50 protein-coding genes and 1 tRNA gene (2 of these 51 running past the window's edge) are annotated in these 57,344 nt (G+C 63.2%); 26 read left to right on the top strand and 25 right to left on the bottom strand.

Translation table 11 applies throughout. The features are described 5' to 3' along the window. Positions 1 to 442, top strand: partial view of an RraA family protein gene (locus tag AC6H34_RS05575; RefSeq protein WP_497538149.1) — the 3' portion only. 245 nt of this gene lie to the left of the window's left edge; only the last 442 of its 687 coding nucleotides appear in the window; its start codon lies beyond the left edge, outside the window; the stop codon is at positions 440 to 442. A gap of 19 nt (positions 443 to 461) precedes the next feature. Here the strand turns inward: AC6H34_RS05575 and AC6H34_RS05570 are convergent, their stop codons facing one another. Both AC6H34_RS05570 and AC6H34_RS05565 read right to left on the bottom strand, forming a co-directional pair. Then, on the bottom strand, positions 462 to 1,934 hold the full coding sequence (locus tag AC6H34_RS05570) for a M48 family metalloprotease (RefSeq protein WP_448150954.1): 1,473 nt from the start codon (positions 1,932 to 1,934) through the stop codon (positions 462 to 464). Positions 1,935 to 1,944: 10 nt separating this feature from the next. Continuing rightward, on the bottom strand, positions 1,945 to 2,589 hold the full coding sequence (locus AC6H34_RS05565) for a thermonuclease family protein (RefSeq protein ID WP_497538148.1): 645 nt from the start codon (positions 2,587 to 2,589) through the stop codon (positions 1,945 to 1,947). A gap of 309 nt (positions 2,590 to 2,898) precedes the next feature. Between AC6H34_RS05565 and AC6H34_RS05560 the strand changes: the two genes are divergently transcribed. From AC6H34_RS05560 to AC6H34_RS05515, 10 genes are all read left to right on the top strand, one after another. Further along, positions 2,899 to 3,237, top strand: a complete 339-nt coding sequence (locus tag AC6H34_RS05560) for a P-II family nitrogen regulator (RefSeq protein WP_448150956.1) — start codon at positions 2,899 to 2,901, stop codon at positions 3,235 to 3,237. 46 nt (positions 3,238 to 3,283) lie between these two features. Next, on the top strand, positions 3,284 to 4,621 hold the full coding sequence (locus tag AC6H34_RS05555) for an ammonium transporter (protein WP_448150957.1): 1,338 nt from the start codon (positions 3,284 to 3,286) through the stop codon (positions 4,619 to 4,621). Positions 4,622 to 5,019: 398 nt separating this feature from the next. Further along, the gene (locus AC6H34_RS05550) at positions 5,020 to 6,594 is read left to right on the top strand and encodes an ABC transporter substrate-binding protein (protein WP_448150958.1); all 1,575 of its coding nucleotides are present in this window, start codon (positions 5,020 to 5,022) and stop codon (positions 6,592 to 6,594) included. A gap of 126 nt (positions 6,595 to 6,720) precedes the next feature. Further along, complete coding sequence (locus tag AC6H34_RS05545) at positions 6,721 to 7,671, top strand: ABC transporter permease (protein ID WP_448150959.1); 951 nt, start codon at positions 6,721 to 6,723, stop codon at positions 7,669 to 7,671. A gap of 9 nt (positions 7,672 to 7,680) precedes the next feature. After that, positions 7,681 to 8,532 (top strand): ABC transporter permease, encoded by an 852-nt coding sequence (locus AC6H34_RS05540; RefSeq protein WP_448150960.1) that lies wholly within the window; start codon positions 7,681 to 7,683, stop codon positions 8,530 to 8,532. 10 nt (positions 8,533 to 8,542) lie between these two features. Continuing rightward, on the top strand, positions 8,543 to 10,183 hold the full coding sequence (locus AC6H34_RS05535; RefSeq protein WP_497538147.1) for an ABC transporter ATP-binding protein: 1,641 nt from the start codon (positions 8,543 to 8,545) through the stop codon (positions 10,181 to 10,183). 164 nt (positions 10,184 to 10,347) lie between these two features. After that, the gene (locus AC6H34_RS05530; protein WP_497538146.1) at positions 10,348 to 12,345 is read left to right on the top strand and encodes a CocE/NonD family hydrolase; all 1,998 of its coding nucleotides are present in this window, start codon (positions 10,348 to 10,350) and stop codon (positions 12,343 to 12,345) included. A 265-nt stretch (positions 12,346 to 12,610) separates the two neighbouring features. Beyond that, positions 12,611 to 12,949, top strand: a complete 339-nt coding sequence (gene fdxA, locus AC6H34_RS05525; RefSeq protein WP_448150963.1) for a ferredoxin FdxA — start codon at positions 12,611 to 12,613, stop codon at positions 12,947 to 12,949. A 582-nt stretch (positions 12,950 to 13,531) separates the two neighbouring features. Next, positions 13,532 to 14,122, top strand: coding sequence for a CarD family transcriptional regulator (locus AC6H34_RS05520; protein ID WP_448150964.1), 591 nt, complete (start codon positions 13,532 to 13,534; stop codon positions 14,120 to 14,122). 519 nt (positions 14,123 to 14,641) lie between these two features. Continuing rightward, positions 14,642 to 15,862, top strand: coding sequence for a S53 family peptidase (locus AC6H34_RS05515; protein WP_497538145.1), 1,221 nt, complete (start codon positions 14,642 to 14,644; stop codon positions 15,860 to 15,862). A gap of 5 nt (positions 15,863 to 15,867) precedes the next feature. Here AC6H34_RS05515 and prmC read toward each other — a convergent pair whose 3' ends face one another. From prmC to AC6H34_RS05485, 6 genes are all read right to left on the bottom strand, one after another. Beyond that, the gene (gene prmC, locus AC6H34_RS05510; RefSeq protein WP_497538144.1) at positions 15,868 to 16,719 is read right to left on the bottom strand and encodes a peptide chain release factor N(5)-glutamine methyltransferase; all 852 of its coding nucleotides are present in this window, start codon (positions 16,717 to 16,719) and stop codon (positions 15,868 to 15,870) included. A gap of 157 nt (positions 16,720 to 16,876) precedes the next feature. After that, positions 16,877 to 17,956 carry a peptide chain release factor 1 gene (prfA, locus tag AC6H34_RS05505; protein ID WP_497538143.1) on the bottom strand — a complete coding sequence of 360 codons (1,080 nt, stop codon included), beginning with the start codon at positions 17,954 to 17,956 and terminating at the stop codon, positions 16,877 to 16,879. A 102-nt stretch (positions 17,957 to 18,058) separates the two neighbouring features. Further along, positions 18,059 to 20,323, bottom strand: coding sequence for a phosphoenolpyruvate--protein phosphotransferase (gene ptsP, locus AC6H34_RS05500; RefSeq protein WP_497538142.1), 2,265 nt, complete (start codon positions 20,321 to 20,323; stop codon positions 18,059 to 18,061). Between the two features lie 179 nt (positions 20,324 to 20,502). Then, on the bottom strand, positions 20,503 to 21,753 hold the full coding sequence (locus AC6H34_RS05495) for an aspartate kinase (protein WP_497538141.1): 1,251 nt from the start codon (positions 21,751 to 21,753) through the stop codon (positions 20,503 to 20,505). 351 nt (positions 21,754 to 22,104) lie between these two features. Beyond that, a complete protein-coding gene (locus AC6H34_RS05490; protein WP_497538140.1) occupies positions 22,105 to 24,309 on the bottom strand; it encodes an OmpA family protein in 2,205 nt (734 codons plus the stop codon). 170 nt (positions 24,310 to 24,479) lie between these two features. Then, positions 24,480 to 24,908, bottom strand: coding sequence for an Lrp/AsnC family transcriptional regulator (locus AC6H34_RS05485; RefSeq protein ID WP_448150971.1), 429 nt, complete (start codon positions 24,906 to 24,908; stop codon positions 24,480 to 24,482). Between the two features lie 119 nt (positions 24,909 to 25,027). On the opposite strand from AC6H34_RS05485, the gene AC6H34_RS05480 reads away from it, so the two are divergent. Then, entirely contained in the window at positions 25,028 to 26,116 is a 1,089-nt protein-coding gene (locus AC6H34_RS05480) for a saccharopine dehydrogenase family protein (protein WP_448150972.1), read from the top strand. 110 nt (positions 26,117 to 26,226) lie between these two features. Here AC6H34_RS05480 and AC6H34_RS05475 read toward each other — a convergent pair whose 3' ends face one another. Then, complete coding sequence (locus tag AC6H34_RS05475) at positions 26,227 to 26,940, bottom strand: outer membrane protein (RefSeq protein ID WP_448150973.1); 714 nt, start codon at positions 26,938 to 26,940, stop codon at positions 26,227 to 26,229. 176 nt (positions 26,941 to 27,116) lie between these two features. Continuing rightward, positions 27,117 to 27,935, bottom strand: coding sequence for a lytic murein transglycosylase (locus AC6H34_RS05470; RefSeq protein ID WP_497538139.1), 819 nt, complete (start codon positions 27,933 to 27,935; stop codon positions 27,117 to 27,119). 446 nt (positions 27,936 to 28,381) lie between these two features. On the opposite strand from AC6H34_RS05470, the gene sthA reads away from it, so the two are divergent. After that, entirely contained in the window at positions 28,382 to 29,773 is a 1,392-nt protein-coding gene (gene sthA, locus AC6H34_RS05465) for a Si-specific NAD(P)(+) transhydrogenase (RefSeq protein ID WP_448150975.1), read from the top strand. A gap of 111 nt (positions 29,774 to 29,884) precedes the next feature. Then, positions 29,885 to 30,580 (top strand): HAD family hydrolase, encoded by a 696-nt coding sequence (locus AC6H34_RS05460; RefSeq protein ID WP_497538138.1) that lies wholly within the window; start codon positions 29,885 to 29,887, stop codon positions 30,578 to 30,580. Positions 30,581 to 30,638: 58 nt separating this feature from the next. On the opposite strand, the gene AC6H34_RS05455 is transcribed toward AC6H34_RS05460, so the two are convergent. Beyond that, the gene (locus AC6H34_RS05455; protein WP_497538137.1) at positions 30,639 to 31,259 is read right to left on the bottom strand and encodes a DUF4893 domain-containing protein; all 621 of its coding nucleotides are present in this window, start codon (positions 31,257 to 31,259) and stop codon (positions 30,639 to 30,641) included. Positions 31,260 to 31,449: 190 nt separating this feature from the next. Here AC6H34_RS05455 and AC6H34_RS05450 point away from each other — a divergent pair, with 190 nt between their 5' ends. Continuing rightward, positions 31,450 to 32,295, top strand: coding sequence for a lytic transglycosylase domain-containing protein (locus AC6H34_RS05450; RefSeq protein ID WP_448150978.1), 846 nt, complete (start codon positions 31,450 to 31,452; stop codon positions 32,293 to 32,295). 365 nt (positions 32,296 to 32,660) lie between these two features. Then, positions 32,661 to 32,927 (top strand): hypothetical protein, encoded by a 267-nt coding sequence (locus tag AC6H34_RS05445; RefSeq protein ID WP_497538136.1) that lies wholly within the window; start codon positions 32,661 to 32,663, stop codon positions 32,925 to 32,927. A gap of 201 nt (positions 32,928 to 33,128) precedes the next feature. Here AC6H34_RS05445 and AC6H34_RS05440 read toward each other — a convergent pair whose 3' ends face one another. Then, positions 33,129 to 33,404, bottom strand: coding sequence for a DUF982 domain-containing protein (locus tag AC6H34_RS05440; RefSeq protein ID WP_497538135.1), 276 nt, complete (start codon positions 33,402 to 33,404; stop codon positions 33,129 to 33,131). A 176-nt stretch (positions 33,405 to 33,580) separates the two neighbouring features. Here AC6H34_RS05440 and AC6H34_RS05435 point away from each other — a divergent pair, with 176 nt between their 5' ends. After that, positions 33,581 to 34,084 (top strand): class I SAM-dependent methyltransferase, encoded by a 504-nt coding sequence (locus tag AC6H34_RS05435; protein WP_448150981.1) that lies wholly within the window; start codon positions 33,581 to 33,583, stop codon positions 34,082 to 34,084. Here the strand turns inward: AC6H34_RS05435 and AC6H34_RS05430 are convergent. From AC6H34_RS05430 to AC6H34_RS05420, 3 genes are all read right to left on the bottom strand, one after another. Continuing rightward, entirely contained in the window at positions 34,069 to 35,154 is a 1,086-nt protein-coding gene (locus AC6H34_RS05430; RefSeq protein WP_497538134.1) for a MerR family transcriptional regulator, read from the bottom strand. The genes AC6H34_RS05435 and AC6H34_RS05430 overlap by 16 nt on opposite strands. An 83-nt stretch (positions 35,155 to 35,237) precedes the next feature. Beyond that, on the bottom strand, positions 35,238 to 35,768 hold the full coding sequence (locus AC6H34_RS05425) for a DUF1269 domain-containing protein (protein WP_448150983.1): 531 nt from the start codon (positions 35,766 to 35,768) through the stop codon (positions 35,238 to 35,240). 171 nt (positions 35,769 to 35,939) lie between these two features. Then, a complete protein-coding gene (locus AC6H34_RS05420) occupies positions 35,940 to 36,443 on the bottom strand; it encodes a hypothetical protein (protein WP_497538133.1) in 504 nt (167 codons plus the stop codon). Positions 36,444 to 36,694: 251 nt separating this feature from the next. Here AC6H34_RS05420 and AC6H34_RS05415 point away from each other — a divergent pair, with 251 nt between their 5' ends. Further along, positions 36,695 to 37,207, top strand: coding sequence for a redoxin domain-containing protein (locus tag AC6H34_RS05415; protein ID WP_448150985.1), 513 nt, complete (start codon positions 36,695 to 36,697; stop codon positions 37,205 to 37,207). Between the two features lie 112 nt (positions 37,208 to 37,319). Here the strand turns inward: AC6H34_RS05415 and AC6H34_RS05410 are convergent, their stop codons facing one another. Further along, positions 37,320 to 38,438 carry a calcium:cation antiporter gene (locus AC6H34_RS05410; RefSeq protein ID WP_497538132.1) on the bottom strand — a complete coding sequence of 373 codons (1,119 nt, stop codon included), beginning with the start codon at positions 38,436 to 38,438 and terminating at the stop codon, positions 37,320 to 37,322. 339 nt (positions 38,439 to 38,777) lie between these two features. Beyond that, entirely contained in the window at positions 38,778 to 38,972 is a 195-nt protein-coding gene (locus tag AC6H34_RS05405) for a hypothetical protein (protein ID WP_448150987.1), read from the bottom strand. Positions 38,973 to 39,608: 636 nt separating this feature from the next. On the opposite strand from AC6H34_RS05405, the gene AC6H34_RS05400 reads away from it, so the two are divergent. Further along, positions 39,609 to 41,216, top strand: coding sequence for an outer membrane beta-barrel protein (locus AC6H34_RS05400; protein WP_497538131.1), 1,608 nt, complete (start codon positions 39,609 to 39,611; stop codon positions 41,214 to 41,216). Between the two features lie 451 nt (positions 41,217 to 41,667). Here the strand turns inward: AC6H34_RS05400 and AC6H34_RS05395 are convergent, their stop codons facing one another. Further along, positions 41,668 to 41,880: a GCG_CRPN prefix-to-repeats domain-containing protein gene (locus AC6H34_RS05395; protein ID WP_448151414.1), complete on the bottom strand. Its 213-nt coding sequence runs from the start codon at positions 41,878 to 41,880 to the stop codon at positions 41,668 to 41,670. Between the two features lie 412 nt (positions 41,881 to 42,292). On the opposite strand from AC6H34_RS05395, the gene AC6H34_RS05390 reads away from it, so the two are divergent. Then, entirely contained in the window at positions 42,293 to 43,957 is a 1,665-nt protein-coding gene (locus AC6H34_RS05390; protein ID WP_448150989.1) for an alpha/beta hydrolase, read from the top strand. Positions 43,958 to 44,113: 156 nt separating this feature from the next. On the opposite strand, the gene AC6H34_RS05385 is transcribed toward AC6H34_RS05390, so the two are convergent. Next, positions 44,114 to 44,874, bottom strand: a protein-coding gene (locus tag AC6H34_RS05385) for an IS5 family transposase (RefSeq protein WP_497538130.1) whose coding sequence is annotated in 2 segments (ribosomal slippage) — positions 44,114 to 44,547 and positions 44,547 to 44,874 — 762 coding nt in all. Because the reading frame shifts where the segments join, the coding sequence is not laid out codon by codon here. A 111-nt stretch (positions 44,875 to 44,985) separates the two neighbouring features. Here AC6H34_RS05385 and AC6H34_RS05380 point away from each other — a divergent pair. Further along, the gene (locus tag AC6H34_RS05380) at positions 44,986 to 46,671 is read left to right on the top strand and encodes a tetratricopeptide repeat protein (RefSeq protein WP_497538129.1); all 1,686 of its coding nucleotides are present in this window, start codon (positions 44,986 to 44,988) and stop codon (positions 46,669 to 46,671) included. 146 nt (positions 46,672 to 46,817) lie between these two features. Here the strand turns inward: AC6H34_RS05380 and AC6H34_RS05375 are convergent, their stop codons facing one another. After that, the gene (locus AC6H34_RS05375) at positions 46,818 to 47,618 is read right to left on the bottom strand and encodes a dienelactone hydrolase family protein (RefSeq protein ID WP_497538128.1); all 801 of its coding nucleotides are present in this window, start codon (positions 47,616 to 47,618) and stop codon (positions 46,818 to 46,820) included. 260 nt (positions 47,619 to 47,878) lie between these two features. Continuing rightward, on the bottom strand, positions 47,879 to 48,268 hold the full coding sequence (locus tag AC6H34_RS05370; RefSeq protein WP_497538127.1) for a hypothetical protein: 390 nt from the start codon (positions 48,266 to 48,268) through the stop codon (positions 47,879 to 47,881). Positions 48,269 to 48,697: 429 nt separating this feature from the next. Between AC6H34_RS05370 and AC6H34_RS05365 the strand changes: the two genes are divergently transcribed. After that, positions 48,698 to 49,147: a helix-turn-helix domain-containing protein gene (locus tag AC6H34_RS05365; protein WP_448150993.1), complete on the top strand. Its 450-nt coding sequence runs from the start codon at positions 48,698 to 48,700 to the stop codon at positions 49,145 to 49,147. Between the two features lie 132 nt (positions 49,148 to 49,279). On the opposite strand, the gene AC6H34_RS05360 is transcribed toward AC6H34_RS05365, so the two are convergent. From AC6H34_RS05360 to AC6H34_RS05345, 4 genes are all read right to left on the bottom strand, one after another. Further along, a complete protein-coding gene (locus AC6H34_RS05360; protein WP_497538126.1) occupies positions 49,280 to 49,702 on the bottom strand; it encodes a peptidoglycan-binding domain-containing protein in 423 nt (140 codons plus the stop codon). 8 nt (positions 49,703 to 49,710) lie between these two features. Then, positions 49,711 to 50,628, bottom strand: a complete 918-nt coding sequence (locus tag AC6H34_RS05355) for a zinc metalloprotease (RefSeq protein WP_497538125.1) — start codon at positions 50,626 to 50,628, stop codon at positions 49,711 to 49,713. Between the two features lie 276 nt (positions 50,629 to 50,904). After that, positions 50,905 to 51,120 carry an Arm DNA-binding domain-containing protein gene (locus AC6H34_RS05350; RefSeq protein ID WP_448150996.1) on the bottom strand — a complete coding sequence of 72 codons (216 nt, stop codon included), beginning with the start codon at positions 51,118 to 51,120 and terminating at the stop codon, positions 50,905 to 50,907. 175 nt (positions 51,121 to 51,295) lie between these two features. Further along, a tRNA-Ser gene (locus AC6H34_RS05345) sits at positions 51,296 to 51,385 on the bottom strand. A gap of 204 nt (positions 51,386 to 51,589) precedes the next feature. Between AC6H34_RS05345 and AC6H34_RS05340 the strand changes: the two genes are divergently transcribed. The 4 genes from AC6H34_RS05340 to AC6H34_RS05325 all read left to right on the top strand — a co-directional run. Beyond that, complete coding sequence (locus AC6H34_RS05340; RefSeq protein ID WP_497538124.1) at positions 51,590 to 52,843, top strand: sarcosine oxidase subunit beta family protein; 1,254 nt, start codon at positions 51,590 to 51,592, stop codon at positions 52,841 to 52,843. A gap of 36 nt (positions 52,844 to 52,879) precedes the next feature. After that, positions 52,880 to 53,212: a sarcosine oxidase subunit delta gene (locus tag AC6H34_RS05335; protein ID WP_497538123.1), complete on the top strand. Its 333-nt coding sequence runs from the start codon at positions 52,880 to 52,882 to the stop codon at positions 53,210 to 53,212. Further along, a complete protein-coding gene (locus AC6H34_RS05330) occupies positions 53,209 to 56,658 on the top strand; it encodes a 2Fe-2S iron-sulfur cluster-binding protein (RefSeq protein ID WP_497538122.1) in 3,450 nt (1,149 codons plus the stop codon). The genes AC6H34_RS05335 and AC6H34_RS05330 overlap by 4 nt, the downstream gene beginning before the upstream one ends. 412 nt (positions 56,659 to 57,070) lie before the next feature. Beyond that, positions 57,071 to 57,344, top strand: the start of a protein-coding gene (locus AC6H34_RS05325) for a cytochrome b (RefSeq protein ID WP_497538121.1). Its footprint extends 293 nt past the window's final position; the window shows 274 of its 567 coding nt (coding positions 1–274); it begins with the start codon at positions 57,071 to 57,073; its stop codon lies beyond the right edge, outside the window.

Below are 57,344 nucleotides of genomic sequence, written 5' to 3'. Positions count from 1 at the left end.
GGGTGACGTGGTGATGTGCGCCGCCGACAGCTTCCGTGAAGTGGCCGTGATCGGAGATCTCATGCTCGGCATGATGAAGAATGCCGGCATCGTCGCCTTCGTCACCGATGGTCTGGTCCGAGACCAGATCGGCCTCAGGGCGGTCGGCCTGCCCTGTTTTGCTGGCGGCGTCACGCCGAACTCCCCGGTTCGCAACGGGCCTGGCACGGTAGGACTGCCCGTGGTGGTGGGTGGCGTCGCCGTGGAGGCCGGCGACATCGTCGTGGGAGACGAGGATGGCGTGGTGGTGGTTCCCTTTGCAAGGATCGAGGAGACCGCCGCGCGGCTCGCCGTGGTGAAGGCGGCGGAGGCGGAGTTCGACGCCAGGGTGAAGGCGGGCCTGAAGGTGCCGGGCTTCATCCAGGCAATGGTCGACGCCGGACGGTTCCGGGACGTCGAGTAGGCTGGGAGCGTCCCGGGAACTACTGGGCCACGATCTTGACGCGGTCACCTGGCCTGAGCTGGGTATTCGAGTCGAAGCCGTTGAGCACCATGAAGTTGTCGAGCTGGTCCTGCGGCTCGACCATCCGGGAGGCCAGCGACTGCAGCGTATCGCCGGTGCGCACGGTAACGATGTCGATATGCTCGGGATGCACGTTGCGCTGCTCGTCCGACGTCATCCTGCGGAAGCTGTTTGCCGTCTGCTGGAACAGCGCGTCCGTGGAGGCATCCAGGTTTCGGGCAGCCAGGATCAGGCGGTAGACATCGCCGTCGAACCGTATGGCGTAGAGCCGGAAGCTCCAGTCCTGCCCTCGGGCCAATGCGGTCGCGGCCTCGTTGCCGTTGATGCTCAACGTGGAGATCGAGCCGGTGTCGACGCCCGAGATCCAGCCCGAGCCGAGATAGGCGGACAGGGACTGGCCGTCCTTGGTCTTTACCGTGTCGAGGCGCAGCGCCCTTCCGTTGCCGTCGACGCCGAGGATGGCCTGCGGCGTATTGTCGAGCGTGAAGCTGGGCGGAGCCGTGAAGGTGAAGGCAAGGCGCGGCTGCCAGAAGATGCGGCCCTGAACGAAGCCCTGGCTCGGATCCTCGCCATAGGTGAGGCCGTCGATCACGGAGAGATAACCGAACTTGTCGTGCTCGCCGGAACCGGGCGAGCCGAACTGCGACGCCTCCTCGTTCGCCTTCGCGATGCGCTCCGGCGTCGAGGGATGGGTGGAGAGGAAGTCAGGCGTGCTCGGACGTCCCCGCGCCTCGACCTGGCGGCGCATCGAGGTCAGGAAGCGAGAGGCGCCATAGGGATCGAAGGCGGCCTTGGCGATGGTGCGGATCCCGATCTCGTCGGCTGCGAGTTCCTGCTGGCGCGAGAATGCCGCGAGACTGCCCTGGCTCGATGTGGCCAGGGACGTGTTGTGCAGCATGTCGCCCACACCGGAGACGAGCTGGGTGTTGCGCTCGGCATTGGCGCGCGCCTGGGCGTGCCTGGCGGAGACATGCGCCATTTCATGCGCGATCACCGCAGCGATCTCCGCATCGTCATTGGCGAGCGCCAGGAGGCCGCGGGTCACGAAGAGCCGGCCGGAGGGCAGGGCGAACGCATTGATGGAGGAGGCGTTCAGCACGGTAAGCTTGTAGGGAATGTCGGGCCGGTCGGACTGAGCGGCGAGGCGCTGGACGAGGTCGTCGAGATAGCGCTCGAGCTTGGCATCGCGATAGGCGCCGCCATAGACCGCAAGCACGCGCGCGCTCTCGCGCTCGTCCGCGTTGGGCGGAGCGATGACGCGCGGCGCATCGGCCGGCAAGGCTGTCGGCGTGGCGCGAACGGCCTGCGTGCCCGGCGGATCGTTGTCGACCACCGACGCGCAGGAAGCCAGGCCGAGCGCAAGCAGCGATGCGCAAAGCCGCAGCCAGTTCCGTCCCTGCGCCCCCGCGCCAGTCTGCACTCCGTTCAGCACCCCGATTCCTTCATGGCGTCACCGGTGCCACCTGCTCGATCGCGGCCGGTTCTGTAATCTCGATACGTGGCCCGTCCCGCATGGTGACGATGCCGCGCGCCCTGATATAGCTGCCCTCGAGGGCAGCGGCGGTCAGCCCGGCTGCTTCGAATCGCGGCCATTGCCTGGCGGGTATCGCCAGGGTCACGTCGTCGCGCCAGATCTTGCCGAAATCGATCCATACGGTCGTCTTCGTCACTCCAACATGCAGCACGCGTCCCGCCACGATGGCAAAGCCGTCGACATGGCGGGCAACGGCTTCCGGAGCCGCCGCATCGGCGACTGCATAGCCCGGATTGGCCCAGAGGCCAAGCCGAGCCCGTCGGGCATTGTCCTCCGCAGTCATTAATTCTGTGTAACAGGCCTCTTCCCCGGCCGCCGGGCGGACCCTTGCCTGCCCGCCGGCGGCAAGCTCCCGCGCCAGATCGCGGCCGTCGACGAAGAGCGCGCCGCGCAAGGCTCCATGCCGGTCCGGCGAAGCGGCCGGTATGAGCGTGGCATTGGTCCCTGCGAGCGCCGGCAGCCGAAGCGACGCGAGGTCGAGGCCCGCCAGGCGGACGTTGCGGCCGTCCCTCAGCGCCAGGTAGTTCTCGGCGGTCGTGTCTGAAATCGTCACGCTTTCGCCTGCCTGCGCCTCGATTGCACAAGGATCAGACAGTGCCGGTGCTGCACACCCGCAAATTGCCACAATAGCGAACGGTATGCCTAATTTTTGTGCATATGTTATAGGCATTCCTGATTCCAAAAGCGGCACATAACGGTTTTTATGTGATTTTTCATATTGTTAGCACATCCAGGCGCGGTTGGCACGCCACTTGAAAGGGCGGGGCAGGCCGTAACGCGACTTTTCTTTCGAAGGTTCGTCTTGCGGTGAAGCTCGTGTCCGGGACCGGAAACATCGGTTCCCGAAGGGGGATAGAACAGCATGAAAATAGTGATGGCCGTCATCAAGCCGTTCAAGCTCGAGGAGGTGCGTGACGCACTCACCGCTTTGGGCGTGCACGGTCTGACCGTGACCGAAGTCAAGGGTTACGGAAGGCAGAAGGGGCATACGGAAATCTATCGCGGCGCAGAGTATGCCGTGAGTTTCCTGCCGAAGCTGAAGATTGAAGTCGCCGTGGCGAGCGAACTGGTAGCCAAGGTGATCGATGCGATCTCCGCCGCCGCCAAGACTGGCCAGATCGGCGACGGGAAGATCTTCGTCACCCCCATCGAGACCGCCGTGCGCATCCGCACGGGCGAGCGCGATGGCGACGCGCTCTGAGTGCCCCCTCCGAACCAAGACTCTCACGAGACAGGATTTTTGCTCGATGACATCATTTCGCTCCCTGAAGCATGCATTGCCTGTGCTGGTCGGCTCCGCTCTGATGGCGCTTCCGGCCTTCGCGCAGGATGCGACAACGGCACCTGCGCCCGCTGCTCCCCCCGCCCCGACCCTGAATTCAGGCGATACCGCCTGGATGCTGGTCTCGTCCGCCCTCGTCCTCATGATGATCATTCCCGGCCTGGGTCTGTTCTATGGCGGCCTGGTGCGTGCCAAGAACATGCTGTCGATCCTCATGCAGGTGCTGATCGTCGCTTCGGTGGTGATGGTTGCCTGGGTGTTCTACGGCTACAGCCTTGCGTTCAGTGACGGCGGCCCGGTCTTCGGTGGCTTCTCCAAGGCCTTCCTGGCGGGCATCAACAAGGATACGCTCAGCGGGACCATTCCCGAATACGTATTCGTATGCTTCCAGATGACCTTCGCGGCCATCACCCCGGCTCTCATCGTCGGCGCCTTCGCCGAGCGCATGAAGTTCTCGGCCGTGGTGCTGTTCTGCCTGCTCTGGGTGACCTTCATCTACATGCCGGTTGCGCATTCGGTCTGGCAGTCGACTGGCTGGCTGTTCAAGCTCGGCGCCCTCGACTTCGCCGGCGGCACCGTCGTTCACATCAATGCCGGCGTCGCGGGCCTCGTGGGCTGCCTGATGATCGGCAAGCGCGCGGGCTTCGGCAAGGAGCAGATGCCCCCCCATTCGCTGACGCTGTCCTGGGTCGGCGCCGGCCTGCTGTGGGTTGGCTGGTTCGGCTTCAACGCCGGCTCGGCTCTCTCGGCCGGCGGCAGCGCGGGCCTGGCCATGATGACCACCTTCGTCGCCACGGCGGGCGCCATCCTCGGCTGGTCCATCGCTGAATGGATCGCCCGTGGCAAGCCCTCCATGCTCGGTGCGATCTCGGGTGCCGTTGCCGGCCTCGTCGCCGTCACACCCGCTGCAGGTTTCGTCGGCCCTGTCGGTGCCATCGTGCTCGGCTTCGTCGCCGCGATCATCTGCTTCTTCTTCGTGACCACCGTGAAGAACGCCTTCGGCTATGACGACAGCCTCGACGTCTTCGGCGTCCATGGTATCGGCGGCATCATCGGCGCTCTGGCCACCGGCATCCTGGCATCGACCTCGTTCGGCGGCGTGGGCTATGCCGACGGCGTCACCATGAGCAGCCAGCTCTGGGTCCAGGTCGAAGCGGTGGCCTTTACCGTGGTGATGACGGGTGTCGGTTCGGCCATCCTCTTCAAGATCGTCGACCTCATCGTCGGCCTGCGCGTCGATGCGCCCACGGAGTCCGAGGGTCTGGATATCGTGGAGCACGGCGAGCGCGCCTACCACAGCTGAGGCCTGCTCACGAACGAATGCAAAGCCCGGCTTTCGAGCCGGGCTTTTTGTTTTCCCAAAAGGCCGATGAAGGTTTTTCCAGCGTGCTGGTTAACTCGATTAGTCCATTTGCGACATATATGCGTCGTTGTCCGAAAGTATGATTCCAGTGCATCCACGACGGTGATTGCAAGAGATTCATGCTTCGTCGGCGGGAAAATACCACTTACCTTGCGGTCAAACTCCAAAAACTTCAGTCGTGTCGTCCACATGAAAAATGACGGGACGTCGCCCTGCTGTCATTTGATGTCGTTTGCAAGTCTCTTGCACGTGCGGATGCAAGCCACGATAGTGAGCGAGTTGAACGTCCGGGAAAACGGGCGAGACTTCCATTCAGGCGAGCCGCAGGGAACACGGATATGACGGGTAAGAACAACACGCAGCAAGGGTCGGGCTTGATCCTCGACCGCCGCGAATTGATGAAGGGTGCTGCCGCGCTCGGCCTGGGCTTCGGCGGCCTTGGCGTGCTGGGCGGCTCGGCCATGGCGCAGGATACCCCCAAGAAGGGTGGCACGCTCCGCCTCGGCATGGAGGGCGGCTCGGCCTCGGACAGCCTCGATCCCCGTACCTATGCCGACTCGATCATGATCTCCGCCGGCTACCAGATGTGGAACGGCCTGGTTGAAATCGGCCAGGACGGCAGCGCCACGCCCGAACTGCTGGAGAGCTGGGAATACAAGCCCGGCGCCAAGGAATGGATCTTCAATGTTCGCAAGGGAGTGACGTTCCATTCCGGCAAGACGCTCGACGCCGACGACATCATCTATTCGATCAACCTGCATCGCGGCGACACCAAGTCGGCCGCCAAGGACCTCCTGGGTTCGATCACCGACGTCAAGAAGCTCTCGCCCAACCAGATCCAGGTCACCCTCAGCGACGGCAACCTCGACCTTCCCTACAACCTGTCGGACTACCACGTTCTGGTCGTGCCGAACGGCTTCACCGACTTTTCCAAGCCTGACGGCACCGGCGCCTACAAGCTCGACGTGTTCGAGCCGGGCGTGCGCCTCGTCACCAAGAACAACGGCAACTACTGGAAGCAGGGCCGCGGCAACTTCGACTCGATCGAACTGCAGTACATCCCTGACGCCACCGCCCGCATGCAGGCCCTGCTGGCCGGCCAGGTCGATGCCATCAACCGCCTTGACGCCAAGACGATCGATATCCTCACGGCTTCGCCGGATACCAGCGTCGTGCAGTCCAAGGGTTCGGGCAACCGCTTCGCCTTCGTGGCGCTGTGCGACACCGACCCCTACACGAACGCCGACCTGCGCATGGCGCTGAAATACGGTATCGACCGCAAGAAGATCGTCGATACCGTCTATATGGGCTATGCCACCATCGGCAACGACACCACGATCTCGCCGGCGCACAAATACTACGCCAAGGATGTGCCGCAGACCGCCTACGATCCCGACAAAGCCGCCTCCTACTACAAGAAGGCCGGCAGCCCGAAGATCGAGCTCAAGGTTTCCGAAGGCGCCTATTCCGGCGCGACGGATGCGGGCGTGCTCTACCAGGAAGCCATGAAGCAGGCGGGTATCGACCTCACGGTCACGCGTGTCTCCGGCGACGGCTACTGGTCGAACATCTGGCTGAAGGAGCCCTTCTGCGCGGTCTACTGGGGCGGCCGCCCGACCATCGACCTGCAGCTTTCGCAGACGTTCCTGTCGTCCGCCAACTGGAACGACACCCATTGGCGCCGTGAGGACTTCGACAAGATTCTCATCGCAGCCCGTGTCGAGACGGACGAGGCCAAGCGCGTCCAGCTCTACGCCGAAGCGCAGAAGATGATCCATGACGACGGCGGCATGGTCTGCTACGCGGTGGGCGACTACCTCGACGGCTATTCAAAGAAGGTGATGGGCGTTCAACCCCATCCCCGCTACGACATGGCCGACCAGCGTGTCGCCGAAAAGGGCTGGTTCGCCTGATAGTCAAACAAGGGATGCGGCGAATACGCCGCACCCCTTTTCCTTTCAAGACGAAGGCTGGACCGTGGGCGGGGGGAACTGCTCCGCGATCAAGCTTCTATTAACGAGTTAAGAAAGGACGCCATTGTGGGACGTCTCATTGCTTGGCGCATCTTGCAGGGGGTGGTGACGCTCTTCGCCATTTCTCTGATCATATTCCTGCTGACGCTGGCCTTGCCCGGGGATGCCGCCACAGCGGTGCTCGGCCAGTCGGCTACGCCAGAAACCGTGGCGGCCTACCGCCATGACGTCGGTCTCGACCTGCCGGCCTGGCAGCGTTACCTGGCCTGGCTGTGGAACGTCCTCACCCACTTCGACTTCGGCAAGTCATACACCAACCAGCGTCTCATCGTCGAAGACCTCTGGCCGCGCTTCAAGAACACCCTCTGGCTGGCGGGCTTCGCCACGGTGCTCTCTGTTCCGCTGGCGATCATCACCGGTGTGACCTGCGCCATCACCGAAGGGCGCCTGGCCGACCGCGCCGCGAATATCGGCGCGCTGGTCGCGATCTCCATGCCCGAGTTCTTCGTCGGCGGCGTGCTTATCCTCTTCCTGACCGGCAAGGGCATGTGGTTCGCGCCGACCGCGAGCGTGACGCCGGAGATGAGTCTCTGGGGCCGTGTCATCGCGACCTTCCTGCCGGCGGTGGCCATGACCTGCCTGGTCTGCGCCCACATGATGCGCATGACGCGCAACTCGGTTCTGTCGATCATGTCGACGCCCTATATCGAAATGGCCTTCCTCAAGGGCATGACCCGCAGCCGCGTGGTCTCCCGCCACGCCCTGCCGAACGCGGCCTCGCCGATCATCTCGGTCGTGGCCCTGAACATCGCCTATCTGGTGGTCGGCGTCGTGGTGGTGGAGAAGGTCTTCACCTATCCGGGCGTCGGGCAATACATGATCGATGCGGTCAGCAAGCGCGACATTCCGGTGGTGCTCGCCTGCGGCATGTTGTTCGCCGCCGTCTTCATCATCCTCAATACGATTGCCGACGTTATGGCGATCATCCTCAACCCGCGTCTGCGGCACCCACGGTAAGAGGGCACAATGACGATATTCGGACACAAGGCGCCGCTCACAGCCGTCATCGGTCTCGCCATCATCATCATCAACGTTCTGGTGGCAGTCCTCGGACCTTGGCTGGTGCCCTATACCGACACGCAGATCGTGGGCAAGATGTTCCAGGGCATCTCGTCCACGAGCTGGCTCGGCACCGACAAGCTCGGGCGTGACATTCTCACCCGCCTCGTCTATGGGGCGCGCCTGACCATCGGCATCGCGCTCATCACCACGCTCCTGTCCTTCGCCATCGGCATCTCTCTCGGCCTGATCGCCGCGGTGACAGGCCGGTGGGTCGATATTCTGCTTTCGCGCCTTGTCGACATCATCCTCTCGATTCCCTCCCTGATCTGGGCGCTGATCATTCTGGGCATCTTCGGCCAGACCCTGACTTCGCTGGTGCTGACCCTCGCCTTCCTCGACTCCACCCGTGTGTTCCGCCTGGCGCGCGCGCTCGGCATGAACCTCGCCTCGCTCGACTTCGTCGAGGTTGCGAGGCTGCGCGGCGAGGGCTTGTGGTGGGTGGTGCGGCGCGAGATCCTGCCCAACGCCATGGCGCCGCTGATGTCGGAATTCGGCCTGCGCTTCTGCTTCAACTTCCTGATGATCGCGGCGCTCAGCTTCCTCGGCCTTGGCGTGCCCCTGCCGCTGTCCGATTGGGGCGGCATGGTGCGCGACGACATGCAGAGCCTGACCCTGTCCAAGGTCATCCCGACGATTTCGCCCTCGGCACTCTATCCTGCCGCCGCGATTGCGCTACTCACTGTCGGCATCAACCTCGTCGTTGACTGGTTCCTGTCGATCGATGCGCGTCCCTCGGGCGCGCAGGCTGAAATGTAAGGGGGCCGCGATGGCAGACAGCAAAGCCGGAACCACCACCTCCTCCTCGGACCTCATTCTCGAGCTCGAAAGGCTCAGGGTGGAGACCATTACGGGCCGCGTGCTCGTCGACAATGTCGACGTCACGCTTCGCCGGGGCGAGATCCTCGGCCTGATCGGTGAATCGGGCGCCGGCAAGTCCACCATCGGCCTGGCGTCGATGGCCTATGCCCGTGCCGGCATGCGCATTACCGGCGGTTCGATCAAGCTCGACGGCACGGAACTGCGCGCATCCACCGCCGCGCAGCGCCGCAATTTCCGCGGCAAGAGCATCGCCTATATCGCGCAGAGCGCCGCCGCCTCGTTCAACCCCTCCATGACGCTCATGGATCAGGTCTGCGAGGCTCCGGTGACTCATGGCGTGATGACCCGGCCCGAGGCCGAGGCCTACGCCAAGAAGCTGTTCCGGACGCTGCAACTCCCCAATCCCGATACGATCGGCGACCGCTACCCGCACCAGGTGTCGGGCGGCCAGTTGCAGCGTGCAATGGCGGCCATGGCCATGAGCTGCCGTCCCGACGTGATCGTGCTCGACGAGCCCACCACGGCACTCGACGTCACCACGCAGATCGAGGTCCTCGCCCTGCTGCGCGACCTCATCCGCGAATATGGCACCGCGGGTCTCTACATCACCCACGACCTCGCCGTCGTCGCCCAGATCGCCCATCGCATCATGGTGCTCCGCCATGGCAAGATGATCGAGGTGGGCGGAGCCCAGCAGGTGCTGGAGGAACCCACGACGGACTATGCCCGTGCTCTGGTGAACGAGAGGCGCAATGCGGAGCATCTCCAGCTCAGCGCCCCCGTGAATGTCGAGCAGCCGGTTCTCTCGATGACGAACGTCACGGCGGGCTATGGCCCTGTGCCGATCGTCAAGAACGCCTCGTTCAAGCTCGCCAAGGGCGAGACGCTGGCGGTGGTGGGCGAGTCGGGTTCGGGCAAGAGCACGATCGCCCGTATCGTGGTCGGCCTCCTGCCGCGCTGGGAGGGAGACGTCTCCCTCAACGGCAAGACCTTGCCGCCCGCCCTCAACCAGCGCAGCAAGGACATCCTGCGCCGCCTGCAGATGGTGCATCAGCTTCCGGACGTCGCACTCAATCCGCGTCATACGCTGGCGCAGATCATAGGGCGTCCCGTGGGCTTCTACTTCAACCGGTCAGGCTCGGAAATACGCAAGCGCGTCCTGGAACTGCTCAGGCAGGTGGGTCTGCCGGAGGATTTCGCGGACCGCCGTCCCGGCCAGCTGTCTGGTGGCCAGAAGCAGCGCGTGTGCATCGCCCGCGCGCTCGCGGCCGAGCCGGAAGTGATCATCTGCGACGAGCCGACCTCGGCGCTCGACCCCCTGGTGGCCGAGGACGTGCTGAAGCTCCTCAAGAAGCTGCAGGACGAACTGGGCCTCGCCTATATCTTCATCACCCACGATCTCGGCACGGTGAAGCGCATCGCCCATCGCACCGCGGTGATGCTGAAGGGTGAGATCATCGCCCAGGGCCCGACGGCGGAGATCTTCTCGCCGCCCTTCCATCCCTACACGGAGAAGCTCATCACGTCCGTGCCCGAGATGGATACGCATTGGCTCGATAATATCCTCGCCACCCGCAAGGTGGCCTGAGCCGTCACGCCGGCTCGGCCTCTCCCACATTCGGGAGGGGTCCCGCCATGGCCTTAGTCGCAAAGCAGTCCGGCCGAGGGTGAGAGGCTGGATTGCTTCGTCGTGTTCGCCATGACATCAACGCTTCCCCTTATTGCCCGTATCGATTTGCAGTCGTGTGTCCCATGTCTCCCATTCGTACCATTGAGCATTTCTTCATCCCGCTTGCCGACGGCACCCGCCTCGCCGCCAGGATCTGGCTTCCGGAGGGAGCCGAGACGAAGCCGGTTCCGGCCATCCTCGAGTACATTCCCTACCGCAAGCGCGACGGCACACGCGGGCGCGACGAGCCCATGCATGGCTGGTTCGCGGAAAACGGCTACGCGGCCATACGCGTCGATATGCGCGGTACCGGCGAATCCGATGGCCTGATGGATGACGAATATCTGCCGCGGGAGTTGGACGATGCCTGCGAAGTGATTGCCTGGCTGGCCGACCAGCCCTGGTGCTCCGGAGCGGTCGGCATGATGGGCAAGAGCTGGGGCGGGTTCAACTGTCTCCAAGTGGCTGCTCTCCGTCCGCCCTCGCTGAAGGCCATCATCACCGTCTGCTCGACCGACGACCGTTACGCCGACGACATACACTTCATGGGCGGCACGCTGCTAAACGACAATCTCTGGTGGGGCAGCATCATGCTGGCCTATCAGGCCCGTCCCGCCGACCCAGCGCTGGTAGGAGCGGGCTGGCGGGCGCAATGGCTGCAGCGCCTGGAACACATGCCTTTCTTTCCCGCGCTCTGGCTCTCCCATCAGCGCCGCGACGCCTATTGGCGGCATGGCTCGATCTGCGAGGATTTTTCCGCCATCCAATGCCCGGTCTTCGCGGTAGGTGGCTGGGGCGACGCCTATACCAACGCCATACCGCGCATGCTCGAAGGCCTTCAGGTACCTCGTTTGGGCCTGATAGGCCCCTGGGCTCATATCTATCCGCAGGACGGTGTTCCGGGGCCGGCCGTCGGCTTCCTGCAGGAGGCGACGCGCTGGTGGGACCACTGGCTGAAGGGGAGCGACAACGGCATCATGGCCGAGCCGATGCTGCGTGCCTTCATCGAGGAATGGACGCCGCCGGGCCATCGCGATCCCGTTCCCGGCCGTTTCGTCGGCGAGATGAAATGGCCTTCGCCCCGGGTCGCGCCGAGGACCTTCCATCTTGCGCCGGGAACGCTGGCGGAGGAGCGGGGGGAGGTGGCCGAGGTCGCCTTTGCCTCGCCGGCCTGGACCGGGGCGGCTGCGGGCGAGTGGATGGGCACCGGGGTCACGGGAGAGGAACCGGCCGACCAGCGCCACGACGACGCATTCTCCTGCGTCTTCGACAGTGCGGTGCTGACCGAACGTCTCGAACTGCTCGGGGCACCGGAGATCGAAGTGCAACTGGCGTCCGACAAACCGGTGGCGCAGCTTTGCGCGCGCCTGTGCGACATCGCGCCGGACGGTACGTCCCGCCGCATCGCCTATGCCGTCTTCAATCTCACGCATCGCGACAGCCACGCCGAGCCGGAGGCACTGGTGCCGGGCCGCTTCTACCGCATCGCTCTCAAGCTCAGCGATTGCGGCTACGGCTTCATGCCGGGGCATCGCATCCGGCTCGCCTTGTCCACGGCTTATTGGCCGCTGATCTGGCCGTCGCCCGAAGCGGTGACTCTGACGCTGCGCTGCCCGGGGGAATTGCGGTTGCCGGTGCGTGCGCCAGGGCAGGAGCAGGCCGTCACCTTCGAGCCGGCGATGAGCGCAGCCCGGGCGCCGACCACCCAGGTCGCGCAAGGGCGGATGACGCGCTCGACGGCCCTCGACCTTCTCTCCAATACCGCCACCTATGTCACGCACGGCGAAGGCGGGCTGTTCGGCGAGGGCGTGTTGCGCTTCGACGAAATCGACACCACGCTCTCCCACAGCCTCCGGCGCGAGTTGACCATCAGGGGCGACGAGCCGCTCAGTGCCCGCTACCGCCTGACGGAAGAATACGAGATGGGCCGCGAGGGCTGGAACATCCGCATCGAGGTGAAGACCTCGATGCATGCGACGGCCGGCGACTTCATCCTGGAGGGCGAATTCAAGGCCCTGGCCAATGGCGAGGTGGCAGCGGAGCGGCACTGGCACGAGAAGATCTCCCGCGATCTCCTGTGACCGCATTTGCGCCTTGGGCATGCCGTATGGTTTGTCTTGGACTGTTACACGCAGACCGTTCGGCGGTGGCATCATCCCGCCGCCGCTGGGCGTGGGCGATGCAGGAGAGGCCGGGTGGGAGACAGGAGGATGCCGCTTCTTATGCTGAAGTTCCCCAGGGCTCGGGCCGCAGCGAATGGCTGCTCTGTGCTGGCATGCCTTGAACCGGTCGTCCAGTTCGGCTAGGCACATTTAGCAAGATTATAAACTTTCGGGATTGTGTGGCATGACCTACGTGGTCACTGAGAACTGCATCAAGTGCAAATACATGGATTGCGTGGAAGTCTGCCCGGTGGACTGCTTCTACGAGGGCGAGAATTTCCTCGTCATCCATCCCGACGAGTGCATCGATTGCGGTGTCTGCGAACCCGAATGCCCGGCTGATGCCATCAAGGCGGACACCGAAAAGGGTCTCGAAGCCTGGCTCGAACTGAACGCGAAATTTGCCCAGGCTTGGCCGAACATCACGGTGAAGCGCGAGACCTTCCCGGATTCCAAGGAGTGGGACGGCAAGCCGGACAAGCTGCCGCTGCTTTCCCCGGAACCGGGCCAGGGCGACGCCTGATCCGGCGGACGGAGGGGCTGGCGCCGCTGTCAGCTACGCTTGTCCTGCGTCATTCCGAAGCACCCTTCGCGGGCAGGCGGACAACCCTGGTGGGCGGGGCGCCTGCTTTGCGACCGGGGGTGCGAGTGAACCAAGAGTTCGGTGGATTTTATTGAATAAGTCGGCGTCAGGAGACGTCGCTCGTCGCTTTTTGCATAGCGGCTATTCGGAAAGAACTCGGCGCGTAAACCCTAATAAGCGCTTTAAGTGCCGATTTTATATGCGAAACCGTTGATTTTTGCCTATTTTTGGTATATATAGCGGGCATGGGTCAGAGAGAGACCGAGTTACCCCCGCCGCTGCTCCGCACAGGGGCAATTTTTTTGTGCTCAGCTTCAAGGGATCTCTGTCGATCGGCGTGGTCAACGCCGAGAGATACATGGAATTTTTGACCATCGTCAGTTCGACTTTCCTCGCGGCGGCTTTTGAGCTTTGGCCTGGTTTCAATGTCGAATGGTGTTAACGGCTCCAGGCTTCGCCTGCCCGTGATTGGTGCGGCCGTGTTTTATCGGGAACCGCAATAGATAGGAGCGTTGAAGCGTCATGACGACAGCGAAGAAGACGTCCACGAAGCAGGGTTTCAAGACGGGCGAGAGCATTGTGTATCCCTCGCACGGTGTCGGCAAAATCGTGTCGATCGACGAGCAGGAAGTTGCCGGTTTCAAGCTTGAATTGTTCGTGATCTCCTTCGCCAAGGACAAGATGACGCTGCGCGTTCCTACCACCAAGATCGCGTCCGTCGGCATGCGCAAGCTGTCGGAGCCTGCTATCGTCGCCAAGGCGCTCGACACGCTGAAGGGCCGGGCTCGCGTCAAGCGCACCATGTGGTCGCGCCGTGCCCAGGAATACGAGGCGAAGATCAATTCGGGCGACCTGATCGCGATCGCGGAAGTCGTGCGCGATCTCTATCGTTCCGATGCCCAGCCCGAGCAGTCCTATTCGGAGCGCCAGCTGTATGAAGCGGCGCTCGATCGCATGGCGCGCGAACTGGCCGCCGTCGATGACCTCACCGATGCCGAATCCGTGAAGGTGATCGAGGCCAATCTCGCCAAGGGTCCGAAGCGCGGTGGCGCGAAGGAGGCGGATGCCGACGCCGATTTCGACGACACGGCGGAAGAGGAAGAAGCCGCGTAAGCTTCGTCTGGTTTCAGAATTTCGAAAACCCCGCTTCGGCGGGGTTTTTTGTTGCCGTTGCCTGATGCAACTGCAGGCGGCGTAAGGAGTGTGCTTGCTCTCCAGCCAAGGTCATCGCTAAAATACCGCCTTTGGAGACACGGGAGCTGACCGCCATTGGCAAGGAAGGCCGCGGTCACAGGCATTCTCGGCACGGCGGGGGTTGCAAACTTCAAACAAGGCGGCCCGATTACTGTTTACGTAACGTAATTATCCTGCCTCGCGGCTAAATATCTACTTAAGCCGATTCACGCTGATCTCACACCATTGCGCATAAGCGGATCCCTATACTGGGAAGTGATGTTGCCGTGAGTGATGTCGCACAGCCGTGTTCGAATTTTGGGGGACAATCGCCCGGACGAACCGACGGTGTCGTCAGTACGGGCAGTCAGGGCTGCCCGATGCGTTCAAGGGGCGGATCGGCGTTTTGGGAAGGGGCCTGCGTCGGATCCGAATGCTGTTTGACCGGGAGCTTGAGACATGACCATCCATCGAACCATGAGTCAGCGCAAGGACGTGCCGAAGTGCCGTCCATTCTTCGACATCATCGAACTCGATATCTTCGAGTTCGATGCGGACAAGCTGCCCGAGGCACGGCCGCCCCGGCAACTGGCACCGGCCGCCTCGGCAAAGACCTGGACGGTGCCTCAGCTGTGCAAGGCCTATGGCTGGCCCCAGCACCTGGAGGGCGGTGGTACGATCGGTATCCTGGCCATGGCCGGCGGGTATGACCGCAACGACCTCGAGGCCTATTTCAAGGGCATTGGGCAGCCGATGCCCGATATCACCGATGTCGTGGTCAATGGTGCCGGCAACAGGCCCAACCAGCCTCATGACGAGGATTTCGATCCCGATGTGGAGATCTCTCTCGACATCGAGGTGGCCGCGGCAGCGTATTATGTCGCCACCGGCAGACCCGCATCGGTCCGCGTCTACTGGACGGACATGGATCTGCGGTCGATGGCACCGGCCGTCAGGCAGGCGGCCACGGACGGCTGCTCGGTGCTGTCGATTTCCTGGGGTGCGCCCGAGAATGCGTGGGAATGGATGTATTGGAAGTTCGGGCAGAACGTCGCCGTGCAGCTCGAGGCGGAGCTGATACAGGCGGCCGTTCTGGGGATGACTGTGTTCGCCGCCGCGGGCGACCGTGAAGCCAATGCCGGGGAACTCCAGAAGACCGTGAATCTCCCTGCCGCCTGTCCCCATGTTGTCGGCTGCGGCGGCACCAGCAAGACGCGCGACAGCGAGGTCGTCTGGAACAACGATCCGGGCGTGACCAATGGGGTCGGCACGGGAGGCGGTTATTCGAACCTGTTCCTGCCGCAGTATTGGACAAGAGGTGCGCCGGTCGGCACCGGCCGTATCGTGCCGGATGTCTCGGGGAATGCCGACAAGCATACCGGCTACAGGATCTACGTGCATGGCAAGGAAAGGGTGACAGGCGGCACGAGTGCCGTGGCCCCGCTCTATGCCGGCCTTTTTGCCGCCTTCGGCAAGAAGGGGAGGGGGTTCGTCAATCCGACGCTCTGGGCCAATCGCGATTGTTTCCAGGACATCACGCAGGGCGACAATGACGGCTACAACGCCGGCCCTGGTCCGGACCCCTGCAGCGGTCTCGGCGTGCTGATCGCGCATGAACTGGCAAGCCTGTTCAAGGCGGTCGCGGGGACGGCGCCCGCCGGCAAATCCTACGCAGCCTGACCTGCTTATGCCAGCCGGCCTGCCAGGGCTCTCGCGACGCCGCCGAGATCCTTGCGGGCCGGACCGAGCAGGTCGAAGCCTGCGGCCTTCATGACGGTAGCCACGTCCTCCTCCTGCCCGATGCCGAGCTCGAAGACGAGGATGCCCCCGGGTGCCAGCACGCGTGGGGCATCCGCTGCGATGGCGCGATAGGCGTCAAGGCCGTCCACGCCCCCGTCGAGGGCCGGCAGCGGATCATGCTCGCGTACTTCGCGGTCGAGCCCGGCGATGTCCGCGGAGGGAATATAGGGAGGGTTCGAGACCACCAGGTCGAACGGGCCGTCCACGCCCTTCATCCAATCTCCTACTGAGAAGCTCGCGCGATTGGCGACGCCATTGTCCTCGGCATTGAGCGCGGCGATCTTCACCGCTTCGGCCGCCTTGTCGATGCCGCGGCCCCTCGCGCGCGGGCGTTCGCTGAGCAGGGCGATGAGAATGGCGCCCGTGCCGGTGCCGAGATCCAGCAGGCGGTAGGCGCCCTGCTTGTCCGGCAGCACTGCAAGGCAGGCCTCCACGATGGTTTCCGTGTCGGGGCGAGGGGAGAGAGTAGCCGGTCCGAGCCGGAAACTGAGGCTCCAGAACTCCCGATTGCCGAGAATGCGGTCGACCGGCTCGCCGGCGAGCCGGCGGGCGACATAGGTGCGAGCCCTTTCCGCAGCATCCGGTGCAAGCGGCCTGTCGGGATCGAGGGTGACGGCGGTGGCCGGGGATCCAGCGGCCTCGGCCACCAGCCAGCGCGCGTCGAGTTCGGGCGTCGCCAGACCGGCCGATCGAAAGGCGGCGAGGGCCTCGCGATAGAGGGCGCCGAGAGTGATCATGGAAGCGCTGGCCCCGGGAAAGCGGACATTCCGGCGATAGCTTGGGAATGCTGGGCGATCCGACGGTTGGAAACGGTGCGCTGGCCGGCAAGGCCCAACGGACGGGTGTGTCCGCACCCCCGATCCTGGCGTTTCTCGCTCCAATCCGCCATGCGCCTCAATTCTTCGCCTCGCTGGCTGCCAGGAGGCGCGCCTGGTTCTCTGTCACCAGGGCGTCGATGACCTCATTGAGAGCGTCGCCTGCGATGATCTGGTCGAGCTTGTAGAGCGTCAGGCCGATACGATGGTCGGTGAGGCGCCCCTGCGGAAAATTATAGGTCCGGATGCGTTCGGAGCGGTCGCCGGAGCCAACCTGGTCGCGACGGTCGGCGGCTCTTGCCGAGTCCACCCGCTCGCGTTCGGCCTCGTACAGGCGAGCGCGCAGCATGGCCATGGCCTGGGCGCGGTTCTTGTGCTGGGAGCGCTCCTGCTGTACGGCGACCGCGATGCCGGTGGGCAGATGGGTGATGCGCACCGCGCTGTCCGTGGTGTTGACGTGCTGGCCACCGGCGCCCGAGGCGCGGAAGACGTCGACCTTCAGGTCCTTTTCGTCGATATGGATATCGACATCCTCCGCTTCCGGCAGCACCGCCACTGTGGCGGCGGAGGTATGGATGCGGCCGCCGGCTTCCGTCACCGGCACGCGCTGAACCCGATGGACACCGGACTCGAATTTCAGCCTGGCGAACACGCCCTTGCCCCGGATCGCCATGGCGGCTTCCTTGTAGCCGCCCATCGTGCCCTCGCTCTCGGACAATATTTCCGTCTTCCAGCCCTGGAGGTCGGCATAGCGCTGATACATGCGCAGGAGATCGCCGGCAAAAAGAGAGGCTTCATCCCCGCCGGTGCCGGCACGGACTTCCAGGATGGCGGATTTTTCGTCGGCGGCATCCTTGGGCAGCAATGCGAGCTTTATGTCGGTTTCCAGATTGGCGATGCGCTCGACGAGGGCCTTGCGCTCCTCTTCCGCAAGGTCGGCCATCTCCCCGGCCATGGCGGGCTCGGCGATCATCGCTTCGACGCCCTTGAGCTCGCCCTGCGCACTCTGCCATTCGCGAATGGTGGCCGCGACCGGATCGAGATCCGAGAGTTCGCGCGCCAGGGCGACATAGGCTTCGGCATCGGGGCCGGACGCCAACTCGGCTTCGACGAAGTCGCGGCGGCGGAGCAGGGCATCAAGGCGGTCGAGGGGGAGCATGGGAGGGTCTTCCTGGGAGCGCGGACATCCTCGTCCGCTCTTGGAAACGATGCGCGTGAGAGAAGGAAAGCGTGGACGGGGCCGTCCGCGCTTCCGGCAACGCTACAACGGGATGCCGCGTTGCTCGGCGAACTCGCGCAGTGCCAGGCGCAATGGCTTCTCGGCATCGGGGGCGATATGGCGCTTGACGAGATCGGCGACCTCGGCAGCATCCGTTTCGAGCATCATCGCCTTCACCGGCCCGATGGCGGAGGGCGTCATCGACAATTGCCGGAAGCCTAGGCCGATCAGGGCGAGGGCTTCCAGGGGCTTGGAGGCGAGTTCGCCGCACAGCGTCACCGGAACGCCCGCCTCGCGCGACTTGTCGGCGATCATCTTCAGGGCGCGCATCACCGAGGGCGACAGGGTGTCGAAGCGCGCGGCTACGCGCGCATTGCCGCGGTCGACCGCGTAGAGGAACTGGAAGAGGTCATTCGAGCCCACCGACAGGAAATCGGTACGCTCCAGGATTTCGTCGAGCTGGAACAGCAGGCTCGGCACCTCCACCATCGCGCCGAGCTTGACGAGATCGGGCAGCGGCTTGCCGTGCCGGCGCAGGAAGGTGATCTCGCGCTCCACCACGTCGCGGGCCTGGTCGAACTCCTCCGCTGCCGCGATCATGGGGAACATCACTCGCAACTCGCGGCCCGCCGCGGCCTGCAGCAAGGCGCGCAACTGCGAGCGCATCAGGCCGGGCCGGTCGAGGCCGAGGCGGATGGCGCGCCAGCCGAGAGCCGGGTTCTCCTCCTCGATCTGGTGCATGTAGGGCAGCACCTTGTCCCCGCCGATGTCGAGGGTGCGGAAGGTCACCGGCCGGTCGCCGGCTGCCTCCAGCACCGCCTTGTAGAGCGCATACTGCTCGCCCGTGCGCGGGAACTGCGAGGCGATCATGAACTGCAGCTCGGTCCGGAACAGGCCGATGCCATCGGCGCCGCTTTCCTTCACGTGCGGCAGGTCCACCAGGAGGCCGGCATTGAGGAACAGGCCGATGTCGCGCCCGTCGCGCGTGCAGTTGGGCCGGCTGCGCAGCGCCTGGTACTGTTCCTGGCGCTTGGCGCGGAAACGCACCTTCTCCGCATAGGCATGCTCGACATCGGGTGCGGGGCGCACCTGCACGTCGCCCGAGGAACCGTCGACGATGATGGCATCGCCGGGCTCGACCAGATTGGTGATGCCCTCGACCTCGCCCACGGTGGGAATGCCGAGCGCGCGCGCCACGATGGCGACGTGACTCGTGGGGCCTCCTTCTTCGAGAATGAGGCCGCGCAGGCTGTCGCGGGAATAGTCGAGCAGGGCGGCAGGACCCATGGAACGGGCGACCAGCACCGCATCCTTCGGCATGGCCTCGGCGGGTACGTGATGGCCGTCGCCGGTGAGCTGCCGCAGCAGGCGGTTGGCCAGGTCGTCGAGATCGTAGAGCCGTTCGCGCAGGATGGGATCGGCGACGCGCTGCATGCGGGCACGGGTATCGGACTGTACGCGCTGCACCGCAGCCTCGGCGGTGACGCCGGTGGCGATCACCTCGCGCATCTTCGTGATCCAGCCCCGGTCCTGCGCGAACATCCGGTAGGCTTCGAGCACGTCGAGCGTCTCGGTGGCGCGGGCGAGATCGCCACGATCGAGCATGGCGTCGATCGAATCGCGCAAGCCGATGATGGCGTTGTCGAGCCGGTTGGTCTCGCGGCCCACGTCGTCGGCGATCAGGGTCTTTATCACCACGCGCGGTTCATGCAGCACGACGTGGCCGAGGCCGACGCCTTCGGCGAGCGAGGCGCCCGTCAGGTGCAGGGGGCGGCGGCTGGCGAGATCGGCACCCGGACGGGCCAGGGCCTGCAATTCGCCCGAGGCGATCATCTCGGCCAGCACCATGGCGACCGTGAGCAACGCCTCGATTTCTTCCTCGGAGTAGACGCGCTGCGCCCGGTTCTGCACGACGAGGACGCCGAGCGTCTCGCCGGCGCGCAGGATCGGCACGCCGAGGAAGGCGTTGTAGATTTCCTCGCCCGTCTCCGGCTTGTAGGAGAAGGACGGATGATGCTGTGCGTCCGAGGTCGTAACCGGCTCGGCCTCCTTGGCCACCAGGCCGACCAGGCCTTCGCCCTTGCGCATGGTGGTCAAGTGGACGGCGTTTGGATTGAGGCCCTCGGTGGCATAGAGCTCAAGCGTGCCGTCAGTGCGCAGGACATAGACCGAGCACACCTCCGCGACCATGTTCGCGGCGATCAGCACCACAATCTTGTCCAGCCGCTCCTGCGCCGAGACGGGTTCCGCCGTCACCTCGCGGAGCCGTCTCAGAAGCAGGCGTGGGCCGCCGATCGCGCCACGCATACGATGTCTCCCTCAGGGCCTCGGACTGGCCCGAAGCACACGATGAATCGGGAGTGTGCTTCGTTCAAGATTACAAACGAAGCACACCTTAACTTTTTGACCTGTCGCAAGTTTTCCGGAAAAATGAAAGAGTTTTCCGGTGCAGCCCGGCGATTTGCGCCAGGATGAAAGTCGATCAATCAGGCCTTATCGAGGCCGTAGAGCGTGTGCAGCGTGCGCACAGCAAGTTCCGTGTAGGCGGCGTCGATCAGCACCGAGATCTTGATCTCCGACGTGGTGATGGCGCGGATGTTGATGCCGCGTCCGGCCAGGGCCTGGAAGCAGGTGGCGGCGACGCCCGCATGGCTGCGCATGCCGATGCCGATCACCGAGACCTTGGCGACATCCATGTTCGTCTCGACATTGTCGCACTTCACCGTCAGGCGGGCTTTGTCGATGACGTCCTTGGCGCGCTGGAACTCGGCCTGCGGCACCGTAAAGGTCATGTCCGTGGACGCGCCGTCGGCAGAGATGTTCTGCACGATCATGTCCACGTTGATGTTGGCGTCCGCCAACGGGACGAAGATGGCGGCGGCCACGCCCGGACGGTCGGCGACGTCACGCAGGGTGATCTGCGCCTCGTCCTTCGAATAGGCGATGCCGGTCACAACCTGCTGTTCCATGATATCTTCCTCGTCGCAGATGAGGGTTCCGGGATTGGGATTGGTGGGGTCGTCGAAGGACGACCGCACGTAAGTCTTGACCTTATGTACCATGGCGAGCTCGACCGAGCGCACCTGCAGCACCTTGGCACCGAGCGAGGCCATTTCGAGCATTTCCTCGAAGGCGATACGGTCCATGCGCTGGGCCTTGGGCACGATGCGCGGATCGGTGGTGTAGACGCCGTCGACATCGGTATAGATATCGCAGCGCTCGGCGCCGACCGCTCCCGCAATTGCGACCGCCGAGGTGTCCGAACCGCCGCGCCCGAGCGTGGTGATGCGCTGGGTTACCGGCTCCATGCCCTGGAAGCCCGAGATCACCGCTACCTCGCCGGCCGCAAAGCCAGCGTCGAGATTCTTGGACGGGATTCCGGAGATTCGAGCCGAGCCATGGGCGTTGGAGGTTTCGATCGGCACCTGCCACCCCTGCCAAGAGCGCGCCTTGATGCCCATCGAGTTCAGGACCATGGCCAACAGGCCCGATGTCACCTGTTCGCCGGAGGCGACGATGGTGTCGTATTCGCGCTGGTCGTAAAGAGGCGACGCCTCGTTGCACCAGGCCACGAGTTCATTGGTCTTGCCCGACATGGCGGAGACGACCACGGCGACGTCGTAGCCGGCATCGACCTCGCGTTTGACATGAAGCGCCACATTCTTGATGCGTTCGACATTGGCGACGGATGTGCCGCCAAACTTCATGACAAGACGGGGACGCGAACTGCCGGACATCGGCCACTGGGCTCCGATCAACTCTCGAACGCTTATCGGGGAGGGCGCTCTCGATGGGTGACGCCACAGGCGCACGGGCCGGCGAATCCTGCCGGCAGCGGGCATCCTGCATGAGGCGAGAAGGCGCGGGCACCGAGGGGGTGCCTGCGCCGCGCGGGTTTAAGCGAAAGGGCCAGGGAATTCAAGCAAAAGCGGTTGGGGTGTTTCCGTGTGCACGGACATCTTGCCCGTTCTTGAACCACCTCGCGCGATGACGAGAACGGCCGGAATGCTGCTTCGCTTGGAGAACGAGCGCAGCTTCCCGGCTATGGTTTCGTTCCAAGAACGGGCATGATGCCCGGTGCGCGGACCTCAATTCTGGAGAAGCGGCGTAACGCGACGGATGGTCACGCGGCGGTTCTCCTGCTCGGGTTCGGGCGTTGGGATCTTCAGATAGCGTTCACCCAGGCCGGCGGTGACGAGATTGTCCGGCGAGATCACGTAATATTGGGTGAGCGCCTGTTTCACCGCCTCGGCGCGCGCCTTGGAAAGCCGGAGATTGTAGGCATCGTCGCCCACGGCGTCCGTATTCCCTTCGATCACGAAGACCTCGTTGGGATGGGCCGCCACGATGCGCTCGAGAATACGCCCGACACGATCCAGATTGGCTGTCTCCTCTTCGCGGATGAAGGATTCGTTGAAGCCGAAGTGGATGGTATCGAGCTCGACGCCCGGGATGGCCTGGCGCACGATGGGCTGCTCCATCACCATCTCCGGCTGCGCGAAGAAGTCGGCGCGGCTGTAACGGCGAGGCAATGGACGCAGCGGCCGGGAGGCGAACTGCTCCTCGATCTGCTCGTCGTCGACCTCTGCTGCCCAGACGCTCTGCTGACGCGGGCCGCGGGGCGCCACGTCCATGTCGAGGCGATAGCCGTCATCGGGCCGGCGAAGGCGGTCGAAGCGCTGGCCGCGATCGCTCAGCAGGCGCCTGCGCAATTCGGCACGGTCATCCTGCAGATATTCCGAGAAGGCGTCGCGATCGTCCTGACCATAGCGCTGGTCGTTGGCGGCATCGCGATACACCAGGATGCGGCGATTGAGCTGGTCGATCGTCAGAACGCCGGAAGGACGCCGGTCGGCCAGGATTGCGGGAACGTCCTGGGCGCTCGGCCTTCCTTCCTGGAACTGGGGCCTCCCGAAAGGTGAATTGCGGCCGCCCTGGTCGTCCTGCGGCCCGCCATATTCCTGTTCGGAGACGCGGTTGCGGAGGGCGGCGCGAGCACCGTTGAGCCGCTGGATCAGCGCCTGCTCGGTGCCCGCCGAGAGATTGCCGCCCGCCAGGACTCCGCGATAGACGTTCAGGCGCTGGCGCAACTGCTGGTCGTTCAGGCGCTCGGGAGGCGTACGATCGTTGAGAAGGCCGAGCGCGCGCTGCTCCGCCGCCTGGTTGACCGGACCGCGGATGAAGTCGCTCTGGCCCTGCGGCATGCCGCCGCCCGGCTGCTGGCCTTGATAGCCGCCCTGACCCGGCTGGTTGTCCTGACCCGACTGGTTTGCCTGGCCGGGGAGGCGGTTGCGCCCGTCCTGGCCCTGCATGTCGCCACCCTGCTGGTCCTGATAGCCGCCTTGGCCCGGTAGCCGATTGCGACTACCCCGGCCTTGCTGGGTGCCGTTGTCCTGCTGTTCATAGCCGCCCGGATTCACATCCTGGCCCGGGATCGCTCCCTGGCCATTCGGCCGCTGCCGACCCGGAAGGAACTGCGATCCCGGCTTCTGGCCGGGCGTCGGCGGCTGGCTCGCGCCGTCGGGTGACGTTTCCTGCGGAGTGACTCCGGGTTGGCCTTCCTGGTTGCTCCGGTCGGGTCGCTTGCCCTGCCCTGGCAACGGTTCCGGCTGAGACTGGGGCTCCTGGCGAGGCGGCTGCGCTCCCTCGCCCTGCTGGCTGGCATCGGCAGGACGCTGGCCCTTCTGCCGGGGCGGCTTGGCCGCGCCGGGCTGCTGTCCGGTGTCAGGCTGCGCATCGTTCGAAGCCGGCTCTTGAGCGGGGGGCGCGGTCGGTACCGGTGTCTCCGGCGCTGGCTTCTGGCGCTTGGGCTTCACGGCTGGAGCGCCGGAGCCGTCGTCTGCTGCGTTGGGAGCGGGTGCGGCGCCAGCACCGTCCGGCTGGATGGCGTCCGGCTTCTGGCGCTTGGGCTTCACGGCGGGTGCGGCGCCCGTTCCTTCGCCGGCAGCGTTGGGAGCGCCGTCCTCTTGCGGAGGGATCTCGGGCTTCTGGCGCTTCGGCTTCATGGCAGGCGAGCCCTCATCGCCTGCGGGGACGCCCTCGGCATTATCCTGGGAGGCAGGCTTCGGGTGGCCCTGCCGAGGCTTCATCGGAGCCTCGTCCTGTCCCTGCGACTCGCCGGATGCACCCTGCTGCTGCTTGTGGCGCCGGATCACGTCCTCCGGCGAGGGCTTGGCCGGCGTAGGCGCCTCGACGGTGGGGGCCTGTGCATCCTGCGCCATTACGAGCGCCGTCGGGGAGACGGCGAGCATCAGGGTTCCGGCCAGACCAATCAATCTACTGCGCAGGGACATGGAGACCTCTCTTGTTTGGCCGCCATAATCCGGATCGTGGCTGAACCGAAACTGAACGTGGGACGAGCAGACCTGTCCTCCTCCAAGGGGAGTGACCGTTTCGGGAATGCCCGCCGCCGCCCTGGAGTGAACGATGTTCAGTCTCGGCGACGGGATCCGGCGGAGGACATTCAGCGATCGATCCGGGTCGAGAGAATGAGCGAGGTCGAGGTGCGCTCCACACCCTCGAGCGCGCCGATCCTATCGGCGACGGCATCGAGTTCGCCCACGGATCGTGCCTCGATCACGGCGATCATGTCGAAATTGCCGCTGACGGAGTGGAGGGTACGCACGGCTGGAATCTCGCGCAGACCTTTCTCCACCTGCCCGATCAGCTTGGGCAGGATTGTGAGCAGGATATGGGCGCGAATGAGGGAGCTGGTGTGTTCCTCCGAAAGGCGGAGCGTATAGCCGGCGATGACGCCGCGGTGCTCCAGCCGCTCGATCCGGCTCTGCACGGTGGTGCGGGAGACGCCAAGCCGTCGCGCGATCTCGGCAGTGGAGGCGCGGGCGTCCTCGCGCAGGATCGCAATCAGGGCATCATCGGCTGCTGTCGTCATAATGACGATATAGCTGCCTTTAATGTGAAAAGAAAGATCGTCATATCGTCGAAATGACAGCTTCGATTGGACGAATCCCGGGCGTATCCTGTGACGGTCGATTCGAGGGGAGGAATAGCATGCGCAGGATCGTGGTCGTCGGGGCGGGCAAGATTGGTTCGACCATTGCCGATATTCTGGCGGCGAGCGGGGACTACAGCGTCACTGTCATCGACCGTTCCGCAGAGCAGCTCGAGGGCGCGGAACTCTCCGGCGCCGTGCTTCGGCGGCAGGTCGACATCCAGGACGAGGAGGCGCTCGACGCCATGCTCACGGGTGCGTTCGCGGTGCTCAGCGCCGCACCTTTCCATCTCACCACCCGCATCGCCGAGGCGGCGGCGCGCGCAAACGTGCATTATCTGGACCTGACCGAGGACGTCGCGTCCACGCGCCGCGTCCGGGATCTCGCTGCTTCGGCGGAGAGCGCCTTCATCCCCCAATGCGGCCTGGCGCCTGGCTTCATCTCGATCGTCGCCAACGATCTCGCCAAGCAGTTCGACACGCTGGATTCGATCCGCATGCGGGTGGGCGCCCTGCCGCAATACCCGTCCAACGCCCTTAACTATAATCTCACATGGAGCACGGACGGGGTCATCAACGAATATTGCGAGCCTTGCGAGGCGATCGTCGATGGCCATCGCGTCGAAGTGCCGGCCATGGAGGAGCGCGAGGAGTTTTCGCTCGACGGCGTCACCTATGAGGCCTTCAACACCTCGGGTGGGTTGGGTAGCCTGTGCGAGACCTATATGGGCAAGGTGCGCACGCTGAACTACCGCACCATCCGCTATCCCGGCCATGCCGCCATCATGAAGGCTCTGCTCAACGATCTCGGGCTCAGGCACAGGCGCGAAGTGCTGAAGGACATCCTTGAAAATGCGCTGCCGGCCACGGTGCAGGACGTGGTGGTGATCTTCGTCACCGTCAGCGGCAAGCGTCACGGCCATCTCGTGCAGGATACCTACGCCAACAAGATCTACAGTCGCCGCGTCGGCGCGCAGCTGCGCAGCGCCATACAGGTGACCACTGCGTCAGCCATCTGCGCCGTCCTCGACATGCTGGCCAAGGGCGAACTGCCGCAGCGCGGCTTCATCCGCCAGGAAGACATCTCGCTCGACGCCTTCCTCGCCAATCGTTTCGGCGGAGCCTACGCCCAGACGGCGGTAAGATAGAACGCCGTCGTCGTGGGCCGAGGGCAACGGCCTTTTTCCCGGGAGTCACTGATACTCAAAACGACAAAGCCCGGCACATGGCCGGGCTTCCTGCAAAAAAACCGGGTGCGTCAGAACTTGTAGCTGACGCCCACATTCGTCGTCACTTGGTCCCAACCTGCCTTCACGGGGCCGTCGGAGGTTCTGTAGCGCTTCTTCTGGAAATCGGTATAGCGTACCTCCGCGCGGCCGATCCAGTTCTGCGTGAAGGCGTACTCGGCCCCGAGGCCCGCCGTCCAGCCAAGATGCGTCTTGGTGGAACTCGTGGTGGCAATATCAGGACCGGAGCTGGTCAATTTGCCTTCGGCGAAGGCGAGGCCGCCAGTGGCGTAGAGTAGCAGATTGTCGATGGCGAAGCCGGCGCGCAGCCGGGCCGAACCCTGCCAGCGATCCTCCATTTTCAGCGTGCGGGGGATTGTGCCGCCCAGATAGGTCCCATGTCCCGTGCCCTTGACGCCGGAATAGTCGATATCGCCTTCGGCGCCGAAGACGAACTGGCCCGTCTGGTAGTTGTAGCCTGCATGCACACCGCCCAGGAAACCGTCCATGTCGTATTTGTCGGTTCCGCCACCGCCAGTGCCAGGATCCGTTTCCGCGGGAAACAGGCGGCTCTGATCGTCATGTTCCTGCCCCCAGCCATAGCCGGCGTGGACGCCAATGTAGGGACCGGTCCAGTTGTAGATGGCTACCGGAACAACAGGTTCCGCCTGCTTGATTGCAAGATCGGCTGCTGAAGCGCCACAGGTGCCCAGGATCAGGATTGCCGCCGCGAAACGCATCTGCATCTGCTTCATCTTCTTCAACGCCAGGTTGCTGGATCCTTAGCATGCTAGCGCGCTGAAGTATGTGACTTTTCCGCCACAGCTGTTCACTGTATGACGTTAGGGAGGGGACGACGCCCGGCCGTTCCGTGGGGCCGGGCATCGGGGGAGGACAGGGTTGCGTTCTCCTCGGTCCCCGTTCAGCTCTTCAGCTTCTCAGCGAAGAGCACGATGGCTTTCTGGTAATTGGTCGACTTGTTCCATTCGGTCAGCACGGCGAAGTTGCTGCCGCCCACTTCATAGCTGCCGTCCGCGGACCAGCCATGGGCCTGCAGGAGGTTGGCGATGGAGCCCAGCACGTCGGCCGGCGTGCGGATCAGGTCGCGGCGGCCATCACCATCGATGTCGACGGCATATTTGAGGTAGTTCGAGCACAGGAACTGTGCCTGGCCGATTTCGCCGGCCCAGGCGCCGACCATGGCGGACGCCGATTCGTCGCCGCGCTCGACGATCTTGAGGGCGGAGATCAACTCGTTGCGGAAGAAGGCGGAGCGGCGGCAGTCATAGGCCAGCGTCGCCAGCGAGCGGAAGACCGGCATCTTGCCGGAGACTACGCCGTAATCCGTCTCCATGCCCCAGATCGCCACGAGGATCTCCGGCTGTACGCCGAAACGGCTCTCGATCTGCGACAGCACGCCAGCGTGGCGCTGCATCATCGCCTTGCCCTTGGCGATGCGGCCGGCGGTGACGCGGCCGGCCGCGAACTGCTCGAAGGTGCCGCCGAAGGTCTTCTTCTGGGAACGGTCGAGCCGGATCACCGTGGTGTTGTAGGTGACGTCGCTGAGGGCGGAATTGACGACTGCGGGCGAGATGCCCTCGTTTACGGCCTCCTGCCTGAAGGACTCGAGCCAGGCCGGGAAGCCGGACGCATCGTCACCGCACTGGGCGGCGGCGGCGGGCCTTGCTGCGAGGACGGAGAACGACAGCAGGGCGCACAAACTGGCGACGAACAGGCGCATGGAGTATCTCTGGCGTGAACCAGATCGACCGAGTTGAGACATTTAAAAGTCCGCGTAGGGGGGGGAAAGATTCGTCGATAGCCGTAATCGCATCGCCGATAAAGTTACAACTTATAGATGTATCTTCCTCGACAAGGCTGTGCATAGGCCGCCTTGGTCATGGCCGGCTCGGACGGGTATCCGAGGCCGCCGATGAGCGGGCTTGTGTCACGAGAGGCGGCCTGGCGCCGGATGCCGGGCGAAGCCAATTTGCGGTGAAGGCAGGCGTGGGCGTTTGCGGTCGCTTGTGCGTCGGATGCGGGAACGCCTCCGGAAGCATTGTCCCGCTTATTGTCGCGACGCGCCGGAAGCTCTCTTGGCAGGAGCCTCGCCGACGTGCATTCATGCTGTGCCGCAGCAAACTGCTGGGGTCTCCGTCATGCCCCGCCATCCGCGAGACGTTCTCCATGTATGACTATGACATGCTCGTCATCGGTTCCGGCCCCTCCGGACGCCGAGCCGCCGTGCAATCGGCCAAGCTCGGCAAGTCGGTACTGGTGGTGGAGAAGGGCAGGAGAGTGGGCGGTGTTTCCGTCCATACGGGCACCATTCCCTCCAAGACGCTGCGCGAAACGGTGCTGAACCTCTCAGGCTGGCGCGAGCGCGGCTTCTACGGTCGCTCCTATCGGGTCAAACAGGATATCGGTGCCGGAGACCTCATGGCCCGGCTCCAGAAGACGCTGGACCACGAGGTTGAGGTGCTGGAGCATCAGTTCAGCCGCAACACCGTGCGCACCGCGCGCGGCGAGGCCCGCTTCATCAGCCCGCACGAGATCGAGATCACGGCCGAGTCCGGGGAAAGGCGGGTCGTTTCCTCCGCCCATGTGCTGATTGCCTGCGGTACGCGGCCTTTCCGGCCCGACTACGTGCCCTTCAACGATACCACCGTCTTCGATTCCGACGAGATCATCGAACTGCCCAGGCTGCCGCGCAGCCTCACCGTGATCGGGGCCGGCGTCATCGGCGTCGAATATGCGACGATCTTCAGCGCCCTCGACGTCGCCGTTACCCTCATCGAGCCGCGCACGACCTTCCTCGATTTCATCGACAAGGAACTCATCGACGAGTTCATGCACGAATTGCGCGACCGCAACGTCGCCCTCCGCCTGGGCGCGGCGGTCAATTCGATCGAGGTGGCCGAAAATGGCCGCATCACCACCAAGCTTGCCGACGGCCGCCTGGTTTCCTCCGAGATGCTGCTGTTTGCGGCTGGCCGCGTCGGTGCCACGGACAGGCTCAATCTCGACGCTGCCGGGCTGAAGGTGGACCATCGGGGCCGCATCACGGTAAATCCCGCCACGTTGCAGACCGACGTGCCGCATATCTATGCGGCCGGCGACGTGATCGGCTTTCCGAGCCTCGCCTCCACCTCCATGGAACAGGGGCGGGTTGCCGCCTGCCATGCCTTCGGCCTGGACCCTCCGCCGCCGCCGGAATATTTCCCTTATGGCATCTATTCGGTGCCGGAGATCTCGACGACGGGCCTGACCGAGGAGGAGGTGCGCAAGAAGGGCATTCCCTACGAGGTTGGCATCGCCCGTTTCCGCGAGACGTCACGCGGCCATATCATGGGGCTGAACAGCGGCATCATGAAGATGATCTTCTCAACCAAGACGCGTCGCCTCCTGGGCGTGCATATCCTCGGCGAGGGAGCGACGGAACTGATCCACATCGGCCAGGCCGTGCTCAACCTCAAGGGCACGATCGACTACTTCATAGAGAACACCTTCAATTACCCAACGCTGGCCGAGGCCTACAAGATCGCTGGCCTCGACGCCTGGAATCGCATGGGACGATAGAAGGGGAAGAACGTTACGCCTCGTCGCGGCTGGGAACACGGCGCTCGCCGTGCACGTTCATCGAGCCAGCCGTCGACTTCATGTTTCAACGGATATTTCAGGGAGGCTGCCGTGCCTGCTCAACACCAGCTTGTCGTTCTCTTCGATGTCGACAACACCCTGCTCGATAATGACCGGTTCGGCGACGACCTCGCCGACAGACTTGAGAGCCTGTTCGGTGCCGAACAGCGTGCGCGCTATCGCAAGTTCTATGAAGAGATCCGCGACAAGGCGGGCTATGCCGACTATCTCGGCGCGCTCCAGCTTTTCCGGACGGGACTGGACGATGATCCAAAGCTCCTGGAGATGTCGCACTTCATGCTCGAATACCCCTTTGCCGAGCGAGTCTTTCCCGGCGCGCTGGAGGTGATCGAGAGTTTGAAGAGCTTCGCGACGCCGGCGGTGCTTTCCGATGGCGACGTGGTCTTCCAGCCCCGCAAGGTGCAGCACGCCGGCATCTGGGACGCCATGGGCGGCAATGTCATGATCTATATGCACAAGGAACTCGTCCTTGACTCGGTGCAGCGGCGCTACCCCGCGAAGCACTATGCCATGATAGACGACAAGCCCGGGCTGCTCGCCAAGATGAAGAAGGTCATGGGCACAAGGCTCACCACCATCTTCGTGCGTCAGGGACATTACGCCACGGATGCGGAGGGCAAGGTGATCGATCCCGCGCCCGACGTCACCATCGAACGCATCGCCGACCTGCTGGCCCTCGACGAGGCGGCATTTCATTCGGGAGAATCCGCGAGGACGGCCGGCTAGACCGCCGCTCCCTGTCCGAGGCCGGACGGCTCGGCGCTTCACCGTCAGGCGCGCGCGCCTATCTCACCAGTTCCAGGATCTCGAGGTCGCTGCAACAGGTGTTGGGCATCTCCAGGCGAAGGCGTTTCGTCCCGACCTTGAAGAGGTAGGCGACGACATTCCTGTCCGAGGCGTAGCCATAGGGGACTTGAGGGTCATCGGCGAGGTCGGTGCCCCCGAGAAAGGCGTAGCGATCGTTTCGCACGCGATAGAGAAAGCCGCTCACCCGCTGCGAGCCGTTGAGCTTCTCGAAGAAGAGCTTGCCTTCCTTCTTGCGGATCGCGCATTTGAAATAAGGGTAGAGATAGGCTCCGCCCTTGCCGTCGCCGGCCTTGGAGCCGTCCGCGAGCTGCGCGCTGCGGCAGCGCCAGTTGCCGACGAGTTCGCCTTCGCCGCCGATGGCCACGGGATCGCCCAGGAGGATCTTCTGGAGCGCCATGCCGTCGTCACCGGAGGTACCGGCAAGAGCTGCGGCGACGGTGCGCTGGCGAGTGGCATCGAAATTCACGAAGCGCGTGCGGTCGGCATCCTCGATCTTGAGGGGAATCTGCGGTGTCGGATCGAAGCCGGCGGCGGCCGAGGCAAGATTGGGAATGGCCAACCAAGCGAGTGTGGCGGCGATCCGTAAATCGATTCTCATGATGATCGTCCCTTTCTGCGATGCCGTCTTTCTGCCTCGCTCCGACCTTTCCAGGCAAGAGACACTGCCTTCATTCGACACGCAGGTCTGTCGGGGATTTGTGTGTCCCGCCGCGCCGCGATAGAACCTGCGGCGGGTGGGAGGCGTCATTGCTCCCGACATTGCATCGTTTTCCGCCAAGACAGGGCCTATGAGTCTGCGCTTCCTCCCTTTCGTCCTGGCCCTGACCTTCTGTCTGGGCTCCTTGCTGACGCCGGGAAAGGCGTGGGCGCAGCAGGAAACCTTCGACCAGGCTGTCTGCCGGCTTATCGAGACGGCGGCCGCCGCCAAGTCCATACCGTCCGAGATCTTCACCCGGTTGATCTGGCGCGAGAGCAGCTTCCGGCCGCATGTGGTCAGCGGCGCCGGAGCGCAGGGCATTGCGCAGTTCATGCCGGGTACGGCTCAGGAATGGAACCTCGACGATCCCTTCGATCCCGAAAAGGCGATTCCGGCCTCGGCCGCCTATCTCGCCGCGATGAAGGAGCAATTCGGCAATTGGGGCCTGGCGCTCGCGGCCTACAATGCAGGCCCGAAACGGTTGCAGGACTGGTTCGACAAGGGGCGGTTCCTTCCCCCGGAAACGGAGGCCTATGTCCGGTTCATCACCCGGCGGAGCGTCTATGACTGGGCCTCGCTCGATGGTCTGAAGCACGAGCCGAAGGTGCCGGACGATAAGGGCTGCCTCACCATAGTGACGGCTATCCGCACGACGGCGCCGCAGCAGCTCTTCGAGGGCCCTTATGCGCCCTTCGGCGTGCAGCTCTCGGGCAACTTCTCCAAGAGCCGCGCCATCGCTTCCTATGAGCGTGTGGCGGCCCGCTTTCCCGCCATCCTGGGCGGCCGGGAGACCCTCATCATAGGTACGCGCATGGCGGGCCGCGGCCGGCGGGCCTTCTACCGTGTCCGCCTGCCGGCCAAGACCATGCGAGAGGCCAGCCTCCTCTGCGACAAGCTTCATCGCGCGGGAGGGGCCTGCGTGGTGCTGCGGAATTGAGCGAAAAAATTGCCGGGTGCGGGGCACCCGGCAGTCGGGGTCGTAGAACGATGGCCGGTCAAGGCCGGGAGAACCACGAGAAGAAAGACACGAGTGCGTCAACAGCTCGAAGTCTGCCGGACTGCGGGGACAGCCCGGACGGACACCAGGAACGGCTTCATGGTGTCCGATCGGGCATAGAACGGTCGGTACGGCTGTTTGTTCCTCCTGTTCCGCATTTTTTCTGAAGTGGACGGCGCGCCGAAGGGGAGAGGCGTAAAGGGCCTTTCCGGTCGCCGCCTAACTCGAACATAACGGGAACAAAAGACTCGACAGCGGCCCGGCCCGCCCTTAGCTTCAGCCCGGGAATCACGGGGATAGAGCCGATGGCAGCGCAGGCAAGGCGAAGCGAGTTCAAGACCTCCGTCGAACTGGAAGAAACCGTCGATCAGGTCATCGCCGAATGCGGCGGCGATACGCGCGCCGCCTTGCGGGCGCTGCTCGTCGCCAATACCCACGCCATGGCCGAGATTGCGGCGATCGAGGCCGAGATGGCCAAGCTTCTGGCCGACGTCTCGCGCGGCTATTCTCGCGGCAACTGGGAATGGCTCCTGGAGCGATCGGAAGTACGCATTCCCTATTCGCGCGGCTGATGGCGGACAAGAAGAAGCCCGCTTTCGCGGGCTTGGGGAGGTTAGACGAGAGACGAGCTGGGAAAACACGAACCGCGCGGCTGGGAGGGGATCTGCTCGGAGATCACCGCGCCGTTCACCAGGACAACTTAGCCGGGGTATGTAATTCCTGCACACCGTCAAATTTGCCGGTAGCCGCCACCGGGTGTTCGCCGTGCGGGATCACCCGTCTCCGCCCGGCGGCGGCATGTCGCTGTTCGTCTGCGGCATTCCGGCCTCTGCCGCGGCGGCGACGAAGGCAGCCCTGGCGTCGTCCGGCGTGCGCAGGCCCGCCAGGACATCGAGGCAGATCTTGCGGGCTTCGATATATTTTTCTCCGCCTTCGACCGGCCATCGGTTCAGCAGGTAGTGCGAGGCCTCTTCCGTACTCGCGATTACCCGACGGGAGCCGGCGGATGCCTCGAACTCCACGGGTTTCGACCAGGGTCCGTTCTCCATTGTGCACCTCCATCCGGGATAACGGCGGTGCGAAGCTGCGGGTTCCTTGCGAATGCCTCGGCCGGAAGACCTGCAGCCGTTCCGCTTTGCTTGCCGAGTGTCTCGCCGGTCACTATGACGAGGCGTCCAAGCGCCCTCATATGCGGGCGGCAGTCCTCATCCCGCGATATCGATCCATGAGTTATCTCGACAATTTCATCAACCGTATGGTGGCTCAACGCACCTGCATCGATCTCGCCAGGGATCTTATCCGTGATGTCGAGGGACCTATCCTCGAGTTCGGGCTCGGGCATGGGCGGACATACGATCACATCCTGCAGAATTTCCCCGACCGGGACGTCTATGTCTTCGAGAAGGTCGTCAGCCCGAACGTCTTCGTCCGTCCGCCCGACGCGCTGCTGTTCGAGGGCGACATCCACGAGACCCTGAAGACGGCCGTCCGACGCCTGCCGCGCAAGGCGGCGATGGCGCATTCAGACCTGGGCCTGAAGGATCGAGACGGCGCGGTGCCCATCGTCGCCAGCATCATTGCGCATCTGCCCGACCTGATCGCGCCCGGCGGCATTTACATCAGCAATACCGATATCTCCCTCGTGCATGGCAGCGCGCCGCCGGGCTTCGAAGAGCTCGACATCGCCGATGTGCCGAAAGGGCGCTATTTCATCTACAGGCTTGCCTGAACGGGCGGGTGGCGGCTGGGGGCGGCCCTGCCTTGGAGAGCCTGCTGCGGATGCCAGGCAATGACGCCCTCGGTGCGTGCCCGGACATCCGGCGGAGCGAGGCAACTGGCCACTGCCTCATAACCCGGAGCGCCCGGATAGGGGGCTACAAGCATCGGCGGGCTGTGATTGGCCGGGCAGAAGAGGATGGCTTCGTTCGACCCGAGGGCGGACAGGTCGAGAATCGCGCTGGAGCGGGTGAGCAGGAAAAGCGGTCTTTCCCCCGGAGGCCGGCGGCGCAGGTGGGCGATCACCGCCTCCTGCGTGGCCCGGTCCAGTGCCTGCTCGATCATGTCCACGACGAGGACGGCAGGGCCTTCCGCATCGAGACCTTCCAGAAGCACGACGAGGGCCTCGGTTGCGGTCGCGCCGTTCTCGACGAGCCGGGCGAGCCGCCGTCCGACCCGTGACTCCAGTGCCGGATCTGTCGCGAGCCGGGCTGGAGTGGACATGCCGTTCTCCTCCAGCCGATCCAGGCCCAGGAAGGAGGCGCCAGGCAGGTTATCCGCGATGTGTCGCGCAAGCCTCGTCTTGCCGCTGCCGAGAGGCCCGATGATATAGGTGAGCGGCACCAGCCCATGAAGTTCGAAACGTTCGCCGCCCCAGGGCCAGGGCAGATCGAAGGCGAGGACTGGGCCGGCCGGCCTTCCGGAAACACCTGAAGGCTCGCTGCCGGCACGATTGCGGCCACGGACCAGATCTTCCCTTGCGCCGCGAACCTTCGTCAGTGTGACGGCGAGACTGTGCAACTGGGCTTCGAGCGCAGCCTGATGCGAGGCGAGCGCCGGTTCCAGGCCCGTCGGATCTCCTTGGACAACCTTCCCGATCTCAGCGAGACTCAGGCCAAGGGCGCGCAGCGATGCAATCTCGGCGGCACGTGCCATCTGGCCCGGGCCGTAGGTGCGCCAGCCGGCCATGCTGCGCAACGGTACGAGCAGGCCGCGTCGTTCGTAGAGCCGCAATGCCTTGGCCGATATGCCGAGACGCTTCGCCGCCTGGGACGGATTGAGAAACTCACGGGAATCGGGCACGAATCACTCCCTCCTGTGGACCGCCCCCTTATCGGGGCGGCCCCAGGGGCCGGGTCAAGCGCGATGCTGGCCCATATGCGAGGTCACGGCGCGGTGTCGGTCTTCTCCGCCGCCGGAGGCGCGGCTGCGACGTGGCCCGAGAGCGCATCGCGCAGCTTCTGCTCCTGCTCATGGTCGAAGGAAGTACGCATCACCGTGCCGCCGACGCCTTCCAGATCCGCCAGGACCTTGTCCGCCGTCATCTTGCGGATGAGGAGGAACAACCCGGCATTGCCGGGAGCGAGGGACTGCGCCGCCTCCTTCATGAACTTGTCATCGATACCCACGTCGGTCAGATAACCGCCGAGTGCGCCCGAGGCGGCGCCGATGGCCGTGCCGACGAGCGGCGCCATGAAGATGAGGCCGATCAGGGTACCCCAGATCGCGCCGGACGCCGCGCCGGCTGCGGTGGTGTTCACCATCTGGTTGAGTTTCACCCGGCCCTGTTCATCCTTCACCGCGATCACAGCATCGCCCAGTTCGATGAGATACTCCTTCTGCATGCCGAGAATACGTTCACGGACCTCTTCGGCCTTCTGTTCGTTCGGAAAGGCGATAAACACCAGATCGCTCATGGGAAACTCCTGGACAGGGCGGTCATTGTCGAACCTGACGATCATCGCCAGATTGCATTATCCACGATAGGCTGCCAATGCGAGGCTTTGTTGACGGCCCGCTGCCGCGAAATACTGGCCAGGATGCTCCCATCGCGCAAGGCGAATGGCGAACGCTCCACCAGCTCCCTATCACAGGCCGACGATCGAAATGGCGCGATAGGTCGCTAGATATCCCACGATGAGGCTGGCATAGGCGGCCACCACCAGGCCGATCGTCAAGCCCTGGAAAAGAAGGCCGCCGGCACGCCAGGCCGGATAGGTCGCGCTTTCGGCGATGTAAGGATGAATCCAGGTCTTCTCATGGTGGGCCAGGCCCTGCGTGAGGCAGAACTGCGCGAAATAGGCTGTGCCCGATCCGATGCAGGCGAGCAGCAGCGCCACCACGAAACGGCTGAGCGGCCAGGGGAGCCAGGCGGCGACACCGGCGCGATCATGCGCGATCAAGGCTCCCATGAAGGCGAGCAGCCCAGCGGCCGAGCCGCCGCTGATGAGAGCGGCGGCCTTCAGGGCCTCCACGCCGAGCGCGCTCATCGTCTCGTTCGTCTTGGTCAGCCACCTGTCGCGCGCGTCATGGGCGCGCTCGGCCGCCCGGATCCGGATTTCGAAACTCCTGGAATCCTCAGGCTGAGCCATGTCCTGTCTCCGTCCTGTGCGGAGACCTTTATACCGGTTTTCGCGTGGCCACCCTTCTTCATTCTCCCCGTCGCGTAACGGAAGGCTGGGGAGCGGTTGGGAGAGATCCGAAATTCGCGAATGATTTCAGGATATAAGAGCAGCAGTGAATTCCGGGCATCGCCATCCGCGGTACGACGGCGTAGTATTTCCACGCGCGAGTCGTCACTCCCCGGAAGCGTCGTCGGGGCACCAAACGCGGAACGGCCGACATGATCAGTCGAAGGGCATTTCTGACCGGCGCTGCAACCGCTCTCGTCTCATCGGCACGAGACGGCAACGCGAATGCGAAGGAGGTGCGCGGTCTCGTGCTCGCGCCTTTCAGCGTGGCCCCGCTGCCGGGCCTGCCGGATATCCTCGTGCCGTCGCTGGAGGCTCTGCAGAATCAGGTCACGCTCCTCAATTTCTGGGCCTCCTGGTGCGAAGGCTGCCGGGACGAGCACGATTTCCTGATGGATCTCCAGGAGAAGGGAGTCCGCCTCGCTGGGATCGACACCTTCGATCAGAGCGAGTCCGCGCTGCGCTATCTCGCGAGACATGGCAATCCCTTCACCCTCCTCGGCATCGACGACAGGCATGAACTGATCGCCATGCTGTCGGTCGAGTCGCTCCCGCAGAGCTTCCTCATCGGTCCGGACGGGCAGGTGCTTTGGGAGACGCGCGAAGGCCTGGACCATGCATCCGAGGCGGAACTTCTGGAGAAGATCTCAGCGACTGGACATTAGGGAGAGGGATACCAGCGCAGCGACTTATCGAGGCAGCTTCGGCCTGAACGAAAGTACACGTGTAAAAAATGAGGTATAGAAAAGAGGCGTTTCTATCTAAGCGCGCTTTGCTCTAGGGGACGACGATCAGAAGAACATAGGCGACGAAGATGACGAGGTGCGCGAGGCCGGTGAGAACGGTGGTGCGCCCAGTGCCGAAGCTTACCACGCTCATGGCAAGCGCCAGGATGAGCAGGACGGTATCACCGGAACTGAGCCCGAGGGTCAGCGGATGGCTGGTGATGAGGCTTGCTGCCGCGACCGCCGGAATGGTCAGCCCGATCGTCGCGCAGGCCGAGCCGAGGGCAATGTTCAGGCCGCGCTGGAGCTCGTTCTTCAGCGAGGCCTTTATGGCGGCAATCCCCTCCGGCAGCAGGACGACGACCGCGATCAGCGCGCCGACGATCGCGTCCGACTGCGAGACCTGCAGATAGGCGAGCCCGTCCTCTACGCCGGCCGCGACCTGCTCCGTCAGCAGTACGATGCCCCCCAGCCCAAGGAGCAGAAAGAGCAGGTGCATCGCCGGGCTGCGCGTATGCGGAAGGTGCTCGCCCTTCACATGCTCCGTGGCGGTCACTTCCGAAAAGTCCTCCTTCTGCCCGTAGCTCTGTGCAAAGACGAAACTGCCGTAGAGCAGGACGGAGAGGATGCCGACGAAAACCAGTTGGGTGGCCGAGAAGGTGCCGGCGCTTGTTGCGAGCGTGTAGTTGGGCAGCACCATGGTCAGCACGGTCAGCGCGATCAGCACCGAAAGAAAGGCACTGGTCCCCTGTCTCCGGATATCCTGGCGGCTATGACGCCACCCGCCGAGGGTCAAAGATATTCCGACGATACCGCAGCAGACGATCATCACCGTGGAGAAGACGGATTCTCTTGCCAGCGTCGGATTGTTGGCTCCATGAAGCATCATGGAAACGATGATCGACACCTCGATGGTCGTCACGGCAAAGGTGAGGACGAGCGTGCCATAGGGTTCTCCGACACGATGCGCTATCGATTCTGCGTGATGCAGCGCGGCAAATACCGTCAGCAGCACCAGTCCGATCGACACCGCATCAAGGACGAGAAGAAAGGCCGTGCCGCCCTGTTCGATCGGAAAAGTCTCCGATCGTAATGCCACGGCCAGCACAAAGCAGGCGACCGGCAACAGATAGGATACCAGGGACGCCCGGCTGGACACGGCGTGAGACATGAGGACCTCGCAACAGCAGAGAGCGACGATACAGCAGTTCCGCTCACCCGCCATCCATTCGCAGCGTCAGCAGGCAGCCAGATCCCTGTAATCCACGGGTGCGTTCAATCCTATCTGCTCGGTTCCCCGGGATAGTGCGAGATTCCAGAGATTTTCGGGGGAGGGGAGGGCCGGGTGACGTATGGCCAGGTCCCGACACGTCTCGATGGCCGCGAGTGGCCCGATTCTGGAACTGCCCGCTCGGTCGCGGGCAGGTAGGGCTTGTAAGAGCATGGCCGGATGGCCGGTTTCAGCGGTGCCACGGACTCGTCGAGGAGTGCCGTCGAGAGGGCAGCGGCGTCAGTTCAGGAGTGCAGGCCGCTGGCTGAGGCCCTGCTGAGCCAGCAGGCAGAGAGCGATCAGCAGGTCGAGATTCATGGCGACCTTCTGCTCACCGCATGTGTGGGCCAGTTCCGCGTATGCCTTCGTTTCCTTCAGGCCACCACTCCTGAGGTAATTCAGCGTCGCTTCGAGATCGAATTCTGTAGATTCCATAATCGGGTTGTTTCCCATCCCTGGAAGGAATTGAGATCTGTTTTCCCCACGTCGAAACGCAGATAGACGGGGGCGTTTTTCGATGTTCAGATAGCTTCGTCAAAGCATGACGCCTCCCGGAGCTCTACGCATCCAGGCGCGAAAAACTATCGATGCATGACGAAGGTATTAGCGACCAGTCAGGGCCACAAAGATCGGCACTTGTCGGCGCTCATTTCGGGTGCGTTCATATATCGGCATGTCCGGAATGACCAGACATGCCCACGCATTTCAGCAATGCGATATCGACATCCCAAAGCGCTTTAGAGCGGGCCGCCGGGTCACCGGCCGCCGTGGCGGGGCAGGAGAAGGAAGAAGCGCCCATATTGGGTGGGACCTGCCGATGGTGGCTGCCGGCCAAGCCGGTACTCTCATTTTGTCCCGCAGCCAGGCGAAGGCGCCAGAACCCCGATCCGCGGGAAACGCCAGCTGGTTGGCTCAATGTCATCCGGGTTTAAAGCTGTTACCTAGTCTTGTGAGAAAGTTGCATTTTAGCAACAGATCGCTTGAATAATAAACTTGGTGTTTCAAGACTCATGTACAGAATTTCGATATCGATTTACGAATTTGAAAGGAAAATAACCACCGGGATCTGCAATGAAAAGAACTTGGCTGCTTACATCGTCGTTCTTGCTGGCTTGCACGTCGCTGTCGGCCCATGCAGCCGATCTCGCAGTTCGACCCAATCTGGACTGGACGGGCTTCTACGCGGGTATGCACTCCGGCTATGGCTTCGGTTCCGCGGATTGGTCGCATCCGACAGGCTATTATGAAGGTGACGCCAAGAAGAGTGCCTTGCATGAGGGCGTTCTGTTCGGAGCTCAAGCCGGTTACAACTTCCAGTCCGGATCATATGTATTCGGCGTTCAGGGTGATATCGATTGGGCCTTTCTCGATAGCTATTCCAATGTCGGCGGGCGTTCCTCTGCCGGCCAGTTTGGCGATTTCGGCCGCACCCGGACGGACTTTCTGGCCAGCCTGACCGGGCGCGTGGGCTATGCCTTCGGGCCTGCTCTGCTTTATGGCAAGGCCGGTCTTGCCTATGCCCATGACAAATATTCAGTCGAAGGCTTTCCGATCGCCACTGACACGACGGAAGGAACGGCTGACGAGAACCGTTTCGGCTGGACTGCCGGTCTCGGCGTCGAATATGCGCTCGGTGGCGGGTGGTCCGCCATGCTCGAATACGATTATTACGGCTTCGGCAATCGTCGTGTCTCGCTCTCGCCGAAGCCGGGTGCGGATGTCGGCTCGTTCAAGGTCAGCCGCGACGATCAACTTGTCAAATTCGGCCTCAACTATCGGTTCGGCGCCAATGACCCGTCACCCGAATATCTCGCGCTCGGACCTGATTTCGAGGCGGAGTTCGGCGCTCGCATAGGCCTGAGCGACAACTATTTCCGCAAGAAGCTCTACGATCCCTTCGTGCCAGGGCAGATGAACTCACGTCTCACCTACAAGCAAATGACGGATCTCTCGCGCGAAGTGTTCGCGCGCATCGATATGGCGAATGGCTTTTTTGCCAAGGGCTATTTCAATGGAATGGATGTGTTTTCGGGCAAGCTCTACGACGAGGATTTCCCGCCGGCAGCTGTGCCGTACTCGAAGACCTCAAGCGACCAGAGGAATGGTCGAGGCATTCAAGGTGCTTTCGATATCGGATATACCGCGTTCAAGGGCGATAACTGGAAGCTCGGCGGCTATGTCGGCTACGAAATCCTCCAGCGGCGCGAGAACGTCTACAGTTGTACCCAGGTAGCCGGCAATCCCGGGATTTGCGCGCCGGGCGACGTGGCTCCCGGCAGCCTGACTCTTTCCGAGAACGAGCTTTGGCAGGGCGTGCGCCTCGGCGTTGGCGGCGACTACTGGGTGACCAGCGCGATCAAGCTTTCGGGCGAAGCAACCTATCTGCCCTATGTCAATTTCGAGGGTACCGATTATCATTGGCTGCGTCCCGACATCAATTCCCTGAAGGAGCACGGGCACTCCGGATACGGTGCTGAAGTCCAGGCTGTTGCCTCGTATTATTTCACGAAGAACTTCAGCGCTGGTATCGGTGCCCGCTATACGTGGATGCGCACCAATGACGGCTACACGAATTTTCCGCAGACGCCCAAATCGCCTGAGAAGTTCGAGACGTCACGGCTTGGCGCTTTCCTCCAGCTTGCCTACCATTTCGGGGATATCTCCACTCCCAACAAGTGAAGTCGTTGAAAACGACGGCATGGCGGCCGGGATCGGCCGCTGCCCTGCCTTGTACGCCGCCTTCATGCTGTTGGCCATGGCTGTGACCGGAGGGCCTGGCATCGTCCCGTCGGCTTGGGCCAGTCTGGTGGATCCCTGCCGCGGTGTGCGTACTGCGCAGGCAAGAGCGGACTGGATGCGTAGATGCATCGCGCAAACCGGTTCGCCGAACCAGTGCCGTAAGCATCTGGCTTTCTGCGTGCGAGGAAGACCGGCCCCGGTAATGTAGCTGCCCAAGCCGCCAAATCAGGCGCTTGGTGGGCCTTCACCAGCGCGAGGTCTCCACCGTAACGGCGGCACCATAGGCAAGTCGGCCGTGCACTGCGACGCGGGCACGGCCTTCGCGCTCTTCCGATCGATCACTGGATTTTCAGGCGCGCCAGGCTGCTGCCGCGCGCACCGGAGCCTCGTTTCAATTGCAGTGGAGGTGGCCGTAGTAGCCGCGCCAGCAATGGTGCCAGTAGGGTCGCGGACGCACCACGACGACGCGCGGAGCGTAATAGGCCCTCGGTGCATAGTAGTAGTTGCGCTGGCAACCGCCATAGGGCCCGCGATGCCAGCCAGGGCCGCAGCCACCGGCGATCGTGATGACATCCGATCCGCCTGCGATCGGCGTTGCAGGCATGGCCGCCAGAGTAGGAGACGTCAGGGCGAGCGAAAGCCCGAGCCCGACGATGATCCGAGTGTTCATAGGTCCTCTCCTTGAGTGTGCCTCCCAGCACTACTATTCTTACAGGAGCGTTTTGTTCCATGCATTCGCGTAATAATCGATTTTCTCGGATATATCGGCCGCCGGGGCAATAAGGAACGGCGAGGTCGGCCGAAGTCTCGGCGAATGACGCCGTGAGATTTGGACCCGAACGGCACTGTATTCCGGCATGGCAAACGACCAGTTCGAGGTCGCGCCGACTTTCAAGTTTCCCGATCTCTGAATATACATGTTGCTCACCTGCACGTCGGTGCCCGATCCCTCTCAAGGGCGGGCACCGGGCTGCAGGCCTATCGACAGGCGGGTATCCATATGATTGCGGGCATCAATGATCGATGACTTTCGGCGGTCTCTGTCGGGCCTTGGTTTGATCGCAGGGGCGTTGTTCTTTGCCGCTTCGCTGACGCCGACCCTGATTCCGCGGACCTATCTGACGCAGGGCGTGCTTGCCGGCGCCTGCTTCGCCATCGGCTATGGTCTGGGCGTCGGTAGCCGGTGGCTCTGGCGGTATCTCGAGATTCCGGACATGTCGCCGCGGCTGCGGTCCACCACCAACATCATCGCCTGCCTCCTTTGCCTCGCCGTGGTGGCCGGCTTCCTGTGGCGTTCAGCCGAGTGGCAGAACTCCATACGGTCCGCCATGGGCATTCCGCCCGTGGAGGCGGCATATCCGCTGAAACTGTGCCTGGTGGCGATCGCGACCTTCGCCGCGGCTCTTGTTCTGGCTCGGCTCTTCGCCGCTCTCGTCCGCCTGGCCATTCGACTCGTCAGGCGCTTCCTGCCGCGGCGCGTCGCCAATACGGTCGGCTTTTGCATCGCCGCGGTTCTGGTCTGGATGCTTGCCAACAAGTTCGTGGTCGAAACCGCCTTCGGAATCCTCGACCGGTCATACGCCAGCTATGATGCGTTGCTGGAGCCAGAGCGGCCGCAGCCGACGGAAAGCAGCAGTACCGGCAGTCCCGCCTCCCTGCTCAGATGGAGCGAGTTGGGCCGCGCGGGCCGCGAATTCATCGTCGGCAGGCGCAGTGCCGGTGAAATCGGCGATTTTTCCGGCCAGCCAGCCAAGGAGCCGATCCGGGTCTATGTCGGGCTCGGCGCCGCCGCCGATCCTGAAGTGCGGGCCAGGCTCGCGCTGGAGGAGCTGAAGAGAGTGGGGGGCTTCAGCAGGTCTGCCCTCATCGTCATCACGCCCACCGGCACTGGCTGGGTCGACCCAGCCTCCATGGACGCGGTCGAATACCTGAGCCATGGCGATGTCGCCAGCGTCGCCGTGCAATATTCCTATCTGAGCAGTCCGCTGTCCCTCCTGGCGCAACCCGACTACGGGGCGGAGACAGCCCGCGCTCTGTTTCTCCAGATCTACAACTACTGGACGACCTTGCCCAAGACTGCACGTCCGAAACTCTATCTGCATGGATTGAGCCTCGGCGCGATGAACTCCGAGAGGTCGACCGGACTGTTCGAGATCATTGCGGACCCGATCAACGGAGCGCTCTGGAGCGGGCCGCCCTTCGAAAGCCGCATCTGGCGTTCGGTAACCGATTCGAGAAATCCGGGAACTCCCGAGTGGCTCCCTGTCTTTCGGGACAGCGCCCTGGTCCGGTTCGTAAATCAGAACGGGTCCGCCGTAGCGCCGGATACACCCTGGGGACCGCTTCGGGTCGTCTATCTCCAATATGCGAGTGACCCGATCGTCTTCTTCAAATTCCGCGACGCTTATCGCCAGCCGAGCTGGATGGCTTCGCCACGGGGACCCGATGTCTCGCCCCAGTTGCGCTGGTACCCTGTGGTGACGATGCTGCAGCTCGCCCTGGACATGGGCGTCGCCACGGATATTCCGATTGGCCACGGACACGTCTATGCACCGCAGGACTATGTCGAAGCCTGGTCCGCCGTACTGGCGGCCCGGGACTGGTCGCCGCAGTCCATCGACAAGCTCAAGCTCCATCTCGCCGACGAGGCGGCCAAACGGAACGACGGCATCGGAGGGTAGGCGGCGAACGGCTGCCTCACCGTGGAACTCCGGCATTCATCGATTCCTGCGTATAGGCCGGAAGGCGAAGCGATCTCGTCGCCAAAAACAAAGAGCTAGAGAAAAGCGGCGTTTCTACCTAAACGCGCTTTGCTCTAGGCTGTGGTGACAAATTAATCATTTGAGCCATAGCATGATGCTGGCGATTTTGACGAAGCCGAGGAAGTTTTCGGCCCGTTTGTCGTATCGGGTTGCAATGCGCCGCCATTGTTTGAGTTTGGCGAAGAAGCCTTCAATGCCCCAGCGGTTCTTATAGGCAATCTTGTCGTAGCGGTGCTGGTACTTGCGGTGGCGGCGGGGCGGAATGACAGGCTCGCCGCCCTGGTCGAGAATAATGTCGTGCAGCCGATCGGCATCATAGGCCCGGTCGGCGATCACCTGACTTGCCGGCAGGCCCTGGATCAAGTCGCAGGCTGGCGCCATGTCATTCTGCTGGCCAGGGCCGATCTCGAAGCGCACGGGCAGTCCCAGTGCATCTACGACAACATGGAGTTTGGTGCCAACCCCCCCTCGCGAGCGGCCGAGAGCCTGGGCTTCAGATCCCCCCTTTTACGCCGCGCACCAGCGGCCTGGGCCTGCGCCCGGATAACGGTGGCATCGATAGCCACCCACTCCAGGTCAGGATATTCGGCCGCGGCTTCAAACAAGCGATCGAAGACACCTGCCTCGATCCAACGATAATAGCGCCGCTTAGCCCTCTGATACGGACCGAACCGCTCCGGCAGATCACGCCAACGCCCACCTGACCGCGCTAGCCACAAAAGAGCATCGAAGAAACGGCGACCATCGCTGCGCGGGCCACGCTTGCCCCTGCGTCCGCCGGGAACAAAGGGCCGGATCCGCTCCCATTGATCGTCTCGCAAAACCTCGCCTTCCAAAGCTCTCCTCCAAAAGATAGCTTTGAATCTGATTTGCGCTCTCCTGGGAATCCCAAAGCCCTTAAATTGTCACTACAGCCTAGAAATCCGCACCAGCCAAGGAGTGTTTCCATGACAGTCACGCAAGCGGCGAATGGCGACGCCGCTCTCGCGCTTCACCGCGCCGGCCGGGTCGTCGAAGCGGCTGCTGCGTACAGGGCCCTTCTCGTGGAACGGCCAGGCGACGCGGACCTTCTCGGCCTGCTTGGCGTCGCCAGCGAACAGATGGGAGACCTCGCGGCAGCCGAGCGGCTGCTGCGACAGGGCCTGGCTGAAAGTCATTTTGCCCCGGTCGCCTATCGCAATCTCAACAATCTTCTTGGGCTGCTGATTGAAAGCGGACGCGAAGGTGAGGCCCGGGATGTGGCATCGCAAATCCGGCTGCCGGACTGGCCGGCGGGAAGACAGCCGGACACCGTCGAACGCGATACGGTTCTCAGCCTCCTGATCGGCCTGAAGGATCTTGATCAGACCGAGGTCGCGGCTGAAGTCGCACGCCAGTTCCGTGGGCTTCTCGCCTCGGATATCGACTACGCGCTCATTGCGGGCGAACTGATGTATCAGGTCGGCCAGCATGAGGAGGCGTCGGCCCTGCTGGCTGCGGATTTCGGCGCCGACGAGGCCCAGCCCAATCTCCACATTCTGCGAGCTTCCCTGGCCCATGACCGCCAGGACAGGGAAACCTGCTTGAAGTCGTCGGCCGGATTTGCGGCCGCGATGCCGACCTTGCTGGCTGAAGCCCGCCCTTCCCAGGAATTTGTCCTGGCAGTGTTCAACAAGGCTCCGATCGCGATCAACAGTTTCAGTGATCCGTACTTGCTGCATTACAGCGGCAACTTTCCGTCCCAACTCGCGCAAGCCTTGGCAGATCGTTTCCGCTTCATCTCGATTTTTCCGGATTCGCCCACGGCGATGACGGCAATGCGTGAAATGCCCCGTCCGGCCCTCGGCCTGAACAATATCGTCAACGCCGAGCAGTTGATGGCAAACGACACGTTGCGCATCGTGAGCGAGGTAGAGGACAATCTCGGCGTCAAGGTTATCAATCATCCAAAGCTCGCGGTGGGCGCGACCCGCCAGAAGAATTCCGAGCGCTTTGCCAATCACCCAGAGATCATCTTTCCCAGGATTTCGCGCTACTTCAGTTCGCGTGATCTGCGTGGCCTCCTGATTGACGACATCGAGGGCCGCTACACCTATCCTCTCATCCTGCGCACGGTCTTCCAACAGATGGGCAAAGGAACCTGGCTGATCAATGACCGTAAGGAATTGAACGAAACGTTAGATCTCCTCAATGAAAATCAGTTCTATATTATTGAGTATATTTCATCTCGTCACGAAAACGGTCTGTCGCGAAGCATAAGGGCTGCCTTCGTCGACGGCCACCCGATCATCATCCGTGCGGACTATAGCGATAACTGGAACGTGCGCGCCCGATACGAGTCGGTTCGGCAAGCCTTCTATCGCGATCATCCGGACATATTGGCTTACGCCAACCATATTGTCATGGAACCGGAGAAAGAGCTTGGAAAAACAGCTCTCGAAAAGCTCCATAAGGTAGCGGAACTCATGCCGCTGGAAATCTTCGGCATGGACTTCGATATCACCGAAGACGGCAAACTTCTGATATTCGAAGCCAACGCCACGATGAATTTGCTATCGACCTCTCCCGAGGGTTTTCATTACCCGAAGGAAGTTGAAGATCGGCTCGTCGGCTATCTGTGCGACTATTTTTGCCGCACTGCGACGGGACGGTGAATGCCCGCGCTGAAACACCATGTTCTTATCCGGATGCCGGAGCGCTCGTCTACCGGCTCCAGCCGAACGCTTCGGGTGTGCCGCTTCGTTTCTCCAGGCGGCGAGCCCATCACCGCATCATCGTGTTCCGGCCACGCAACTCGATCTCATTGCGCCAGGAAGGCCGGCACCCGTTCCAGGACATCGGCGCGCGCGGCCGGGTCCGTCCCCGTATGAGCGGAGCCCCCGCCATCCGCCGTAAAGGCAAGATCATCCGTTTCGTGAACCCTGAGGTGGGGATGATCGAAATCATGGTAGGCGCCAGGGTAGACGACGATCGAGACCGGTTCGCCGTTCGCCCGCGCCTGGTTTGCCAGATCCTCGCATGGCTTCGCGGGAGTCCAGTCGTCAGCGGAGCCGACCAGGATCAACAGCGGGATGCGGGCATGCCAATCGCCATGGGCTAATGGAAGACGGCAGCCTGGATAGAAGGCGACGGCTTTCGCGAAATCGGGTCCCTCATCCCAGGCAGGGCGTTTTTCGCCAACCGTGTAGAGCACGGTCGAGCCGCCATTCGACCAGGCTAACAGGGAGATAGCCTGCGCGTTGACATCCTGCCGGGTCTGCAGATAGGCCTTGGACGCGAAGGCATCGTCGCGTCTCTCCTTGGCCGGCCGTGTCACTCGGTCTTCGACCTTGCATTGAGGTCCGGCTCCCCGCGAACCGAAGCTGTCGGGAAAAAGAACGACGTAACCCCTCTCCACCAGACGCTTTGCCCACTCGGCGTGACGCGCCGACAACTCGCCGTTTCGACCGTACAGGCCGGCGCAACCGTGGAGGGCGACAATGGCGGGAAATGGTCCCGCTCCCTCAGGTTTCAGCAGTTCTCCATGGAGGCTTATGCCGTGGCCGTTGAAGGTGACAGGCTCGGCGCTCGCGGCCGAACACAGGAAAGCGAGAGCGCCCATCAATGCCGGAGTAAGGACGCGCCTCTTGCCCAATGAAATGCCTTCATGTTGAACGTGGAATGTGCGGCGGTGCCAGGATCTGCGCGTGGCTATTGCGTAGCCGGCTCCGGGCGCCGGCAGCATTGCCCCTTGTGCCTCTATCGGGCTGTCGGTCTGTCCAACGCATTGCCGATATAGCACCGATGCCCTGAAGCGTGAAGCGCGCGGCAGGAAAACGCATCGCGGATCGATCGTCGCGATGCGTTGGAGGGTTTGCACGGTCAGGCTTTCTCTCCCGCAGGCGGTCTCACACCCCGTTGCTGCTCGACGCGGGGAGGCGCAGACACCTTGTCCGAAACATAGGAGCCAATTCTCTGGGGAGGCCTGAAAGGCTTTCCGGGGGCCGTATTGAAGCCGAGAAGGGAGACGACCACGGTCAAGACGGGACTTGTGGCTTTTGCGGCGATGTGGCGATGAATGAAGGGCAACGACAGGCGCTCCTGGCTGCCTATTACGTTGACGCGGCTCAAATTGCCATCGCTGTCCCATCCCAGGAAAACAACGCTGGCGTCGTTCGGTACCAGTTCCACACCAATCACGATGGAGTCGAGAAGGAGGTGGGATGGAATTTCGAGATCATACTCTGTGTCGACTGAAATCAGGTCCAGCAATTGGATACCTCGTTCCTCGGATCTAAAATATTGGTTCGACTTGATATTTCTGCCTCATGAGTTTGTCGGCGCCCGCGCCTGAATCGTTTTACGCACGAAAGCCGCGATTGGATCACCTGGGACGCGCCACCGTTTCATCCGCGCGGGCCAGAATTTTCAGAGGTGGTCATGGCGTCACTGGTCGGCATGAAGCCGGCACTTTTGCGGCGGCTCGGATTTCCGGCGTGCGAATGCCCGCTCCGCATCTTCTCGGTGATCCGTATTCGTCGGCTGTCGCTGCGCTGGGAGCACGAGTTGGGGCGGAATGCTTGGGGGAGCCCGTAGCGGTCGCCGAAATGGCGTGTCTCGCCTTGGAAATTGTTCCTATGTATCGTTTGTGATACCCTATGCATCATCGGCGATGCGAGACACCCCCAACTCATAAGAATCATGGGTGATGCCATTAGCATCATACAACGTTCCCAACTGAGAGCAGCGCGGGCCCTTTTGGGCTGGTCTCAGGATCGCCTCGCGGAAGCTTCCGGCGTATCGCTGCCGACAATCAAGCGGCTGGAACCGGGAGCAGGTCCGCTTTCGACGAAAGTCGAGACGATGGACAAGCTTCAGCGTGCGCTGGAGACGGCCGGTGTCATCTTCGTCGCGGAGAATGGTGAAGGGGCCGGGGTCCGCCTTCGCAAACAGCCAGCGCAACCGGCTTCCGCCGTTGACGAGATGGTCGTCGATTTCGACCAGCGCTCAGGCGAGTGCTTCGTGATCTGCGACGGCGAACGCAAGTTCCTCGGTGTCTTTGAAACGCTGGAACTCGCCCGAACGTCCGCAGAAGAGTATCAGCGGGAACTGGACTGGCATAAGGCAAAGCTGACGCACCCGAAGGGGTGACCTGATGCGGGTGGCTCGAAATGAGTGGGCAGTACCGGAACCCGGAGGCGGTCTACTCGGTGCCCTCTCGGAGCGTCTGGCCGACCTTTGTATTTTGTCAGAATGAAATGCTCCCCCTCTGGGGGAACCCGATCACGCCTGGGCGCTGAGGCGCTTGAGAAGATTGACGGCCAGGAAGTTGCGATGGCTACCTTGCTGGCTGCAGATCTTGCAGCCGCTATCACTGAAATCGGCAGATTGCTGGAATTGAAAGAGTTCGTCGTCGAGCGCCTTCATCGTCATGATGCCGACGATGGCGTCCGCGGCATTCTGGTAAGACCTGTTGATGATGCCTCGCTTGGTCTTGTAGTTGAGCACGGCCTTCGACGTCGTCGGGCCATAGTACTTCGTGAGCCGCTCGGCATCGGCGATGACGGCGCCGTCGAGCATGATGAGCGCTTCCTGGATCTTGCCGACATGCTCGCCGGCATGGCCTTCCAGAATATGAGACGGGTTGGCGACGGCGGCCGCCTCGAGCGCCGTATCGCCCTGGAAGATATAAGCACGAAGCGCCATAGCCGACCTCATGTGGCCAGAGGGAACACAGGCCCGATATTGTGGACCGACTCGACATGCTCGCCCAGGAACCGCATGGTCAGGAAAGGTCCCAGGTGAGGAAACATGATCGACGCCCGGGCGGTAACGTGCTGGGCGCCGCAGGCATGACCCGTTTCGTGCATGAATGCCTTCATGGTCTCGTCCACGTTCGAGGTGGAGGGCGTGAAGAAGATGACATTCGTATTGGTCGCAAACCTGATGTTGACGTCGATGACATCCGACTGCGACTTGCTGGTGACTGGTCTCGTCAACAGAAAGACGAAATGTGTGCTAGGAAACAGCCTTGGATAGTTCAGGAACACTTCCGAAGTCATCACAAACGAGGCCTTGTCCTTCTCCGGGGACATGATCGCGTCGACGTTGATAGGGTTGCCGAAGTCGCGCGCCGATTTGACTTCGTCGATAGGCTTTCCCGGTTCGATCTCCTGGAGTTCCATATTCAATTGGCTGAGAAACGAGGTGTTCGCCTTGGCCATGACATCGCGCGGATTGATGCCCTTGGCGGTGAACAGGCTCTTCACGTCTCCCCGCATGTCGGAGAAGTAGACGAATGCCACTTTCTTGGTGATCTTCGGTTTGACGCCGATAATGATGCCGTCCGAAAAGGTGATGTCGTCGGCGCTGCTGCTGACCTCGTTGACCGAGATAAAGGCGTTGGCGAAAGCCTGGCCCTGGACGTCAAATTGCGCTTCGGTGCCGCCGGGAATTCTGAACACGATGTCGTTCGCCATGCGCGACGGTTCGATCCCGGGAATAGCACCGCCGCCCTTTTTGCGAAACCTGCCGATCAGGATCGCCCGCGCATTGTTTTTCGAAACCTCGACATCGACGGGTAGCTTGTCGGTCTTGACGGTGAGCGTCCGGGTCCCGTCGAGCGGAACCATCTGATATTTCCCGTATTCAGGTGCATTGTCATAGCCGTCGAGGATGAACCCGGCCCCGATCTTGTCGACGATGAGCGTCATGATCGCGTTCTCCTCACCGGAGGCCTTGTTCGGCGTCGTCCAGGAGACGCCGGTGAGCGCCCCTACCAGCCGGCAGCGATATACTGCATGTGAAGCCAATAACCGCGTAATTCATCAAAAGCGCTATCTGACGTCATCAAAAAGATGTTCGGATCGCCGATGCCTGCTTGCGGTCAGCCCAACTTATCTGGCGCCTCAATCGGGTTGATACCGTCTGCGACTTGGGTGGGCCTCTTTCGCCGTGCCGCGGGCCTTGGCCGGCGACACAGCGGGCAAGCCACCGGGACCCATCTCCTCCAGCTTTCCCTGCCAGCGGAAGACCAAGGGCGAGCGCTTGGCCCCGTTATGGTCCACAACCAGATAGAGGCCTCCGCTATCAGCATGCTGGCCCCGGACCGACAAACCCGTCACCGACCTGGCGTTGGGCCGATCAATCTGCCTTGCGATTGTCCGCCACTCAGTGTCATCCCGAGGATATGCCCAACTTCCGGCGCATGCCCACGAATGAACACGACACGACAAAGCGCCCCAGTGAAGTAATCACAAGGGGTTATCGGATGTCAGCGAACAACGATGGATGGGAGAATGGCGGAGAGGGAGGGATTTGAACCCCCGATGGAGTTGCCCCCATGCCGCATTTCGAGTGCGGTGCATTCAACCACTCTGCCACCTCTCCGCAGCTGGTCGGGCGCTACATATAGACTTGTTCGGGCGGGGGCAAGATCGGAGTTGCGGAAAAACCGGGGGAAATTGCTGGACTTGCGGCACCTCTTCCGGAGGGCCGAGGCCGAGTTGCGCTCGATGCCCGCTGCAAATCCGGTTGCCTCCTCCCCGCTTCGTGCTCTATGCCGTGAACCACAACGGCATTCGCCCGAGACCCATGGTTCGTTATTCCGGATTTCGCCTTCTCGCAGAGGCTCTGCGCGGTCACCGCGGCTGGGGGCCAGCCTGGCGCAAGGCTTCACCAAAGCCCTCCTACGAGGTCGTGATCGTCGGCGGGGGCGGGCATGGACTCGCGACGGCCTATTACCTTGCCAGCAAGCACGGTCTGACCGATGTCGCGGTGCTGGAGCGTGGAGGCATCGGGCTCGGCAACGTCGGACGAAACACCACGATCATCCGCTCGAATTACTTTTCCAGGGAAAATATCCGCTTCTACGATTTCTCGCTCAAGCTTTGGGAAAGCCTGGAGCAGGAACTCAACTACAACGCCATGGTTTCTCAGCGCGGCGCGCTCAATCTCGTTCATGCCGATGGCCAGCGCGACCAACTCGCCAGACGGGCCAACCAGATGCTGCTCGAGGGCGTGGATGCGGAACTGCTCGACAAGGAAGGGGTGAAGCGCCTGGTGCCGCTTATCGATACCGACAATGGCCGTTTTCCGGTCATCGGCGGCTTCCTGCAGCGGCGGGGCGGTACGGTGCGGCACGATGCGGTGGCCTGGGGCTATGCCCGGGCGGCGGATGCGCGCGGCGTCGATATCGTGGAGAATTGCGAAGTCACCGGCATAAGGCGCGAGGGCGATGCCGTGACCGGCGTGGAGACCAGCCGGGGGTTCGTCGGGGCGAAAAAGGTGCTGTTCGCGGTTGCCGGTCATTCCTCGCGGCTGGCCGAGATGGCCGGCTTCCGCCTCCCCATCGAGACCCATGTGCTGCAGGCCTTCGTCTCCGAGGGCGTCAAGCCGCTCATCGATTGCGTGGTCACCTACGGGGCCGGACATTTCTATGTCAGCCAATCGGACAAGGGAGGGCTCGTCTTCGGCGGCGCGCTCGACGGCTACAACAGCTATGCCCGTCGCGGCAGCCTGCCGATGGTCGAGGATGTTCTGGCGGCGGGCCTCACGCTGATGCCCGCGCTCGGGCGCCTTCGCGTATTGCGTCAGTGGGGCGGGACGATGGATATGTCGCTCGACGGCAATCCGATCATCTCCGCCACGCCGGTTGCCAATCTCTTCCTCAACGGGGGCTGGTGCTATGGCGGCTTCAAGGCCATCCCCGCGGGCGGCTTCACCACCGCCCATCTGGTTGCCACCGGTGAGCCCCATCCGCTCATCGCCCATTTCGGCCTCGATCGCTTCCGCACGGGCCGGATGATCGACGAGCGCGGAGTGGGACCCTATGCCTGGATGCATTGAGATGCGGTTAGACCGAATGCGCGGACCGAGAGCGAGATGCGCCGTGTTCCCGAACGCCTCGCCTTGTCTAGCCGCGGGCCTGCTCCCATGCTGAGGATCGCTTGTCCGCATTGCGGTGTCCGTGACGAATTCGAATTCCGCTATCGGGGGGACGCCAGCATACTCCGGCCTTCCGGCGAGGCCGGTGCCGAGGCCTTCCACGCCTATGTCTATGATCGGGCGAACCCGGCAGGCTGGCATCTCGAATGGTGGCAGCACGTCGCCGGCTGCCGGCAGGTGCTGAAGGTCGTGCGCCACACCGTCAGCCATGTGATCCACGCCGTGGGCTTGCCGGGCGACGAACTCGCGCCCCCGGAGGCCGGCTCATGAGCGGGCCCCATCGCCTTCCCGAGGGTGGCCGGGTCGATCGCGGCAAGCCCTTGTCATTCCGCTTCGACGGCAAGGCGTATCAGGGCTTTGCTGGCGATACGCTGGCCTCGGCGCTGCTCGCCAACGGCGTGCGCATTCTCGGCCGCTCCTTCAAATATCATCGTCCGCGCGGCGTCTATACGGCGGGTCCCGAGGAACCTTCGGCGCTGGTGGAACTGCGTGGCGGGGCGAGGCGCGAACCCAACATCCCGGCCACCACCATCGAACTGTTCGAAGGACTGGAGGCGCGCAGCCAGAACCGCTGGCCGTCGCTCTCCTTCGATGTCGGTGCACTGAATAACCTCCTTTCGCCGTTCCTGCCGGCGGGTTTCTACTACAAGACCTTCATGTGGCCGCGCCGCTGGTGGGAAGCGCTCTACGAGCCGATGATCCGCAGGGCGGCCGGCCTCGGCCGGGCGGCAGCTGCAGCCGATCCCGACCGCTACGACGTCATGCATGCGCATTGCGACCTGCTGGTGGTGGGCTCCGGTCCCGCCGGCCTCGACAAGGCTCTCGCCGCCGGCCGAGAGGGCTTGCGGGTGATGGTGCTCGAACAGGACTTCGTCCCCGGCGGTTCCGCCCTGCTCGATCCATCGGCCGGCGAGTCGCTGGCCACCCGGCTCGCGGAGCTTGCCGCCATGCCTGAGGTGACCGTTCTCACGCGCACCACTGCTTTCGGCCTGTACGACAACCTCGTGACCGGTGCGGTCGAGCGCGTTTCCGATCATCTTTCCGTGCCGGGCGCGAATCGCGTCCGGCAGCGCCAATGGATCATTCGCCCCGGCCGCATCGTCCTCGCCACCGGCGCGCTGGAGCGCCTGATCGCCTTTCCCGGCAATGATCGGCCGGGCGTGATGCTGGCCTCCGCCGCCGCGGCCTACGCCGTCCGATACGGTGTCGCGCCGGGACGCAAGGTCGTGTTCTTTCTCAACAACGACAGGGCCTATGAAGCAGCGGATCGCCTGGCGGAAGCCGGGGTCGAGATCGCGGGGATCGTGGACGTCAGGCCGGATTCGATGGCAGGTCGCGCGGCCGAGCGAAAAGGCTTTCCTGTCTGGTTCGGTTCGCAGATCATGGCAACCGAGGGCGCGCCGCTCCACATCGTCACCATCGCACCGATAGCCGGCGGCGGGCGCCCGCAGATGCTGCTGACGGATCTCGTCTGCGTGTCGGGTGGCTTCAATCCCCAGGTTCAACTGGCCAGCCAGGCGGGGCTGAAGCTTGAATGGGACGAGGCACGCGCAACCTTCGCGGCCAGGGGTAACGAGCGGATCGAGATCGCCGACGCGCCGGCCGGCGAGACCGACTCCTTCACGCCGCTCGCGTCCTTCTGGGAAGTTGGGATCCAAAGCCGCGCCAAGGCCTTCGTCGATCTCCAGCACGACGTCACGGCCGATGACCTGCGTCTCGCCCATCGGGAGGGATACTCCCATGTCGAGCACGCCAAGCGCTACACCACGCTCGGCATGGCGACCGACCAGGGAAAGACCGGCGGTCTCGTCGGCAGCGCGATCCTGGCGCAGGCGAAGGGCGAGAGCATCGCCGAAACTGGCCTGCCGACTTTCCGGCCCTATGTCTCGGCCGTCTCCTTCGGCGCGCTGGCGGGCGGGGAGATCGGCAGGCACTTCAAGCCGGAACGCCGCCTGGCCCTGCATGACTGGCATGCCCGCAACGGTGCCGTCTTCGTCAAGCTCGGGCTGTGGCTGCGCCCGCTCGTCTATTCGCCGGCCAGGGACACGAGTTGGACGCCCGTGCTGGCGGAGGCTCGCAACGTACGCGCGGGTGTCGGCGTCACCGACGCTTCGTCCCTTGGAAAGATCGACATCCAGGGGCGCGACGCCGGTATCTTCCTAGACCGCATCTACGCCAACACCTTCTCGACCCTGCCGGTCGGGCGCGCGCGCTACGGCCTGATGCTGCGTGAAGACGGCATCGTCATGGATGACGGCACCACTTCGCGCCTGGCGGAGGACCACTACTTCGTCACGACCACCACGGCCAATGCCGGGCTGGTACTGGAACATCTGGAATTCCATCTCCAGACGGCGTGGCCCGATCTCGACGTACAGATCACCAATGTCGCCGACCAGTGGTCGACTTTTGCCGTGGCCGGGCCGAAATCCCGCGCCGTGCTCGCGCGCATCGTGGATCTCGACCTCGAAGACGCGGCCTTCCCCTTCATGGCGGTGGCCGAGACGAAGATCGCCGGCGTGGCCGGGCGCCTCTTCCGCATTTCCTTTTCGGGGGAGATGGCGTTCGAGGTCAGCATCCCCTCCGGCCATGCCGAGCCCGTGTGGGAAGCGATCCTGGCAGCCGGCAAGCCGTTCGGGATCAGGCCCTACGCGCTCGATGCGCTCAACCTGATGCGTATCGAGAAGGGTCATGTCGCCGGCAGCGAACTGAACGGGCAGACTACGGCGACGGACCTCGGCCTCGGGCGAATGCTCAAGAAGAAGGGCGACTTCATCGGCAAGGTGCTGGCGGCGCGAAGCGGGCTCAATGATCCGCAACGCCTGTCGCTCGTCGGCGTCAAGGTCACGGATCCCGAAAAGAAGCTGCGGGCCGGCGCTCATCTGCTGGAGAATGCCGAAAGCAGGGATAGTCTCGGTTTCGTCACGGCGGCCTGTCCCGTGACCGAGGGGGGAGGCTTCATCGGCCTGGCCCTGCTGGCGGGCGGACAGGACCAGGTCGGCAAGGTGTTGCATGCCGCCGATCCCGTGAGGGGCGGGGCCTGCGACGTGACTGTCGTTCCACCGCACTTCGTCGATCCCGAGAACGAGCGTGTGAAGGACGCGTCACCTGTTGGTGACATCGAGAAACTTCTCCTGCGCGCGACGCCGCCCGGCGGCCATCCTCTCATTCCGGACAGGGCCTCGGAAAGGATCGGCGCTGTGCGTCTCGTGGAGCGCAGCCCCGATGTCGCCGAACTCAAGGCCCGCAAGGGCCGAGAACTGGAACTGCGCAGCGCCCTGCAGGCCCACTTCGGACTGGACCTGCCCGAGGCGGGCCGGGCGAGCAGGGCCGGACCGTTGGCGGCGCTGTCCACGGGGCCCCAAAGCTGGCTACTGCTGGATGAGCATGGGCGTCCAGGGGGACTTGCCGTCAGCCTCAGGCATGCGGCGGGGGAGGCGGCCTCGGTGATCGACCAGTCCTTTGCCTTCGGTGCCCTCACCATCTCCGGCTCCAGGGCGCGCGATGCTCTCGCCAAGGGCTGCCGCCTCGACCTGCACCCGCGCGTCTTCGGCCCGGGCAGCGTGGGGCGTACCGTGATGGCGCAGGTCACCGTCGTCGTGCACCACGGCCAGGACGAAGGCAGCTATGACCTGCTCGCCCCCTCCACCCTGGCGCAATCCCTGGCCGGGTTCCTCGTGGAGAGCGCCGCTGAATACGGCCTAATTCTGGTATAAGAAACCCTCGCTAGAGCGTTTTGTGTTTTGACGGAATCGGCAAAACGCAAAGACGCGTCGAGAAACAGAGAGTTAGAGAAAAGCGGCGTTTCTACCTAGACGCGCTTTGCTCTAGACGTTTCTCACCTATGGGAGGCGGCGTTTCGGGACGGGTGTTCAGACCCGGCTCCCGCCTGAGTTTGTCTCGTGGCCGCCGGGTCGGAGCCCAATCCCCGGTGTCGACTGCCTTCGCCATACAACGTCTCGGAGCAATATGCCGAAATCGAGGTGTGGATTTTTGGCAAAGATCCTGCGGTAGGGTGCGGCCTTGGAGCGTGGCAGGTCCGGTTGCGATCCTGCCATTCTCACGTCCTGTTGATCGAATGGCCGCCTGACCGGGGTGTTCATGCGGCGCCATAGAGGAAAATTCCACGTGACAACCGATACCATCGCTTCCAGCCGCCCCCGATCCCGTTATGACGGACTCACGATCTCGCTGCATTGGCTCACCGCTCTTCTCGTCATCGCGCTCTTCGTCAGCATTGAACTGAGGGGTTTCCTCCCGCGCGGCATGGCCTTGCGCCATAGCCTGGAGTCGCTGCACATCTCGATGGGTATTCTTCTGGCGGCCGTGATGGCGGTGCGCATTCTCTGGAGGCTGGCTCGCCGATACGAACTCTCCTCAACCCTGCCCGTTTGGCAGGAGC

It is taken from the genome of Labrys sp. ALF-8 (genome assembly GCF_059699065.1).
Note: the sequence above shows the minus strand (reverse complement) of the source record. Positions and strands in the feature narration are given on the sequence as shown.

Coding starts and splice junctions, on each gene's coding strand:
- AC6H34_RS05560 (WP_448150956.1), top strand. CDS start 2,899: ATGAAAATAGTGATGGCCGTCATCAAGCCGTTCAAGCTCGAGGAGGTG.
- AC6H34_RS05555 (WP_448150957.1), top strand. CDS start 3,284: ATGACATCATTTCGCTCCCTGAAGCATGCATTGCCTGTGCTGGTCGGC.
- AC6H34_RS05550 (WP_448150958.1), top strand. CDS start 5,020: ATGACGGGTAAGAACAACACGCAGCAAGGGTCGGGCTTGATCCTCGAC.
- AC6H34_RS05540 (WP_448150960.1), top strand. CDS start 7,681: ATGACGATATTCGGACACAAGGCGCCGCTCACAGCCGTCATCGGTCTC.
- AC6H34_RS05535 (WP_497538147.1), top strand. CDS start 8,543: ATGGCAGACAGCAAAGCCGGAACCACCACCTCCTCCTCGGACCTCATT.
- AC6H34_RS05530 (WP_497538146.1), top strand. CDS start 10,348: ATGTCTCCCATTCGTACCATTGAGCATTTCTTCATCCCGCTTGCCGAC.
- fdxA (WP_448150963.1), top strand. CDS start 12,611: ATGACCTACGTGGTCACTGAGAACTGCATCAAGTGCAAATACATGGAT.
- AC6H34_RS05520 (WP_448150964.1), top strand. CDS start 13,532: ATGACGACAGCGAAGAAGACGTCCACGAAGCAGGGTTTCAAGACGGGC.
- AC6H34_RS05515 (WP_497538145.1), top strand. CDS start 14,642: ATGACCATCCATCGAACCATGAGTCAGCGCAAGGACGTGCCGAAGTGC.
- prmC (WP_497538144.1), bottom strand. CDS start 16,719: ATGATCACTCTCGGCGCCCTCTATCGCGAGGCCCTCGCCGCCTTTCGA.
- prfA (WP_497538143.1), bottom strand. CDS start 17,956: ATGCTCCCCCTCGACCGCCTTGATGCCCTGCTCCGCCGCCGCGACTTC.
- ptsP (WP_497538142.1), bottom strand. CDS start 20,323: ATGCGTGGCGCGATCGGCGGCCCACGCCTGCTTCTGAGACGGCTCCGC.
- AC6H34_RS05495 (WP_497538141.1), bottom strand. CDS start 21,753: ATGTCCGGCAGTTCGCGTCCCCGTCTTGTCATGAAGTTTGGCGGCACA.
- AC6H34_RS05490 (WP_497538140.1), bottom strand. CDS start 24,309: ATGTCCCTGCGCAGTAGATTGATTGGTCTGGCCGGAACCCTGATGCTC.
- AC6H34_RS05485 (WP_448150971.1), bottom strand. CDS start 24,908: ATGACGACAGCAGCCGATGATGCCCTGATTGCGATCCTGCGCGAGGAC.
- AC6H34_RS05480 (WP_448150972.1), top strand. CDS start 25,028: ATGCGCAGGATCGTGGTCGTCGGGGCGGGCAAGATTGGTTCGACCATT.
- AC6H34_RS05475 (WP_448150973.1), bottom strand. CDS start 26,940: ATGCAGATGCGTTTCGCGGCGGCAATCCTGATCCTGGGCACCTGTGGC.
- AC6H34_RS05470 (WP_497538139.1), bottom strand. CDS start 27,935: ATGCGCCTGTTCGTCGCCAGTTTGTGCGCCCTGCTGTCGTTCTCCGTC.
- sthA (WP_448150975.1), top strand. CDS start 28,382: ATGTATGACTATGACATGCTCGTCATCGGTTCCGGCCCCTCCGGACGC.
- AC6H34_RS05455 (WP_497538137.1), bottom strand. CDS start 31,259: ATGAGAATCGATTTACGGATCGCCGCCACACTCGCTTGGTTGGCCATT.
- AC6H34_RS05450 (WP_448150978.1), top strand. CDS start 31,450: ATGAGTCTGCGCTTCCTCCCTTTCGTCCTGGCCCTGACCTTCTGTCTG.
- AC6H34_RS05445 (WP_497538136.1), top strand. CDS start 32,661: ATGGCAGCGCAGGCAAGGCGAAGCGAGTTCAAGACCTCCGTCGAACTG.
- AC6H34_RS05440 (WP_497538135.1), bottom strand. CDS start 33,404: ATGGAGAACGGACCCTGGTCGAAACCCGTGGAGTTCGAGGCATCCGCC.
- AC6H34_RS05435 (WP_448150981.1), top strand. CDS start 33,581: ATGAGTTATCTCGACAATTTCATCAACCGTATGGTGGCTCAACGCACC.
- AC6H34_RS05425 (WP_448150983.1), bottom strand. CDS start 35,768: ATGAGCGATCTGGTGTTTATCGCCTTTCCGAACGAACAGAAGGCCGAA.
- AC6H34_RS05420 (WP_497538133.1), bottom strand. CDS start 36,443: ATGGCTCAGCCTGAGGATTCCAGGAGTTTCGAAATCCGGATCCGGGCG.
- AC6H34_RS05415 (WP_448150985.1), top strand. CDS start 36,695: ATGATCAGTCGAAGGGCATTTCTGACCGGCGCTGCAACCGCTCTCGTC.
- AC6H34_RS05410 (WP_497538132.1), bottom strand. CDS start 38,438: ATGTCTCACGCCGTGTCCAGCCGGGCGTCCCTGGTATCCTATCTGTTG.
- AC6H34_RS05405 (WP_448150987.1), bottom strand. CDS start 38,972: ATGGAATCTACAGAATTCGATCTCGAAGCGACGCTGAATTACCTCAGG.
- AC6H34_RS05400 (WP_497538131.1), top strand. CDS start 39,609: ATGAAAAGAACTTGGCTGCTTACATCGTCGTTCTTGCTGGCTTGCACG.
- AC6H34_RS05395 (WP_448151414.1), bottom strand. CDS start 41,880: ATGCCTGCAACGCCGATCGCAGGCGGATCGGATGTCATCACGATCGCC.
- AC6H34_RS05390 (WP_448150989.1), top strand. CDS start 42,293: ATGATCGATGACTTTCGGCGGTCTCTGTCGGGCCTTGGTTTGATCGCA.
- AC6H34_RS05380 (WP_497538129.1), top strand. CDS start 44,986: ATGACAGTCACGCAAGCGGCGAATGGCGACGCCGCTCTCGCGCTTCAC.
- AC6H34_RS05375 (WP_497538128.1), bottom strand. CDS start 47,618: ATGGGCGCTCTCGCTTTCCTGTGTTCGGCCGCGAGCGCCGAGCCTGTC.
- AC6H34_RS05365 (WP_448150993.1), top strand. CDS start 48,698: ATGGGTGATGCCATTAGCATCATACAACGTTCCCAACTGAGAGCAGCG.
- AC6H34_RS05360 (WP_497538126.1), bottom strand. CDS start 49,702: ATGGCGCTTCGTGCTTATATCTTCCAGGGCGATACGGCGCTCGAGGCG.
- AC6H34_RS05355 (WP_497538125.1), bottom strand. CDS start 50,628: ATGGTTCCGCTCGACGGGACCCGGACGCTCACCGTCAAGACCGACAAG.
- AC6H34_RS05340 (WP_497538124.1), top strand. CDS start 51,590: ATGGTTCGTTATTCCGGATTTCGCCTTCTCGCAGAGGCTCTGCGCGGT.
- AC6H34_RS05335 (WP_497538123.1), top strand. CDS start 52,880: ATGCGCCGTGTTCCCGAACGCCTCGCCTTGTCTAGCCGCGGGCCTGCT.
- AC6H34_RS05330 (WP_497538122.1), top strand. CDS start 53,209: ATGAGCGGGCCCCATCGCCTTCCCGAGGGTGGCCGGGTCGATCGCGGC.